We start from the raw sequence: 57,223 nt of genomic DNA, 5'->3' as shown, positions 1-57,223 counted from the left end.
CTGCTCCTCCCGTCGCTCCGCCAGCGCCTTGGTGACGGCGGGACGGCGGTCCCGGAGAGTGAAGATATCGGCGGCTGTCTTGACCAACCCGGCATTGAAGAACAGATCTATGTTTTCGGCGCCCAGGCCTTCGATATCCATGGCGCCGCGCGACACAAAGTGGCGCAATCCTTCGACGGCCTGCGCAGGACAGATCAGTTCGCCGGTGCAACGTCGCCGGGAATCTTCCTTGCCGGTCTTCTCGTTGATCTCGCGCGTTGCCGGCGAGCCGCAGATCGGACAGTTGTGCGGGAATTCGTAGGGCACGGCATCTGGCGGACGCTTGTCGGCTACTACGCTGACGATCTGCGGAATGACGTCCCCTGCCCGCTGGATGACCACCGTGTCGCCGATACGCACATCATAGCCGTCGCGGATCGGCTGGCCGTTGCTGTCAAGACCCTTGATGTAGTCTTCGTTGTGAAGCGTGACATTTTCGACCACGACGCCGCCGACCGTGACGGGCGCAAGCCGGGCAACGGGCGCCAGCGTACCGGTACGGCCCACCTGAATGTCGATCCTGAGCACGGTTGTCATCGCCTGTTCGGCCGGAAATTTGTGGGCGACGGCCCAGCGTGGTTCGCCAGTGACGAAACCCCATCTGCGCTGCAATTCCAGCTGGTCGACCTTGTAGACGACGCCGTCGATGTCGTAGCCCAGCGATGAGCGCTGGGCCTCGATTAGGTGATAGTGCGCGACCAGTTCCTCGACCGATCTTGCCCGGACCATCAGCGGGCTGACCTTGAATCCCCACTCCGCGAATTTTTGCACGGAATCGTATTGGGTCGGAGCTGGATCCTTTGAAGTATAGCCCCAGGCGTAGGCAAAGAATTTGAGGTTGCGGCTGGCGGTAACGGACGGGTCCTTCTGGCGCAGCGATCCAGCCGCCGTGTTACGCGGATTGACGTAATCCTGGCCACCTATCGCCGCCGAACGCTGCTTCAGCGCCTCGAATTCCGCGTAGGTCATATAGACCTCACCGCGTATTTCGATGACCTCGGGCCAGTCCGATCCCTTCAAGGTCTTGGGAATATCGGCGATGGTCTTGAGATTGGCGGTGATATCCTCGCCGACGACGCCGTCGCCGCGCGTTGCTCCCTGCACGAACACACCGCCTTCATATCGCAGGGAAGCCGATAGCCCGTCGATCTTCGGCTCCGCCGTGAAGGCGATGTTCAGATCCTTGTCGCGGTCAAAGAATCGCCGGCCCCGTTCTATGAAGTCCGCGACGTCCTGGTCGGTATAGGCCTTGGCAAGGCTGAGCATCGGCACCGCGTGGCGCACCTTGGCAAAACCTTCCGCCGGCGGCGCGCCGACCCTGCGTGAGGGCGAATCCTCGCGCACAAGATGCGGGAACCGCTGCTCGATGGCGAGGTTGCGCCGCGTCAGCGCGTCATATTCCGCATCCGTGATTATCGGCGCGTCCTCGCCATGGTAGCGCCGGTCGTGCTCGGCGATCTCCTGCGCCAACCGCTTCAACTCGCTTGCCGCCTCGCTTTCGCTGAGCGAATCGACTGGTTTTTCGTCCATGCACTGCTCCCTCCACGGTGGCGCGACACAATAGAACAGGATTCTCTCATGAGGGAGAGACCAGACACGGAAAATCATTCCTGAACAGCAGGATGGAGCCATACCCTGACTCAGGTCGCGAGCGCCGAAAACGAACTCGCCTGGAGCAATTCCAGGAAAAGTGTGAAACGGTTTTCCGTCCGGAATTGCGCAAACAAAGAGGTAGAGCGGTTCGGCGTTTCCGTGAAACGATAAACCGCTCTAGGCTGCAGCGGTGTTCTCCCGCAGCAGCCGCTCGGCCGCCGCGCGCGCCTCGTCGGTGATGGTGGCGCCGGCGAGCATGCGTGCGATCTCTTCCTGCCGCGCCACCCGGTCCATCTCGGCGATGCCGGTCGAGACCCGGTCGGCCCCGCCTGATTTGGAGATCAGGAAATGAGTCGCCGCGCGCGCCGCCACTTGCGGTGCATGCGTGACCGAAAGCACCTGCACGCGGTTTGCCAGCCGCGCCAGCCGCTGGCCGATGGCGTCGGCAACCGCACCGCCGACGCCGGTGTCAATCTCATCAAAGACCAAGGTCGGCGCCGAGCCCCGGTCAGCGAGTGCTACCTTCAACGCCAGCAGGAAGCGCGAAAGCTCGCCGCCGGAAGCGACCTTCATCATCGGGCCGGGCCTGGTGCCGGGATTGGTGCGCACCCAGAACTCGACCTGATCGATGCCTTCTTCCATGCGGCTCTCGGCATCGCTTGCGATCTCGACGATGAACTCGGCCCGTTCGAGCTTCAGCGCCGGCAGTTCGGTCATCACCGCCTTGGTCAGCCCGACGGCCGCCGCATGGCGAGGCGACGACAGCTGGGCCGCCGTAATGTCATAGGCCTGGCGCGCCGCCGCAGCCTGTTTCTCCAGCGCATGCAAGCGCTCTTCGCCGGCGTCGAGATCGGCAAGGTCGGCAGCCATGGTGTCACGCAATTGTGCCAGGTCGTCGACGGCGACGCTGTGCTTGCGCGAGGCGGCACGCAGCGAAAACAGCCGCTCCTCAGCCTTCTCCAGCCGCTGCGGATCATATTCGGTGGCGCGAAGTGCTGCTTCCACGCCCGACTGCGCCGCGTCGAGCGAAAGCATCGCCTCGTCGAGCGATTTGACGACATCCTCGAGCAGCCCGGGCGCTTCGGTCACCTTGCGCTGCAGCCGCCTGAGCAGGCTGGCCAGTTGCGGCAAGGGCGAGGACGGCCCCGAGAGCACATCCTGGGCGTCGTGGATTTCCGAGGCGATCTTTTCCGCTCGCATCATCGCGGCGCGCAGTTCGGCCAGCTCCGTCTCTTCGCCCGGCTGCGGATCGAGCCTGGTCAATTCGGCGACCGCTGCACGCAGATAATCGGCCTCGCGGGCAGCTGCCTCGACTTTGGCCCGGTGCCGTGAAAATTCCTGCTCGCAGGTACGCCAATGCCGCCACGCCTCGCCGGTTGCCCGAGCAGCGCCGAGATGGCCACCGAAACTGTCGAGCAACTCGCGATGGGCGCCGGGATCGACCAAAGCGCGCTCGTCATGCTGGCCGTGGATCTCGACCAGCGCACGGCCGATGTCGCGCATCAGCGTCACGCTGGACGGCTGGTCGTTGACGAAAACGCGCGTGCGGCCGTCAGCCGTCTGGACGCGGCGCAGGATGATGTCGCCGTTGTCCTCGATGGCATTCTCGGCAAGCAGCATGCGAGCCGCGTGGTTGCGCGGCACGTCGAACACGGCGATGATCTGGCCTTGTGCCGCGCCATGCCGCACCAACGAGGCGTCGCCGCGGGCGCCAAGCGCCAGCGACAAGGCGTCGAGCAGGATGGACTTTCCGGCGCCGGTTTCGCCGGTCAGCACCGAAAGGCCGGACGAGAAGTCGATGTCCAGCTTCTCGATCAGAACGATATCGCGGATCGACAGCCTGGAGAGCATGGTAACGCGCCGCTCAGGCGCCGGTGATCAGCTTCCCGGCCTTGGAGATCCACGATCCGGCATTCTCGCGCGGCTCGAGCCCACCACTCTGCAGGAGCTTGTAGGAGTCCTTGTACCACTGGCTGTCGGGATAGTTGGTGCCGAGCACGGCCGCAGCGGTCTGCGCTTCCGACGTCAGCCCCATCGCATAGTAGCTCTCGGTCAGACGCGCCAGCGCCTCCTCGACATGACGTGTGTTCGAATAGTTCTCCACCACGTTGCGGAACCGTTTGACGGCCGCGATGTATTCGCGGCGCTCGAGATAATAGCGGCCGATCTGCATCTCTTTGCCGGCGAGCTGATCGTTGGCGAAGCGGATCTTCTCCTTGGCGTCGTCGGCATATTCGGACGTGGGCCAGCGCGTCACGAGGTCCTGCATCGTCTGCACGGTAAGACGCGCTTCCTTCTGGTCCTGGGTGACGTCCTTGATCTGGCGGTAGTAGCTCAGCCCGATAATATACTGGGCATAGGCCGCATCGTCGGTCGACGGGTACAGGGTCAGGTAGCGCTTGGCCGAACCGATCGCCTCGTCGTAATTGCCCTGACGGTAGTCGGCAAAGGCACCCATCACCATCGATTTGCGGGCGAATTCGGAATAGGGATGCTGGCGGTCGACAGCATCGAATTTGCGGCTTGCCTCCTGCAGTCGCCCGGCATTCAGATTGGCGAGACCCTGATTGTAGAGCACGTCGGCCGGCTCGGTCTGATCGACATAGGTCGACAGATCGACGTCCTTCTCGGACGACATGCAGGCCGACAGAAACAGCGATGGAACGACCACCGAAAGCGCCAGGAAAACAGCCCGCCGCAGCGCCTTCGATTGACCAACTCGCTTGAAAAACATGTTTGGATTCCGCCCTTTCGGCGTCATTTCAGTCGACGGCAGCAGCCATAAACCATAATTGCCTTGCCCGGCAACGCTATCCCCGGCCAATCGCACATTTTTGTGGCGGTTTGGCGCCACCTGGAAAGCTGTGTAATTTGGCCGGCCGGTGATGCATCCATGCAACACAGCTGATCGCGATAAGAGCCGCAAAAACGTTAAGAATCAGATCATCCAGGGCGCATAGAGGGGTGCGTTGACGGCGCTCATCTCGGCGGTACGCCCGCGCTCGCGGCGCGTCGTCTCAACGATCTCGAAAGCCGAACGGTCGGACAAGAGACGGCGCAGCGCTGCTGCGTTCAGCCTGTGGCCGCCACGATAGGAGCGGAAGCAGCCGATGAACCGGGCACCGGCGAGCGCCAGGTCGCCCATCGCATCCATCGTCTTGTGGCGCGCGAACTCGTTGGGATAGCGCAGGCCTCCCATGTTGATCACGCGGTTGTCGTCGCCGATCACCAGGGAGTTTTCCAAAGACGAGCCGAGCGCATAGCCTGCCGCCCACAGCCGCTCGACGTCCTTCATGAAACCGAAAGTGCGGGCCCGCGCGACGTCGCGGCGGAAAATGTCAGCGTTCATGTCGGATGCAAAAAGCTGGCGCCCGATCGCCGGGCTTTCGAAATCGATCTCGATCTCGAAGCGCGTGCCGTCATAGGGCCTGAACTCCGCCCAGCAGGCGCCGTTCTCGATGCGAACCGGCTTGACCACCCTGATGTAGCGACGCTTGACCGGCAGCGTTTCGATGCCTGCCTGGTCAATGGCCTCGACGAACATCACTGCGCTGCCGTCGAGGATAGGCACCTCATGGCCGTCGATTTCGATGACGAGATTGTCGATTCCAAGCCCGAAAAGCGTCGCCATCAGATGCTCGACCGTGGCAATGTGCTCGCCATGCGGATCGCCAAGCATGGTGCAGAGATCGGTGGCGCCGACCTCGGAGACGAGCGCGCGAAATTCGTGGCTTCCGCTTGCATTCGAGAGCTGGAAGACGACACCCGTATCGGCATCCGCCGGCAGGAAATGGACGGTGACCGGATTGCCACTGTGAACGCCGATGCCAGTCAGCGTCGCGCGCGATTTAAGTGTCGTCTGATAGTCGTGCAAAACAATCCCCATAGCCCACGCTGCCTAGGTCCGCTTCATCTGCCCTGAGGGCGCGGCTCTTGATTGATCGGCAGGCAGGGCCACTTCCCCGAGACTCCCAGCAAACCGACTTTGGTCGGTGGCGAAGATAATGGTCCCGCGGGGAGTCTCCAAATCACGGTTTCTTACTCTTTGTAACTGCGGTCCAGCGCGGGATTGCCCCATAAGTCCTTGTTTTACAATCACTTTTAAAGTTAACAGGCGAACAGTTTCCTGCTCGCCTGTTAATAACTGTTACGAACCGTTAACAGATCAATTGGCCTGTCGGCGCAGGAAGGCGGGAATCTCCAACTGATCGTCTTCCTGGACAGCCCGGCTCTGCGGCGTCAGTCGGCCCTGCTCGTCCAGCTGGCCGCGGCGCGGCGCGTAAAGCTGCGGATCCTGGCTGGCAAGGCGGCGCACTTCCGCCGGCGCCTGGCGCAGTTTCGGTTCGCGAGGCTGCGCCGGCTGCAGCCTTGCAGGCTCCTCTTCGCGGCGGGTCAAGCCGTTGGTCAGGCGCTTGAGCAAGCCCATCGGGCCGCTGTTTTCGTGGTCGGCCGGGCGCGCCTTGGCTTCCACTTCGGCCTTCACCTGCGGCGGGAAATCCTCGACCCGCGGCATGCGCTGGGGTGCTGCGGCAACCGGCTGCGGCATTTCACGATGCGGAGCAGGCTGCATCGCTTGCTGAACCGCTGGCTGCATCATCGGCTGCGGCTGAGCCGGAGGCGCCTGGAAGATCTTGCTCTGCGGACGGAAGTCTTCCGCATGCGCGACCGGTGCCGGGCGGGCCTGCGCCATCGCTGCCGCATTCGCCTCGGCGAGCTGAATGGCCTCGGCGACCGGATCGGCAGCACGTGGTTCATAGATCGGCTGCTGGACAGGCGCCGGGCGCATTTCCGTGACCTGAGCCGCCGGGCGGCTGACCGGCTTCGGCGGAGCCGTGCGGATGGCGATCGGCGCGGCAGCGATTTCGGCCGCCGATTTGTCGATGCCGGTGGCGACCACCGACACGCGGATAACGCCTTCGAGTTCCTCGTCGAAAGTGGCGCCCAGAATGATATTGGCATCCTGGTCGACCTCTTCGCGAATGCGGGTTGCCGCCTCATCGACTTCGAACAGGGTCAGGTCGCGGCCGCCGGTGATCGAGATCAGCAGGCCCTTGGCGCCCTTCATCGAGGTCTCGTCGAGCAGCGGGTTGGCGATGGCGGCTTCCGCCGCGGCCATTGCACGGCCCTCGCCCGAAGCCTCGCCAGTCCCCATCATCGCCTTGCCCATTTCGCGCATGACCGAGCGGACGTCGGCGAAGTCGAGATTGATCAGGCCTTCCTTGACCATCAGGTCGGTAATGCAGGCAACGCCCGAATAGAGCACCTGGTCGGCCATGGCGAAGGCATCGGCGAAGGTGGTCTTGTCATTGGCCAGCCGGAACAGGTTCTGGTTGGGAATGACGATCAGGGTATCGACGCATTTCTGCAGTTCCTCGATACCCATGTCGGCCGTCTTCATGCGGCGCTGGCCTTCGAAGTGGAACGGCTTGGTGACGACGCCGACGGTAAGGATACCCTTTTCGCGGGCAGCGCGGGCAACGACGGGAGCCGCCCCGGTGCCGGTGCCGCCGCCCATGCCGGCAGTGACGAAGCACATATGCGTGTTGGAGAGATGATCGATGATCTCGTCGATGCACTCTTCCGCCGCCGCGCGCCCGACTTCAGGCTGCGATCCGGCGCCGAGACCCTCGGTGACATGCGCGCCGAGCTGGATCAGCCGCTCGGCCTTCGACATCGTCAGTGCCTGTGCGTCGGTGTTGGCCACCACGAACTCGACGCCGCGCAAGCCGGCGGTGATCATGTTGTTGACGGCATTGCCGCCGCCGCCGCCGACACCGAACACGGTGATGCGCGGCTTGAGCTCGGTGATGTCCGGCTTCTGCAGATTGATGGTCATTGTCTTCGTCCTTTGCCTTTCCCGCCGCTTCGCCGCCGCGGCCGCCTATGGGGCTGTCCCCGTCAAATTAAAAACTGTCTCTCAACCACTGACTCATTCGATGCAGTTTTCCGCCTGTTCCGGTCATCCGAAGACCGGAAATTCCCTTCGCCGGGCGGCTCTCGAAGCTCGCCATCTGCGGGTAGATCAGAAGCCCGACGGGCGTCGAAAAAGCCGGCCCCTTGGCCGCCTCGGGCAGGCCTGCCACGCCAAGCGGGCGTCCGATGCGCACATTGCGGCCGAGAATGCGGCGTGCTGCTTCGGGCAGGCCGGCAAGCTGGCTGGCACCGCCGGTCAGCACCACACGCTTGCCGACGGCGTTGCCGTAGCCGGATTTGTTCAGCCGGTCGCGCAACAATTCCAGCGTCTCGTCGATGCGGGCGCGGATGATGCGCGTCATCACCGAGCGCGGGATCTGCAACGGCACCTCGCCGTCCTCGCCGATCGGATGGATGGAAACCAGGTCGCGGTCGTCGGCACTGCCAGGCAGCGCCGAGCCATGCATCACTTTCAGCCTTTCGGCGGCATCGAGCGAGGTCGACAGGCCCTTGGCCATATCCAGCGTGACGTGGTTGCCGCCGATCGCGATGGCATCGCCATGGACGAACTTGCCTTCCGAAAACACCGAGATCGTCGTCGTGCCGCCGCCCATGTCGATGCAGGCCGCGCCCATTTCGAGCTCGTCGTCGACCAGCGCAGCAAGCCCACTGGCATAGGGCGTCGCCACCATGCGTTCGACCGACAGATGCGAGCGGTTGATGCAGAGCTCCAGATTGCGCAAGGGCGCTGCGTCGCCTGTCAGCACGTGCATGTCGACGCCAAGCTGGTCGCCAACCATGCCGCGCGGATCGCGCACACCGCGCTCGGCATCCAGCGAAAAGGCTACGGGAAGCGAATGGATCACCTCGCGCTCGGCCCGCAACGCCTGCTTGGCGCCGGCGGCAAGCACCCGCTTGATGTCGGCCTCGTCGGCCTCATGGCCGCCGAGATTGATGGTGGCCGAAAAAGCCTCGCTCTTCAGCCGGCCGGCAGTCATGTTGACGATCAGCGAATCGACCGTCAGTCCCGCCATGCGTTCGGCGGCGTCGACGGCAAGACGGATGGCGTGCTCGGCACGGTCGAGATCGATGACGACGCCCGATTTCACGCCTTGCGATTTCTGGTGGCCGATGCCGATCACCTGGACGCGATGCGAGCGGCCGCGCAGCAGCTTGCCATCGTCGCGCGGCTTGAGTTTGGCCACCACGCAGCAGACCTTGCTGGAGCCGACATCCAGCACCGTCAGGATGCCGGACCGGCGCGACGAGGCATCGCTATTGCCGCCAAGCCAGCTCATATCTTCGTCTCCGGCTTGCGCTTCAGCATCTTGGGCTTTTCGTCGAGCGCGGCTTGGCGCTGTGTCGCCGCTTCCGGCGTCAACTGGACGACCAGACGATCGGAAAGGCGCATGTCGACGGCGGCGATGTCGCGCGTCAAAAGCCCGTTCTCGTGATCCATCCTGACCAGGTCGGCAATCGCCTGATCCTCACCGTCTTCGGGAAGCTTGATCGTGATGCCGTTTTCAAGCTTGAGGTCCCAGCGCCGTTCGCCGATGCGGATATAGCCCTTGATCCGCGCGGCGAGCTCCGGATAATTCTTGATCTTGGCTAGGAAATCCGGCGCTTTGGCCGGTGCGCCGGTGCCGATGATCAGCGGCAGCAATATCTGTTTGCCGCCGGAGAACGGCGCAATGACGGTGCCGGATTTCTCGATGACCGAAAGCGCGCTGCCTTGCTGCCACAGCGCGAACGGCTCGCGCTCCTCGACGCGCACTTCCAGCGTATGCGGGTAGACCTTGCGCACTGCCGCGGCTTCGACCCAGGGTAGCGTGGTGATGCGTTCGCGCGCGGCTTCGGCATCGAAGCCGATCAGCGAGGTCCAGCCGTCGAGTTCCAGCCTGTCGAGAATATCGATCTCGGACGTTTCGCGGTTGCCGACGACCTTGACCTGGTCGACGGCAAAGCCGGTGCGGGCGGTGACACTCTGGACGATGGCGTCGGAATATCCGCCGAGATAGGCGCCATAGGCACTGCTCGAAACAAGCAGTGCCGCCGACAGCATGGCAGCGCAATAGGGCGGCGCTTCGAAGTCGCCTTCGCCGAGGCGCGCCAGCACGCGCACCGGCCGGCGGAGCAGGCGCGGCAGCACGAAATGGTCGAACGACAACGGCATGCCGAACAGCGCCGGCCCGGCCGCGCCCTTCCCGTTGCCCTGTCCCCACTTCAACGCAGACACGAAGCGTCCTCCACCATCCAACTCAACAAATCGCCGAACGAGTGTCCCGCTTGCGCGGCGATTTCCGGCACCAAAGACGTCGGCGTCATGCCCGGCTGGGTGTTGACCTCGAGCCAGACAATTTCGCCGTTTTCGGAGTGACGATCGTCATAACGGAAGTCCGACCGGGAAACGCCCCGACAGCCGATAGCTTGATGAGCCTTGAGTGCCAGTGTCTGTATTTTTTGGTAAATATTCGGTGAAAGTTTTGCCGGGCATTCGTGTTTTGATCCGCCCGCGACGTATTTTGAATCATAGTCGTAAAAGGAATGGCCGGTCGGGATGATCTCGCAGACACCGAGCGCCACATCGCCCATCACCGCGCACGTCAATTCCCGCCCGTGCACATAACGCTCGACCATCACCGCGTCGCCATATCTCCACTCGGACGAGCCGATGATCTGCGGCGGATGCGACTGGCCTTCATGCACGATGACGACGCCGAAGCTCGATCCTTCGTTGACCGGCTTGACGACATAGGGCGGCTTCATCGGGTGCTTGTTCTGGATGGCGAAGCGATTGGCCACCTTCGATTCCGCCACCGGAACGCCGGCCGCCTTGGCGACCTTCTTGGCCTGTTCCTTGTTCATCGCAAGCGCCGAGGCAAGCACGCCGGAATGGGTGTACGGAATGGCGAGGTACTCGAGGATGCCCTGGATGGTGCCGTCCTCGCCGAAGGGGCCGTGCAGCGCATTGAAGACGACGTCAGGCTTGAGCTCGGCGAGCACCGAGCCGATGTCACGCGAGACGTCGACGCGGGTGACCTGGTAGCCCTCCCCCTCCAGCGTATCGGCGCAGGCTTTGCCCGACGACAGGGATACGGGCCGCTCGGACGAGAATCCCCCCAGAAGGACGGCCACGTGCTTGCTTGTCATTCCCCGTCATTTCCTCTCACAGCAGGCCTGCACCATCATGCATGGCCCGAAAAGCATCGCGCGCACTCAAATGCGCCCGAGCAACTTCGCTCCCGTGTTTCCGCAACATTGAGTCCGAGTCTCCCGGCAGGTTGCCCCCCCAGACGGAAACGCGAGTAACGCGTCGAAACGACTCAAATCAGGAAACGCTTCAGGGCAGAGAATCAGAGAGTTGATTCGCTGGCAAGTGCTTACGATTCCGATGGATTCACTTTCCGCAAAAACGGCAGCAAAATGTGAATTCATGAGTCCGAAAGGCAACGGCGGTCAGCTTGCCTAAAGCAACTGCCCGAGAAATTCCTGGACGGCATGGCCCGGCCGAAAATTACCGATGCGCTTGATCTCCCACTGCAGCCGGATACCTGATCTTTCGAGCACGCGCGCACGCACCGTCTCACCGAGATATTCAAGCTCGTAGCCCGTGGCGGTTCCGGTGTTGATCATGAAGTTGCAATGCATCGGCGACATCTGCGCCCCACCAACCATCAGGCCGCGGCAGCCGGCCTTGTCGATCTCCTTCCAGGCCGAGGTGCCCTCAGGATTCTTGAAGGTAGAGCCACCGGTCTTTTCGCGGATCGGCTGCACGGTCTCGCGATGGTTCTGGACAGCATCCATCGCGGCCTTGATCGCCGCCTTGTCCTCAGGAATGCCTTCGAGCAGCGCCGACGTGAAGATCAGCCCGGACGGCGCCGCTGAATGGCGATAGGCATAGCCCATATCGGCATTGCTCAGCGTATGAACATTGCCCTTGCGGTCGAGTGCCCGCACCTCGACCACGCGCTCGCGCGTCTCGACGCCATTGGCGCCGGCGTTCATCCTCAGCGCTCCGCCAATGGCGCCGGGAATGCCGTGGTAGAAATGAAAGCCACCGATGCCTGCCTCGTAGGCAACGGCCGCAAGGCGCTTGTCGGGTGTCGCGGCGCCCGCCTTGATCGTGGTCGGCGCAATTACTTCGGTCTCGCCAAAGCCTTTGGCCGAAAGCCGGATGACAAAGCCCGCAATGCCGCCGTCACGGACAAGCAGGTTCGAGCCGACGCCGACGATGGTCAGCGGAATTTCCTCCGGCACCGCCTTCAGGAACGTGGCAAGATCGTCCTCGTCGGCCGGCTGGAACAATGCGTCCGCGAGCCCGCCGGCTCGAAACCAGGTGATCTTGTCCATCTCGGCATTGGGCGTGATGCGGCCGCGCAGTCCGGCAAGCCGGTCGCCAAGCTTCTCGATCAACGCCTGGCCGCGCATCATGAGATGGTCCCGCCGAGTTCCTTGGGCAGCGCATAGGCCCATTGGGTGATGTTGCCGGCGCCGAGGAAGACGACGAAATCGCCCGGCTTCGCCACCTCGCGCACGATCGGCGCAATCGCCGCCGGACCTTCGATGTAGCGTGCGTCGCGATGGCCGCCGGAGCGGATGCGCGACACCAGTGCGTCGGACGTAACGCCGTCGATCGGTTCCTCGCCGGCCGCATAGACGGGCGCCACCATTACCGTATCGGCGTCGTTGAAGCAGACGGAAAACTCGTCGAACAGATCGCGCAGCCGGGTGAAGCGATGCGGTTGGGTAACGGCGATGATGCGACCCTTGGTAGCGCTGCGCGCAGCTTTCAGTACCGCCGTGATCTCGACCGGATGATGACCGTAATCGTCGAACACATCGACACCGTTCCACGAACCGGTATGGGTGAAGCGCCGCTTGACGCCCGCGAAAGACGACAGGCCCTTCTTGATTGCCTCAGCCGAAAGGCCGAGCTCATGCGCGACGGCAATCGCCGCCGTCGCGTTGGAGACATTGTGGCGCCCGGGCATGGGCAGCCGCAGGCCTGATATCGTTATCTGGCCGTGCGTCTTGCGGTCGCGGATCACCACGTCGAATTCCGAGGTCGGGCCGTCCATGCGGTGATTGGTGAAGCGCACGTCGGCCTGCGCATTTTCGCCATAGGTGATGACGCGCCGGTCCTCGATGCGGGCGACCAGCGCCTGCACCTCGGGATGGTCGGTGCACATCACACCAAAGCCGTAGAACGGCACATTCTCGACGAACTGACGAAACGCTTCGCGCACTTTGTCGAAGGAGCCGTAATGGTCGAGGTGCTCGGGGTCGATATTGGTGACGACGGCAATCTCGGCCGGCAGCTTGAGGAAGGTGCCGTCGCTCTCGTCGGCCTCGACCACCATCCATTCGCCGTCTCCCATGCGGGCATTGGTGCCATAGGCATTGATGATGCCGCCATTGATTACCGTCGGGTCGAGCCCGCCGGCTTCGAGTAGCGTCGCCACCATCGAAGTCGTCGTCGTCTTGCCATGCGTGCCGCCGATCGCGACCGCCTGCCGGAAGCGCATCAGCTCGGCCAGCATTTCGGCGCGCCGCACGATCGGCAGCAACTTCTCTCTCGCCGCCTTCAGCTCCGGGTTGGATTTCTTGATTGCGGTGGAGACGACGACCACTTCGGCCTCGCCGAGGTTTTCGGCCTGATGGCCGACGAAGCATTCGATGCCCTTGTCGCGCAGCCGCTGCACATTGGCGCTGTCAGCCTGATCGGATCCCTGCACCTTGTAGCCGAGATTGTGCAGCACCTCGGCGATGCCGCTCATGCCGATGCCGCCAATGCCGATGAAATGCACGAGGCCGATCGTCTGTGGCATCTTCATGCGTGCGTCTCCTTCCTGAATTCCGAAACGGATTTCCTGGACGCAATAGCCTCTGTCAGATCGGCGAGCAACCGCGCCGCGTCGGGTCTTCGCACCGAGCGGGCCGCCGAGGCCATGGCGGCGAGCCTGTCGCCGTCGCCCAGCAACTCCACGATCTCGCCTGCGAGCGCCGCCGCGTCGAGGCCGGGCTGGCGCCGCATCACCGCGCCCCCCGCATTGACGAGGATCTGTGCATTGTGGCCTTGATCGTCGTCGAGGGCATGCGGAAGAGGCACGAGGATGGCCGGCCGGCCGATCACCGAAAGCTCGAGCACCGTCGACGCGCCCGAGCGTGAGACGACGAGATGCGCGGCGGCCATGCGCGCCGGCAGATCGGAGAAGAACGACGCGACCTCGGCCTCGATGCCGAGAGCGCGGTAGTGCTCTCTCACCCGCGCCTCGTCCTCGCCGCGTGCCTGCTGCACGATGCTCAGCCGCGAGCGCATTGCGCTGGGCATCGCCGCCACCGCCTCAGGCACAGTGTCGGAAAAATAGCGCGCGCCCTGGCTGCCGCCGAAGACGAGCAGCCGCAGCGGTCCGCCGGGCTCGGGCACGGCATAGGGCCTGCCGGCCACGTCGAGCACCGCCTGCCGGACCGGATTGCCAGTCTCCACGATCTTGGCCGAGAAGGGACCGGAGGCCTTGAGGAAGCCCCCCGCAATCGCCGTCACCCGCGGCGCGAGCGCCTTGTTGGCGCGGCCCATTACCGCGTTCTGCTCATGGATCAGCGTTGGCGCACCGCGTCGCGTCGCCGCGAACAGCGGCGGCAGCGTCGGATAGCCGCCGAAGCCCACCACCGCATTCGGCCTCAGCCGGGCGATCAGGGCGGACGACTGGCGGAATCCACGCCACAGGGTCCAGAAGGTCCGCGCGACAGTCAGCGGATTTCTCGACCCGAAGGTAGCGGAGGCGATAGCGTGGACGCCGTCGCCGGGGAACCTGCCGGCATAGCGCTCGGCGCGGTCGTCGGTGGCCAGATGTACCGCCCAGCCGCGCGTCTTGAGCTCATGTGCCAGCGCCTCGGCCGGGAACAGATGTCCGCCGGTTCCGCCTGCCGCCAGAAGGATGACCCCCTTCGCCATCTCACTCCGCCGGCATCGCACGCGGCGACGGCATGAAGCCCAGCTGCTTGCGCTTTTCCGGGCGCTTGCGCGTCAGCGCCAGCACCATGCCCATCGAGATGGCGATCGCGATCTGCGAGGAACCGCCGTAGGAAATGAACGGCAGCGTCATGCCCTTGGCGGGCATCAGCTGCAGATTGACGGCCATGTTGATGACCGACTGCAGGCCGAAGACCGTGACCAAGCCGCCAACCGCATAGCGTGTGAAATCGTCCTGCTCCTTGAGTGCCGTGTTGAGGCCGCGCAGCACGATGAACCCGAAGATGGACATGATGAAGAAGCACATGATCAGCCCGAATTCCTCGCCGGCGACCGAGAAGACGAAGTCGGCATGGCTGTCGGGGATGACCCGTTTGACGGTGCCCTCGCCCGGCCCGACGCCGAACCAGCCGCCATTGATCAGCGCCTCGCGGCCCATGTCGACCTGGAACGTGTCGCCCTCGCCGGTCATGAAGCGGTCGATACGGCCGGCAACGTGCGGGAACACTGCATAGGCGGCGAACACGCCGCCGACGCCTGCAGCACCCAGCGCGACGATCCACAGCCACGGCAATCCGGCCATGAAGAACATCACCCCCCAGGTGCCGAGCACCAGCATGGTCTGCCCAAGGTCAGGCTGCGCCACCAGCAGCGAGATGACCAGTGCAAGCAGCAACATGGCGAACAAATTGCCCGGAATGTCGGGCTGGCGCTTGTGCTCGGCGAACAGCCAGGCGCAGATGATGACGAAGGCCGGTTTCAGGAACTCGGACGGCTGGATCGACAGGCCGGCTAGCGACACCCAGCGCCGCGCGCCCTTCACCTCGACGCCGATATAGAGCACCGCCACCATCAGAAACAGCATGATGCACAACATGACCAGCGCCATGCGCCGGATCTGCCTGGATTCAAGGAACGAGACGGCCAGCATTACCCCAAGTGCCGGAATGGTGAAGATAATCTGGCGTGTCGCGAAGTGGAAACTGTCGAGCCCGATGCGCTCGGCCACCGCCGGGCTTGCGGCGAAGGACAAAACGATGCCGAGCCCCATCAGCGACAGGAACGCCGCCAGGAACCAGCGATCGATCGTCCACCACCAGGTCGCCACAGGGCTTTTGTCGAGACGGCTTTGCATTATCGTGTCCCTCCGATGGGCTTCACGCCATCAATGGCGGTTGCGGCTTGCCTGAACGCCTCGCCGCGGACTTCGAAATTCTTGAACTGGTCGAAACTGGCGCAGGCCGGCGACAGCAGCACCACTGCCTCGCCGCTACTATCCCTGGCCGCATCGCGGGCGGCGTGTTCGACTGCCGCCGCCAACGTGCCTGATATCTCGTAGCGCACCGCTTCGCCCAGCGTCGCCGAAAAGGCCGGTGCGGCTTCGCCGATCAGATAGGCCTTGGCGATGCGCGGGAAGAAGCCGCGTAACGGCTCGATGCCGCCCTCTTTCGGCAGGCCGCCGGCAATCCAGTAGATACGCGCAAAGCTCGACAGCGCCGGTGCAGCGGCATCGGCATTGGTCGCCTTGGAATCGTTGACGAACAGCACATGCCCTTTGCGGCCGACTTGCTCCATGCGGTGCGCCAGCCCAGGGAAACTCTCCAGTCCGGATTGGATCTCGCCGAGCTCGAGCCCGACCTTGAGGCAGGCGGCGGCGGCGGCCAGCGCGTTCTGCGCATTGTGCTGGCCGCGCAACGAGCCGATGTCTTCGAGGAAGGCGACACGGCTGTAGCGGCCGTGCACGGCTTCCATTAAGTTGGTGCCGTCAGCGAAATAACCGTCGGTCAGCGGCAGGCGCTTGGAGACGCGGATGACCTGCCGGCCGGCCCGCTCCAGCCGATCGGCGATCTGGGCGCACCAGGAATCGTCGACACCGATGATTGCCGTCTCGCTGCCGGCCACCAGCCGCTCCTTGATCGAGGCGTAGTGTTGCATCGTGCCATGGCGGTCGAGATGGTCCGGCGTCAGGTTGAGCAGCACACCGGCCGTCGGATTGATCGAAGGGGCAAGATCGATCTGGTAGGAAGAGCACTCAACCACATAGTGCCGTTCAGGCTGCGGCGGATCGAGCGTCATCACCGCGCGGCCGATATTGCCGCCCATCTGCGTGTCGCGCCCAGCCGATTTTAGGATGTGCGCCGTCAGTGCCGTGGTCGTCGACTTGCCGTTGGTGCCGGTAATGGCAATGAAAGGTGCTGCCGGTGCCAGCAGCATCCGCTCGCGGCAGAAAAGCTCGATGTCGCCGATGATCTCCACGCCTGAGCCCCGCGCCAGCTCGACGGTCCAGTGCGGCTTGGGATGCGTCAGCGGCACGCCGGGCGACAGCACGAAGGCGGAAAACCTCGCCCAGTCCGCACCGCGCAGGTCCGCTGTCGTGATGCCGACCGCGCCGGCCTTGGCGACGCTATCGGGATTGTCGTCCCAGGCCAGCACATCCGCGCCGCCCTCGATCAGCGCGCGCGCCGTGGCAATCCCCGAGCCACCGAGCCCGAAGAGCGAAACGCGCTTGCCTGAAAAGGATGCGGCGGGGATCAAGCGGCCTCCTATCTGAGCTTCAGGGTCGACAGGCCGACCAGCGCCAGGATGACGGCGATGATCCAGAAGCGGATCACCACCTGGCTTTCGGTCCAGCCGAGCTTTTCGAAATGATGGTGGATCGGCGCCATCAGGAAGACGCGCTTGCCGGTCATCTTGAAGTAGCCGACCTGGATGATGACCGAGAATATCTCGACGACGAACAGGCCGCCGACGATGACCAGCACGATCTCGTGCTTGGTCGCCACCGCGACCGTGCCGATCAGCCCACCCAGCGCCAGCGAGCCGGTGTCGCCCATGAAGATCGCCGCCGGCGGCGCATTGAACCAGAGGAAACCGAGACCGGCGCCGATCACCGCTCCAAGGACCACCGCAAGTTCACCGGTGCCGGGCACGAAATGGATCTGCAGATATTCGGCGAACACCGCGTTGCCGGAGAGATAGGCGATGACGCCGAAGGATGCGGCTGCGATCATGATCGGCACGATCGCCAGCCCGTCGAGACCGTCGGTCAGATTCACCGCATTGCCGGCGCCGACGATGACGAAGCACGAGAACGGGATGAAGAACCAGCCGAGATTGACGAGAAACTCCTTGGCGAAAGGGAATGTCAACGATGACGAGAACGGCGCCTGGCCGTTATGCATGATCACCCAGGCGGCGATGCCGGCGATGACGAATTCGAGCCCCAGCCGCGCCTTGCCGGAAAAGCCGAGATGCGATTGCTTGGTTACTTTGAGATAATCGTCGTAAAAGCCGATCGAGCCGAATCCCAGCGTCACCAGCAGGACCACCCAGACGTAGATGCTCGACAGGTTCGCCCACAGCAGCGACGAACCGACGATGCCGGACAGGATCATCAGTCCGCCCATTGTCGGCGTTCCCGCCTTCTTGAAATGCGTCTGCGGCCCGTCGGCACGGATCGGCTGGCCCTTGCCTTGCCGCAGCCGCAGCGAATTGATGATGGTCGGTCCGAAGATGAACACGATCAGCGCCGCTGTGATCAGCGCTCCGCCGGTGCGGAATGTTATGTAGCGGAAGACGTTGAAGACCGAGATCTTGTCCGCAAATTCGACGAGCAGTGTTAGCATGCGCTTGCGTCCCCCGGACCGATCCTAGGTCTGTCTGCTGGTTGTGGCTTCCGCCGGAAACTTGCCGAGCAACGCCTCGACCAGCTTTGAAAAGCCTATGCCCTTCGACGATTTGATCATGACCACGTCGCCGGGCTTTAATTCCGATAGAAGAACCGGTTTCAGATCTTCCGCACCGGCGCGGTACTCCGTCCTGATCTCGCCGGGCAAAACGTCGGCCAGCGCCCGCATCTCCGGGCCGCCGAGAAAGACCGTGCGCGTGTCGGTGCCGACGATCAGACCGGCAAGCGCGGCATGCAATTTCGCCGAATGGCTGCCGAGCTCGAGCATATCGCCGAGCACGGCAATGCGCCTGCCCTCGCCCGACACCGGCGTCGTGTTGAGCAGTGCCATTGCAGCCCTCATCGACGCGGGATTGGCGTTGTAGCTCTCGTCGATCAGCGTGATCGGCCCGTTGGGGTGACGCAACACATAGCGCTTGCCGCGTCCGCGTTCGGGCGAAAGATCGGCCAGCGCCTGCGCAACCCTGTTAACGTCGGCGCCGACCAGATGCGCGGCACCAAGAACCGCGAGCACGTTCTGCACCATATGGCGGCCCGGCGCGCCGATCCTGGCGACAATCTCGTGCCCGCCAATCTTGGCGGTGATGACCGAGTGATCGGCATTGAGCTCGCATTTGATCAGTTTGAAGGTCGCCCGGGCATTCTCGCCGAACCCGTAGACATGCTCGACGCCGGCCTCTTTGGCCATCTTCTCCAGCAGCTTCCAGCGCGCATCGTCGCGGTTGAGAAGGGCGGCGCCACCGGGCTCCAGTCCCTCGAAAACCTCTGCCTTGGCCTTGGCGATCTCGTCCAGGTTGCGGAAGAAGCCGAGGTGAGCGGCCGCGATCAACGTGACGATGGCGACATGCGGCCGGACCATCTTGACCAGCGGCCGGATCTCGTCGGGATGGTTCATGCCGATCTCGAAGACGGCATAGTCGCAATCCTGCGGCATGCGCGCCAGCGTCAGCGGCACGCCCCAGTGATTGTTGAACGACTGGGCCGATGCATGCACCGTACCGACCGCGGAGAGAGCGTGGCGTAGCGCTTCCTTGGTGGTGGTCTTGCCCGCCGATCCGGTCACGGCAATGACCCTGGCCTTTGAGCGTGCGCGCGCCGCAACGCCGAGCTTTTCCAGAGCGACAAGCACGTCCTCCACGACGATCATCGGTGCAGTCAGCCGCCCCAGCGACGGCAGCTTGCCCTCGGCGACGACCAGCACGCCGGCGCCCGCCTTGATGGCAGCCGTGACGAAATCATGGCCGTCCATGGCCTCGCCCTTGATGGCGAAGAAAGCGTCTCCCGGCTGCAGGCTGCGGCTGTCGATGGAAATGCCGGCGATGCCTTCAGGCATCGGACCGAGCGGCCGGCCATCCATGGCGGCAACCAGCGCCTCGGAGGTCCACAGATAGCTCACGCCGCTTGCTCCCGCAGCGCCGAGCGAACTTCCTCATGATCGGAAAAATGCAGCGTCTCGGTGCCGATGGTCTGGCCTTCCTCATGGCCCTTGCCGGCCACGATCAGCGTGTCGCCAGCGTGAAGCATCCCGACCGCCTCGTGGATGGCCTTGCGCCGGTCGCCGATCTCGATGGCGCCGGGTGCGGCCTCCAGGATCGCGGCGCGGATCGTCTCGGGTACTTCCGAGCGGGGATTGTCGTCGGTGACGATGACCACGTCGGCCAGTCTTGTGGCGATCTCGCCCATGATCGGCCGCTTGCCTCGGTCCCGGTCGCCGCCGCAACCGAATACGACGATGACGCGGCCGGTGGTAAAGGGGCGCACCGAAGCCAGCACGTTTTCCAGCGCATCCGGCTTGTGCGCGTAGTCGACATAGACCGGCGCGCCGTTGGCGGCCGTCCCGACAAGGTCGAGCCGTCCCGGCGCGCCCTTCAATTTCTCCAGCGCCATCAACGCCTTGGCAACAGATGTTCCAGTCGAAATGGCGAGGCCGGCCGACACCAGCGCATTTGCAATCTGGAAGTCGCCGGCCAGCGGCAAGTCGACTTCATGGAGAACGCCGTCCGCTTCGACCTCGGCGCGCTGGCGGTGGCGCTCGTGCTCGACCCGCTTCAGCCGCAGGAAATCGCCGTGGCGGCCGACCGTCAGCACATTCAGTCCCCCTGCCCGCGCCGCCTTGATCGTCGGCTCCGACCACGGGTCGTCGGCAAAGATGACCGCCGGCGCGCCCTTCGGCAGCAGCGCGTCGAACAGACGCAATTTGGCGCGATGATAGTCCTCGACCGTCGGATGATAGTCCATATGGTCGCGGCCGAGATTGGTGAAGCCGCCGGCCGCAAGCTTGACGCCGTCGAGCCGGCGCTGGTCGAGGCCATGGCTGGACGCTTCCATCGAGGCGTGGGTGACGCCGGCCTCCGCCAGCTCCTTGAGCAGCCTGTGCAGTGCCACCGGATCCGGCGTGGTCAGCGAGCCATATTCGTTGCGGCCCGGCGCCACCACGCCGGTCGTGCCGATCGAGGCGGCGGCGAAACCCGCCTGCTCCCATATCTGCCGGGTGAATGCGGCGACCGAGGTCTTGCCGCTGGTTCCGGTCACCGCGACCATGGTTTGCGGTTGCATGCCGAAAAAACGTGCAGCACTCAGCGCCAGTGCAAGGCGCGGATCGTCTACGACAAGAACCGGGATTGGCAGCCCGGCGACGGCACTGCCCTTGCCGACCACGATCGCTGCAGCGCCTCGGCTCGCGGCATCGGCTGCGTAGGCTGCGCCATCCGCCTTGGAGCCGCTGAGCGCGAAAAAGACGACGCCCCGTGTTACCTGGCGGGAATCCGACGAAATCCCTGTAACCTCCATATCGAAGGAAGCTGTCCCTTCGACAGGCAGGATACCGGCTAGATTTTTCAGCTTCATCGAACCCCGTTCATCGCAACAAAATAGCGCGCAGTTGCCGGCGCGCCCCAAGAATCACTGATAGGAAACCAGCGTTGCACCATTTTCATGGCTGAAATCTGGCTTCACGCCAAGCATGGAAGCCGCACGTCGGATGATGTTTGCAGCCATGATGCCCGCGTTCGAGGCGGCCGTAGCACCCATGCCGGGCTTTTCCGGCCTCGGTTCGTCGGCGATCGTAAGCACTATGTATTGCGGATCGTCCATCGGGAAAGCCGCAACGAAGGCGTTGAAATTCTTTTCCTTCGAGTAACGGCCGTTGACAACCTTCTCCGCCGTTCCCGTCTTGCCGCCCACCCGGTATCCTGGCACCCGTGCATTGCGGCCGGATCCCTTTTCGGCATTGAGTGCATAGAGATAGCGCATGCCCTCGACCGTCTTGTCGCTGACCACTTTCTTGGCCACCGCCATCGCCTGCTCCTGCGTGCGCGGCAGGAAGGTCGGGTCCATCAGATAGCCGCCATTCATCAGCGCGGCGCAGCCGACCGCTGTCTGCAGCGGCGTCGTCGACACACCGTGGCCGAAGGCGATGGTGATCGAATTGACCTGCTTCCAGACCTTGGGCTCGGTCGGCCGAGCGACTTCCGGCAGTTCGGTCTGCATCTTCTCGAGGATTCCCAGGCGATGCAGGAATTCGCGGTGTCCGTCGATGCCAACCGCTTCGGCTTCCTTGGCAGAGCCGATATTGGAGGAGTAGATGAACACTTCCGGCACCGACAGTACCCGGCCCTTGCCATGGAAATCATAGATGGTTTGATGGCCGATCCTGATCGGGCGCGACGCGTCGAAACGGCTTTGCAGCGTTATCTTGCCGGAATCGAGCGCCATGGCAGTGGTGAAGCTCTTGAAGGTCGACCCCATTTCATAGAGGCCGGCCGACATACGGTTGAGCCGGTCCTTGTCCTGCGCGTTATAGGGGTTGTTCGGATCGAAATCCGGAACCGACGCCATCGCCAGCACCTCGCCGGTCTTGACGTTGAGCACGACGGCGCCCGCCGCGATGGCGTGGTACTTTTCCATGCCGGTGGCGACCTCGTCGCGCACGATATGCTGGACGCGCAGGTCGATCGAGAGCTGCACCGGCTTCAAATCCTTGGCCACCGCGAGGCCCGACGCCTGAAGATCGCTCAAGCCCTGTTCGTCGATGTATTTCTCCATGCCGGAGATGCCCTGATTGTCGATGTTGGTGAGGCCGACAATGTAGGACGAGGTTTCGCCGGCCGGATAGAACCGGCGCTTTTCGGTGCGAAAGCCGAATCCGGGGATGCCGAGTTGCATGATGTCGGCCTGCTGCTTCGGCGTCAGTTGCCGCTGCAGCCAGACGAACCCGGCGCCGCTCTTCAGCTTGTTATATGTCTGCTCGTAGTCGATCTCGGGAAGCACCGTCGACAGCTTTTCGATCGCCTCGTCGGCATCGACGATGCGACGCGGTTCGGCAAACAGCGACGCGGTCTTGATGTCGGTCGCCAGCACTTCGCCGTTACGGTCGACGATGTCGGGTCGCGATGCCGTCACCCGGCTCTGCGGGCCGCCCGACAGGTCGGGATTCTGGAAACCCAGATAGACCAGCCGCCCGGCAATGGTCGAATAGATGCCGAAGAACACCGCCATGGTCATGACGATGCGGGTCCTGCCCTTGCCACCGGTCGCCTTGCGGGCACCTTCGACCACGATCGATCCGCCTGCACCGGCCTGTGAACCGCTCTTCAGCAGCCTGCCAATCTTTGGAAATCTGGCAGCCATTGGAAATCCGGTGATCATTGGACGATGCCTCCGGTCACCACGGGATCTTTGCCGCCGATATCGGCCATGCCGCCCAGCCGCTGCGATGAAAGGTCCTCGATGTTGACGGGTTTCGCCGGCAGATCGTCCAGCCCGACGATCTGCCGCGCATTGACCGGCTCGAGTCCGAGTTGCGATTTGTAGATTTCGGTGAGCTTCTGCAGGCGCGACGGCTGGGTAAGCAGGCTCCAGTCCGCCTTGAGCAGGTCGATCGTGTCCTCCTCATAACGGATCTGCGCCTGGATCTTGTGCACTGCCGCCAGTTGCTCCTCGGCCTCGCGCTTGGTCTTGTAGGTCAGGGCAGCCGCCGAAACCATGACGGCGATCAGGACTATGTCGCTGGTACGAAACACGTGCTCACCTCTCTCCCGGTCGATCGGCGCCGGGAAGCTTTGGGCCAGGCAGTTTTGGCAGGCCGAAAATCGAAAAATCGCCGGCACGCGCCGGCGCCTCTGTACGGATTGCAGTGCGCAGCCTTGCCGAGCGCGCCCGCGGATTTGCCGATATCTCGGCATCGCCAGGCGTCACGCCGCCGCCCTTCTTGGTGAAGGTGGCGGTGCGCGCCTGCGCCTCGGGCAGGTGCCGCGATCCGGTCGCTGAATCGGCTCTGTCGGCGATGAAGCGCTTGACGATGCGGTCCTCGAGGGAATGGAAGGTCACCACGACAAGCCGCCCGCCCGGTTTCAGCGCGCGCTCGGCGGCAAACAGTGCCTTGGCCAGTTCGCCGAGTTCGTCATTGACGAAGATGCGCAGCGCCTGGAAAACGCGGGTGGCCGGATGGATCTTGTCTTTCGGCGCGCGACCGATATGCGTCTCGATGGCATCGGCAAGGTCGAGCGTGCGCTCGAAGGGGCGTTTTTCGCGACGGCTCTCGATCATGCGGGCGATGCGCCCGGCATGGCGTTCCTCGCCGAGAAAACCGAAGATGCGGGCAAGATCGCCCACCTTGAAGGTGTTGACGACATCGGCGGCGCTCAGGCCCGCCTGCGCCATGCGCATGTCGAGCGGTCCATCGGCCCGGAATGAAAAGCCGCGCTCCGGCTGGTCGATCTGCATGGAGGAGATGCCGATGTCGAGCACGACGCCATCGGCACTTTCAACCTGCTCGTCGAGCGTCGAGAACGGTGCCTGGACAAGCCTGAGCTTGCCGCCGGACTGCTGTTCAAGGGCCCGCCCCGCCGCGATCGCATCCGGATCGCGGTCGATGGCGACGACCGAGGCTCCGCTTGCCAGAATGGCCTTGGTGTAGCCGCCGGCACCGAACGTGCCGTCGACGATCACCTCGCCTTTTGTCGGGGCCAGCGCCTCCAGAACTTCGGCAAGGAGGACCGGAATGTGACGGGCTGGTCCGCCAGCGGCATGAACTTCATCGCCGTCGCCCGCCATCATTCCGGCCGCTCCCCGGGCTTCGTCCCCTGCCGAAGCTGCAAAAGCCGGGCGCGTGCTTCCGTCCCGTAGGCGCTGAGCCGTCCCGGCTCCCAGATCTGAAAGAAATTGCCCCGGCCAACGAAGGCCACTTCCGCTGAAATGCCGGTATGCTCGCGAATGAAATCGCTCATCGTGATACGGCCGTCCTGGTCGAGCTTCAGAAACGTTCCATCGCCATGGCAGAAGAACGACATGTCGTCCGCCGTCTGCAGGAACGGGTCTTCCTGGGCGATACGCTGCTCGTAGCGATCGAGCAGGTCGAGCCCACCGACATCCATCGCCGGGCGATCCAGGCAGCGTAGCGCATAAAGTTCCGAATAGCCGCGTTTCTGCACAACGGCACGGAAATGCGCCGGCACGGACACTCGTCCCTTCGCATCGATCCTGTTCACCGCGTTCGACAGAAACCGGTCCATTACGCGTTACGGCCGCTTGCGCCGCCGCACCCCTCTGCATCTTCCTGTCCGCGCCGCCCCAGCCCGGTCGACGTCCAAAACCCGCTTCGTTGTGACGGGCGAACGCAGGCAAACGCGCAGCCGCCGCGGCTGCCCGATTGGCGTACGCTTCACCCTGACACGGAACGAAGGCTTGAGTATCGGAATGGGATATCATGGGGTGTTATGGGCGTCAACGGGAACAGTCTTCAAAACGCGCCGGCCACGACTGGGGAGAGCAGCTTTGACGGCACTCCCGTCTTTATCCTCTATTAAGCCTAACGAAGCGTTTAGAGCCGTGTGGCCCAACCGGAGCCGACTTGCTGCGGATCGCTGCCGCGCATAGCCTCGGCATCTCCTTTTCCGGTCAGTAACGAGGTTTGAAATCATGTCCGAAACAGCCAAGTCACGCGCCGCGGCACTTCCCCATCTGCGCCGCGGCGGGCTGGCCAAGGGCGACCCGATCCCCTTGCCCCTGACGATGGCCGCCATCTTTCATGCGCCCGGCGACGCCACCGGCTTCGATCAATATGGCCGCTTCAGCAATCCGACCTGGGATGCGGTCGAGCACATTCTGGCGCATCTGGAAGACGCCCCATGCGTCGCCTTTCCCTCGGGGATGGCTGCCATCTCGGCGGTATTTTTCGGCCTGCTCAAAGCCGGCGACCGTATCCTGCTGCCGTCCGACGGCTATCACACGACGAGAGCGCTGGCAGAGCGCTTCCTGAAGTCCTTCGGCGTCGCTTATGATGTCCGGCCAACATCGAGCTTCCTCGACGGCGGCTTCGATAGGTATCGGCTTGCGTTCGTCGAAACGCCCGCCAACCCAGGACTGGACATATGCGACATCGCAGCCGTCGCCGAGGCCGTGCATAGAGCGGGTGCGGTGCTTGTGGTCGACAACACGACGATGACGCCTTTCGGCCAGCGCCCGCTCGATCTCGGCGCAGATATCGTCATTGCCGCCGACACCAAGGCACCAAACGGCCATTCCGATGTGCTGTTCGGCCATGTCGCCAGCCGCGACGCGGACATTATCTCGAGGGTGACCGACTGGCGCGAGACGTCGGGCGCCATCCCCGGGCCGTTCGAGGCATGGCTGGTGCATCGCGGCCTCGAAACGCTGGACGTGCGCTTCGACCGCATGTGCGCTTCCGCCGAAATGATAGCGCGACGGCTGAAAAACCATCGCGCGATCAGCGGCTTGCGCTTTCCGGGACTGGAGAGCGATCCATCGCACAATCTTGCCTGCGCCCAGATGGAGCGCTTCGGATTTCTCATCTCGTTCGTGCTCGCCTCGGAGGACAAGGCCGAGGATTTCATCAACAACTGCGCCTTGATGCAGGCAGCGACGTCGTTCGGCGGCGTACACACCTCGGCCGAACGGCGATCAAAAAGGGGAGATGCCGTTCCGCCCGGCTTCGTTCGCCTGTCGGTCGGCTGCGAGCCGGTGGAAGAGCTTTGGCAGGCGATTGAGGCGTCGCTGGACGCAATCGGTGGCTGAATCGGCAATCACGAACTTAGATCGTCGGCCGCGATCTTGCGCCGGCCGTGCAGCACGCGGACGATTTCGATCGCCTCTTCACTGACGCGGTACAGGGTGAGGTATTCGCCGACGATCAGGTGACGGATGCCGGGCGCGATGTCTTCGCGCGGTGCACCTGAGAAGGGATAAGTGGCCACTTGCTGCCAGCGGGTTTCGATCCGATCGAGCAATCGATCGGCTGCAGCCTCGTTGTCTTGCGCAACATGAAGCCAGATCGCGATCAAATCCTCTTCCGCATTTGCGGTTCGGATGATGGGCAGCAAATTCATGCCGCGCTGTCGGGTTTCAATCGTCTGCGCGCTTCGGCCTTTATTTCGTCGATCGACGCAAACCGTCCCGGTCCGCTGTCGATCCCCTCCTGCACCAGCTTGCGCAATTCCTCGACCGTGTAGCCGAGCAGGTCGCGCCGATCCTTCCATTGTCGCAACGCATCGCGGATCACCTCGCTCGCCGAGGCATATTCGCCGGCGGCGACCACGTCGTCGACCGCCGCCGCCAATTCCGGCGACAGCGTGATGCTGCGTTTATCGACTCCCATGACGCGTTCCTCAGTACCGCCATCCAAATGGTACGATTAAATCGCACCATTTTCAAGAAATGCCGCGCTCGATTGCGGGGCGAAAATTGAATCAACGGCTGCGCCCGAAGACGCAACCTGCTGATATCAGGAGATTTCCTTTTATCGGGGAAAACTGCCAGCTGGCCTGTAAGCCGGGTTCTGTATGGCCCTCGCCCCTTACGCGGCGAGAACGTGGCGGCCATTCATCTTGGGCGCATGTTGCCATACGCCTCACGCAACCTACCCGGACGGTGAGCCGGAAACAGCCCTCGAGGGTTTCCCCTCGCACCGCCCCTATTCGGTCTTGCTCCCGGTGGGGTTTACCGTGCCGCTCCTGTTGCCAGTCGCGCGGTGGGCTCTTACCCCACCCTTTCACCCTTGCCACGATTGCATCGTGGCGGTTTGCTTTCTGTGGCACTTTCCCTGGGGTCGCCCCCGCCGGCCATTAACCGGCACCGTGTCTCCATGGAGCCCGGACTTTCCTCACCCGCAGCCTTTCGGCTTCGCGGGTGCGGCCGCCCGGCCAGCTGGCAAGGCGTATAAAGGGGTTCAGGCCCGAAAACGCAAACGAAAAAGCAAGTTATCGCTTGTCAGGCGGGCGCTCCGAGCGCGGCCAGTTGCACCTTGACCTTGCCGCAATAGGCGGCGGACACCGGGTTCATCCGTGTGGCGGCATGGCCGGCATTGTATTTCAGGATCGTGCCGCAGGTCGTGCCGCCGCCGAGATCCCGCGCCATGGCAAGGTACTTCATGCCGTATTTGATGTTGGTATCGGGATCGTAGAGACCCTGAACCGAACCGCTATAGCCCATCATCCTTGCCGTCGCCGGCTTGATCTGCATCAGGCCGATCTCGCCGGCGCTGCCGACCTGGTTCGGTTGGTAGTTGCTTTCGATCTTGATGACGGCGTTGGCGAGCGACACCGGGACGCCATAGCTGGCGGCATAACGCGCAATGATCGCCGAATACTGTCCGCTGCCGCCGACAACCACCGCCTGAGGCGCTGGCCTGCTCTTCGGAGCGACTGACGCCGTTGCCATGCGGTCGATGCGTTTGCGGTTACGCTTCACATGCTGTTTGGCGATTGTCTTTCTCGCAGCGGTTGGCCTTTTCGCGGAGACTGGCTTTTTCGTCCTTACCGCGGCCGCTTTTTCCACTTTTGCGGTGGCGGTCTTCTCTACTTTTGCACCACCCTTCGGCATGGCGGTTTTGCCGGCTGCGGCACTGAAGCCCTGATCGGCCCGCTGGCTCAGCGGTGCGCTGTTCGCCGCACTGAAGGCAAAAGTCATTACGCCGGCAGCAATGGCTGCCGTTAAAACGGTCAATTTCTGCATGTGATCCTGTTCTGTTTGATCTGCACAAAGAACTTCGCGCAGATACCCTCAATCAACATCGGAACATGTGGGGGGATAGACGTCCGACAATCTGTACGGATCGCCTTTGACGACGGAATTGGCGCCAAAGAAGGCGACGCAAGTCACTTTGAGTAACAGATTGTAACTTTTAAGCTGGCAAAAGATTATTTGAGAGAGGCTATCCTTACGGAAGCGAGCAGCCTTTCCAGCGTGCGGATCGTCGATCCGTCAGCCATGCCATCGACCAGGCGCAGCCGGAAATGCCGCTGAAATGCCTCGACCACGATTTCGGTCTGCCGGTCGAAAGTGCCGGTGATCTCGACGCCATAACCATAGAGCGCCAGCATCGACTGCAGCGCCTCTACCTCGGCGCCGGTATCGCCTGGCTTCAGCACGGCGCCGCGCCGGATCGGTGCTGCCGGCACAACATGGCCGATACCGGCAGCAAACAAGGCCTTCCATGGAAATTTCTCGCCTGGATCGACCTTTCGCCCCGGTGCCACGTCGGAATGGGCAAGCACCCGCTGCGCCGGAATGGAATGGCGCTCGACGATGCCGGCGCACAGGCCGATCACCGCGTCGATCTGCGGTTTTGGAAAGTTGCGATAGCCGAGCGTATGCCCCGGATTGACGATCTCGATGCCGATCGAACAGGAGTTGACGTCGTTCAGCCCGAACCACGAACTCCTGCCGGCATGCCAGGCGCGGTCGCTTTCCCTTACCATCTGAACAATTCGGCCGTCCTCATGGACCAGGTAGTGCGACGAGACCTCGCTTGCCGGATCGCACAACCATGCCTCGGCACCGGCGCCGGTAGCCATGCCGGTGTAGTGCAGCACGATCATATCGGGTCCGAGCGTCCCGCGCCGTGGTCCGAAATTCGGCGATACCCTGACCTCGGCGCTCGGCTCATCGGGCGGAAAGCCGCTCATGCGTGCCGCAGGCCTCGCTCGATCATTTCATAGGCCGCGTTGATCGCCGCCAGCCTGGTCGTCGCGATCTTGATGAATTCCTGCGGCAGGCCGCGTGCGATCAGCCGGTCCGGATGATTGTCGGAGACCAGCTTGCGGTAACGCCTGCGGACCTCCTCGAACGGCTTCCCACGCTCGATGCCGAGCACAACATAGGGATCGGCGGCACCCAGATCGACATGCCGGGCCAGGATGCTCTGGTAATGCGCCTCATTGATGCGGAATATCTCGGCGATGCGATGCAGGAATTGGCCCTCGCGCTCATGCACCAGCCCGTCGGCCTTGGCGATGTGGAACAGCCCGTCGAGTATGTCCTCGAGCATCAGGCAGTTCGAATGGCCCGAACCGCAAAGCTGCGCCATCCGCTCGGCATAGGTCTCGAAACCGGCAATGTCGCGTTTGGCCAAATCGTAGAGCCGCGCCACATTGCGCCTCTGTTCCTTCGGCACCTCGAATATTTCCTGGAAGGCGCGCACCTCGTCTTGCGTGACGATGCCGTCTGCCTTGGCCATCTTGGCCGACAGGGCGATCATCGCCACCGAGAAGGCGACGCGCCGGCGCAGATCGGCATCGCCGGAGAAAACCGTGCGCACGGCCTCGACCACTTCGGCGACGCCTGACGACGCTGAAGATGAAACGCGTGTGACGAAGTCGCCAAGGCGGTCCCAAATCGACATGGGGGCTTCATAGGGCCAACCACCCATCGCTATCAAGCCAAGACAGTGCCGCAGGGGCTGGCCCAATCGATTTGGCGCAATGCCTGAGGCGGCTGGCGCCAGCGCTCACGTCGTCGCACTCGGCCGCCAGGCGCTGGTATCGTAAGCAGCAGAAAGGCCGGCCTGTGAGGCCAGCCTTTCCTTGGTTGTCACATTGACTACTGAGCCGGAGCAGCCGGCGCAGGCGCCGGAGCCGGAGCCGGCTCGGCAGGCTTGTTGGCGTCAGGAGCAGCCGGCTTCATCGTCTGGTCGGATGCCGGCGGGTTGGTGCTCTGCGTCGTGGTGTTGTCGGTGCCGCTGTTGCTGCAGGCGGCAAGGCCAAGCAACGCAAGCGCCGACACCGACGCAAGAATGAGTTTCTTCATGATATCTCTCCTCTAATCGCGCCTCCGTTACCGGCGGCGGTCGAGGACACAATGCGTAAGCTGCGCATGAGTTTCGTAACGTTGCATTTCTGCCTGTAACATATTCCAATCATTTGACGATTGCCGGTCAGGGCCTCGCGAGCTAACAGATCGAACAGGGAAAAATCCCGGGAGCCGCCGCAGTGACTGCAAAATGGGATTTCTGGATCGACCGTGGCGGCACCTTCACCGATGTCATCGGCCGTGACCCGCAAGGCGCGCTGCACCCGCGCAAGCTGCTGTCCGAGAATCCCGAAGCCTATGCCGATGCTGCCATCCATGGCATTCGCGAGCTGCTCGGCGTCCAACCCGGCGCTCCAATCCCCTCCGCTCTGATCGGCGATGTCAAGATGGGCACCACGGTTGCCACCAATGCGCTTCTCGAGCGCAAGGGCGACCGTGTGCTGCTGCTCATCACAAAAGGCTTCCGCGATGCGCTGAGGATTGCCTATCAGGCCAGGCCCGATATCTTTGCCAAGCAGATCATCCTTCCCGAACAGCTCTACGAGCGTGTCGTCGAGATCGACGAAAGGGTTCGCGCCGACGGCAGTGTCGAGCGCCTGCTCGACATTGCTTCGGTACGCCCGGCTATTGAGCAAGCCAAGGCGGATGGCATCGATGCGGTCGCGATCGTCTTCATGCATGCCTGGAAACATCCCGAGCACGAAAAGGCGGTCGCCAAAGTCTGTCGAAAGCTCGGATTCTCGCAGGTCTCGGTCAGTCACGAGGTCTCGCCGCTGATCAAGCTGGTCGGCCGTGGCGACACCACGGTGGTCGACGCCTATCTGTCGCCGATCCTGGCTAGGTATGTGCAGAAGGTGGCGGAGGAACTGGGTGCCCTCTCCCCCCTCGTGGGGGAGGTGGCTGCGCAGCAGCCAGAGGGGGTCATCTCAGAAGGCACCGCCAGAGTGTCGAACCCAGTCGAGCCGACCCCACCCGGCGGCTTCGCCGCCACCCTCCCCTCAAGCGGGAGGGAAAGCCCTCGCCTCATGTTCATGATGTCGTCGGGCGGCCTCACCGCCGCCGACATGTTCCAGGGCAAGGATGCGCTGTTGTCCGGCCCGGCCGGCGGTGTCGTCGGCATGGTCGAGACGGCAAAACTCGCCGGTTTCGGCAAAGTCATAGGCTTCGACATGGGCGGCACCTCCACCGATGTCGCCCATTACGATGGTGACTACGAGCGCGCCTTCGACACCGAGGTCGCCGGCGTGCGCATCCGCGCGCCGATGATGCGCATCCACACCGTTGCTGCAGGCGGCGGCTCGATCCTCCATTACGAGGCCGGCCGCTTTCGCGCCGGGCCGGATTCGGCCGGCGCCAATCCCGGCCCGGCCGCCTATAGGCGCGGCGGCCCGTTGGCCGTCACTGACGCCAATGTCATGCTGGGCAAGCTGCAGCCCGAGTTCTTCCCGGCTATTTTTGGACCGGGCCAGGACGAACCGCTCGACGTCCAGACGGTTCGCGAAAAATTCACCGCACTTGCCGCCGAGATCGGCGACGGCCGCTCGCCGGAAACCGTCGCCGAAGGGTTCATCACCATCGCCGTCGAAAACATGGCCAACGCCATCAAGAAGATTTCGGTGCAGCGCGGCTACGATGTCACCGAATACCTCCTGAACTGCTTCGGCGGCGCCGGCGGCCAGCACGCTTGCCTGGTCGCCGATGCGCTCGGCATGGAGGCGGTGCTGATCCATCCCTTCTCAGGCCTGCTCTCGGCATACGGCATCGGCCTATCCTCTGTATTTGCGTCACGCCAGCAGGCGCTGCTGAAGCCGCTGGCGGACAATTCCGGGCCAGCGATCGATGAACTCATCGCAACGCTGCGCAAAGCCGTCATCGACGAACTCGCCGCGCAAGGCATCAGCGAAGACGCGGTCGCCTCGAGACCGGTGCTGCAGATCCGCTACGACGGCACCGATACCGCGCTGCCTGTGAACTTCGGGCACGGCTCGATTGCGCAGGCCAAGGCGGACTTCGAACTGGCGCACAAGGCGCAGTTCGGTTTCGTCTACGACGACAAGCCGATGATCGTCGAATCGGTCGGCGTCGAGGGTACCGATACCGGCGGCACCGGCCGCGACGAAAGCGATTCAGTTGTTGAAGACATGGCCGCAAGTCCTTCCGGGAACCGGAAAATCTTTGTCGACGGCGTCTGGCGCGACGCCGGCATCTTCCCTCGCGAAACGCTGAAGCCTGGTAACAAGATCGCCGGCCCTGCTTTGATCATCGAGCCGAACCAGACCATTGTCGTCGAGCCGGGCTGGCAGGCCGAGATCACCGCCAAGGACCACGTATTGATGCGGCGCGTCGAGAAGAAGCGCCGACAGGCCGCACTCGGCACCGAAGCCGATCCGGTGATGCTGGAGGTCTTCAACAACCTGTTCATGTCGATCGCCGAACAGATGGGCGTAACGCTGCAAAACACTGCCTATTCCGTCAACATCAAGGAGCGGCTCGATTTCTCCTGCGCCGTCTTCGACCGGAATGGCGCGCTGGTCGCCAACGCACCGCATATGCCGGTGCATCTCGGCTCGATGGACCGCTCGGTGGAGACCATCATCCGGCTCAATTCCGGCGACATTCACCCCGGCGACGTCTTTGCGCTGAACGCGCCTTACAATGGCGGCACCCATCTGCCTGATATCACAGTGGTGACACCGGTGTTTTCCCTCCCCCTTGAGGGGAGGGTGGCCGCGAAGCGGCCGGGTGGGGTCCTCGCAGAAGGCACCACAAGTGCGTCGAGCACTGCCGCAACGACCCCCTCCGGCGGCTTCGCCGCCACCTCCCCCTCGAGGGGGGAGGAGATCCTCTTCTACGTCGCCTCGCGTGGCCATCATGCCGACATCGGCGGCACCGCGCCCGGCTCGATGACGCCGCTTGCCACAACCGTCGACGAGGAAGGCGTGCTGTTCGATAATTTCCGCATCGTCGATCGCGGCCGGTTCCGCGAGAAGGACCTGGAGACGCTACTCACCAACCACCCCTACCCGGCGCGCAATCCGCACCAGAACATCTCCGACCTCAAGGCGCAGATCGCCGCGAACGAAAAGGGCGTCGCCGAGCTGCGCAAGATGGTCGCGCATTTCGGCCTCGATGTCGTCGAAGCCTATATGGGCCATGTCCAGGACAATGCCGCCGAAAGCGTGCGCCGCGTTCTGGAGCGGCTGCCCGACAGTTCGGAATACGAATATCCGACCGACACCGGCCAAATGATCAAGGTGAAGATATCGGTCGACCGGCGGAAGCGCGAAGCGACCGTCGACTTCACCGGAACGTCGCCGGTGATGAAGAACAATTTCAATGCGCCAGAGCCAGTCGCCCGAGCCGCTGTGCTTTATGCCTTCCGCGTCATGGTCGAAGACAACATCCCGATGAATGCCGGATGTCTGCGGCCGATCAACATCGTCATTCCCGACGGCTCGATGCTGAAGCCCGCCTATCCCGCGGCAGTCGTCGCCGGTAACGTCGAGACCTCGCAGCACGTCACCAACGCGCTGTTCGGCGCCATGGGCGCGATGGCCAATGCGCAAGGCACGATGAACAATCTCACCTTCGGCAACAAGCAGTACCAGTATTACGAGACGATCTGCTCGGGCTCGCCGGCTGGCCGGATGAACGACGGCCGCGGTTTTGCCGGCACCTCCGGCGTCCACACCCATATGACCAATTCGCGCCTGACCGATCCGGAAGTGCTGGAACTGCGTTTCCCGGTATTGCTCGAGGATTTTCATATCCGCGAAGGCTCCGGCGGCGAAGGCAAATGGAATGCCGGCGACGGCACCGGGCGCACCATCCGCTTCCTCGAAAAAATGGAATGCGCGATCCTGTCCTCGCATCGCAACCGCCCGCCGCGGGGACTGGACGGAGGCGGCGATGGCGAGGCCGGTTCGACCAAGGTCCGCCGCAAGACCGGCGCGATCGAGACGCTGAAAGCCTGCGATCAGACCATCCTCGACGCTGGCGAGGCGGTCATCGTGACGACGCCGACCCCAGGTGGATTTGGCAAGGCCTGAACTCGCGTCAACAGGCTGTCACTGGCCTGTCATCACCCTGCGCTACCCGCTTGCGGCAAAGCAAACGGGGAATCGCCTTGCCATGACGGACATTTCTGGGGACCTGGTTTTTCGCCGCGGCAAGGAAGTCGGCAAGGCCGTCTACCAGAACCGCCCGCTGTCGAAAGCCGGCATCTCCGAGCGCCTGTTCGCCTTCCTGTTCTCCGGCCTCGTCTATCCGCAGATCTGGGAAGACCCCGAAATCGACATGGACGCGATGCAGCTCGGGACGGGCCACCGCATCGTCACCATTGCCTCCGGCGGCTGTAACATCCTTGCCTATCTCACCCGCTCGCCGGAAAGGATCGATGCCGTCGACCTCAACGCTGCCCATATCGCGCTGAACCGCATGAAGCTCGAAGCCGTCCGTCACCTGCCGTCGCAGGGCGACCTGTTCCGTTTCTTCGGCGCGGCTGAGACCGGGCACAATTCACAGGCCTACGATCGCTTCATCGCACCGCATCTCGACCCGGTCAGCCGCCATTATTGGGAGCGCCGCAACTGGCGCGGCCGTCGCCGCATCGCCGTCTTCGACCGCAATTTCTACCAGACCGGCCTGCTTGGCCTGTTCATTGCGATCGGCCATCGCACCGCAAAATTCTTCGGCGTCGACCCGGCCGGAATCATGGACGCCAAGACCATCGCCGATCAGCGCCGCTTCTTCGACGAAGAGCTGGCGCCGGTCTTCGAAAAACCGCTGCTGAAATGGGCGACCTCGCGAAAGGCTTCGCTGTTCGGCCTCGGCATTCCGCCGGCCCAGTACGATTCGCTGATCACCTCGGGTGACGGCACCATGGCCAGCGTGCTGAAGGCACGACTGGAAAAGCTCGCCTGCGATTTTCCGCTGAAGACCAATTATTTCGCCTGGCAGGCTTTCGCCCGCCGCTACCCTGATCCGGGCGAGGCCGCCCTGCCCGCCTATCTCGAAAAGCGCAACTACAAGACGATCCGCAACAATGTCGATCGCGTTGCCATCCACCACGCCAATCTGATCGAGTTCCTTGCCCGCAAGGATGCCGGCTCGGTGGATCGCTTCGTGCTGCTCGATGCACAGGACTGGATGACCGACGACCAGCTCAACGAGTTGTGGGCCGAGATCACCCGAACCGCCTCCACCGGCGCCCGCGTCATCTTCCGCACCGCAGCGGAACCCAGCCTGCTGCCCGGCCGCGTCTCGAATTCGCTGCTCGATCAGTGGCGCTACGAGAACGACGCCTCGCGCGAGTTTTCGGCGCGCGACCGCTCGGCCATCTATGGCGGCTTCCATCTCTATGTGAAGCGGTCCGCATGAGCACGACCGACTTGCCGGCCAGCCATGCCGAACTGATGGACGGCGTCTACCGCTGGCAGCGTCATATCTACGACCTGACCCGCAAATATTATTTGCTGGGCCGCGACCGGCTTATCGCCGGACTGGATGTGCCGGCCGGCGGCACCGTGCTCGAGCTCGGCTGCGGCACCGGCCGCAACATCATCCTCGCCGCCCGCCGCTATCCCGGCGCGCGCTTCTTCGGCCTCGATATTTCGGCCGAGATGCTGGAGACGGCCACTGCCGCCCTCGCGCGCGAAGGCCTCTCCGGCCGCGTCACGCTGGCGCGCGGCGATGCCACGAATTTCGACGCGAAAGCGCTGTTCGGCGTCGAACGTTTCGACCGCGTCTTTGTCTCATATTCGCTGTCGATGATCCCCGGCTGGGAAAAGACGGTATCCGCGGCTCTTGCTGCTCTGTCACCGGGTGGCTCGCTGCATGTCGTCGATTTTGGCCAGCAGGAAGCCTTGCCCAGCTGGTTCCGCAAGCTGTTGCGCGGCTGGCTGAAAAAATTCCACGTCGAGCCGCGTCAATCGTTGCGCGCGATTCTGGATTCGGAATCTGCAAGAGTTGGCGCAAGCGTTCGATTCAAAACACTTTATCGCGGCTACAGCTGGCTCGCCGTGAGCAAGATCGCCATCTAATATCAATTTTGCCGTGGAAGGTTTTGGGGCTCCAATCCTAAATGAGGGCCGTGGCTGAAATCAGTTAATTGGCTAAATCACACATTGCCATATGACCCAAGGAGTGGTACATTATCTCCTCGCCGGAAGCATGGGATGATCATCGGCTTTAGAGATGGATGGCTGCGGGCTTTCTTCGTGGACGACACCCACTCCCGCAATATTCCGTCCGATCTCGAAAGCCGCTTGTTCCGCAAGCTCCAGATGATTGACGACGCGGCGATCGATCAGGATTTGCGTGTGCCGCCCAGCAACCATTTCGAGAAGTTGCGCGGCAATCTCGAAGGCTTCCATTCGATCCGTGTCAACAAACAATGGCGGCTGGTCTTCCGCTGGGACTGGGGCCGGGGCGAGGCGTCGGACATCTATCTCGACGACCACAGTTATATATAAGTGAGGTGAGACATGTTGATGACCGCACGCAAGCCAGCAACGGTTGGCGAAATTCTTACGGAAGAATTCATGCAACCACTCGGCCTGACACAGGCGGCTTTGGCCGAAGCTATGAGCGTCCAGCGCAAGCATGTGAACGAATTGTGCAACGGCCGCCGCAACGTGACGGCGGCTACCGCGCTCATTCTGGCGCGGGTGTTTGGCAACAGCCCGGATTTCTGGTTGAACGTCCAGCGCCGTAATGATCTTTGGACGGTTATGAACTCACCCGACGAGCGGGCGCGTGTTGATCGCGCCAAACCTTTGGCGACAGCCACATAGACAAGACTGCGACCGCCGCATTCCTCAGTGCAGCGCCTTGATCAGCGCCGCCACCATCGCCTGCGGCCGATAGCCGAGCCTGGCCGGCGTCAGCCCGAGCCGCACCACAACCAGCTGCTCCGAGGGGATGATGGCAACCGTTTGCCCATCATGCCCCTCCATCCAATAGGTGTCCTTGGGCAGGCCGGCGGCAGTGCCGGCGCCGGGGTTTTCTTCGTCGCCCGGTCCTTCTATCCATAATTGCCCCTTGCCGTAGACTTTCGAGGCAGTTGCCGGTTCCCGCATCCAGTCGACGAAGCCGGCGGGCAGGATCTCCTGGCCGTTCCAGACGCCGCCCTGCAGCAGGAACTGGCCGAAGCGCGCCCAGTCGCATGCCGTGGCATAGAGATAGGACGAGCCGACGAAGGTGCCGTGCTCGTCGGCCTCAAGCACAGCGCTCTGCATGCCGAGCGGATCGAACAGCGCGGTCCTCGGCCACGCCAGTGCCTTGTCCTTGTCGCCGATTGCGTCCTGCCACAGCCTGGACAGCATCACCGCCGTGCCGCTCGAATAGGAAAACACCTTGCCGATCTCGCCGGTCAGCGGCTTGGATCCGGCAAAGCCCGCCATGTCCGGTTCGAGATAGAGCATGCGCGTTACGTCGGCGACGTCGCCATAATCCTCGTTGAATTCCAGCCCGCTCGACATCGCCATCATGTCGGCGAGGCTGATCACGGCGCGACCATCTCCCTTCCAGGGACCGAACAGACCCTGGTTGGTCATCGCCAGCTTGCCCTCCTTCACCAGCGTGCCGACGATCGCCGCATTTACGGTCTTGGTCATTGACCAGCCCAATAGCGGCGTCTTTTCGGAAAAGCCGTCGCCATAACGCTCAGCGACGATGCGGCCGTTCTTGACCACCACGACGGCCCGCATGCCGGCGCCGGTCATTGCTGGATCGTCGAGGACTTTCGCGACCTCGGGATCCTGCGAGGCATCGGCCTTGTCGCCCTCCGGCCAGATCAGATCGGGCAGCGGCGCCGGCGTCGGTGCAGCTCCGGCGACAGCCTTGGCGGCGGCAATATCGCCGTCGGGAACCGAGGCGCAGCCGAGCCCGTCGCGCGCAACCGCGACACTTTTGCCGAGCACACCGAACAGGCCGGCCGAAACCGTTCCCTTCTCCTTGTCGACCGACACTCTCATCAGCTTCAGCAGCGGATGACCCGGCGCCTGCACATCGACGGCAAGCACATCGTCGGCGTCTCGCCCGGCGATGAAGACGTTCGAACAGACGATCTTGGCGGCATAGCCGGAACCGACGCGGATCAGTTCCGGCGGCGCGAAATACAGCCAGCCGGCGAGTACCGCGGCGGCCAGCACAGCCAAGCCGAGCAGCCATTTGACGAACTTCAAAAGGATCTGCATTTTGAGTTCCCCCGGGCGCGCTCGATCTATGTCATCGATTTGCCGCCATTGTTTCGGCAAAATCGCGGCTCTTGTCGAGCGCCGTCAACCGAATATCAACCATGATCGGCGATCACAGGTGCATGTCGCCCAGAAGTGCGCAGCGGTTTTGGGACAACGACATGCATAGACAAAAGAGCTAAGCGCGTCGAAGCGACGCGCTTAGGACAGACCGGGCGATCCTGTGGGGTGACCGTCCGGCGGGGCTTGAATGCGTGCGTCCCAAACTGCGTAACGGTTTGGGAATGCATGAAACGAAGATCCAGGCGCGTCGCGTAAGTCGGTTTCAAACGCGCCGCGCCCGGTCGAGGGGCCACCCGCGGAAAGACCCATCAGCGGCCGGCTGAAACCGGCTCGGGAAGTAGCGATGCGCCGTTTCGCGGTCCTCATCACGCTGATGCTGCTTGGCGCCTGCTCGACGGTCGAGGATCTGACGCCATCGCTGTCGTCGTCCAGCGCCTCGATGGTTGCGGTACGCGCGCCGCGTTTTGCCGATTCCGACCCGCATGAATGGGACAGCGGCGCACCGTGGAGCTACGCCGTCCACGGCACCGACGTCTCCAAATACCAGACATCGATCAACTGGCCGGCGGCCAGGGCCAGCGGCATCTCCTTCGCCTTTATCAAGGCAACCGAAGGCGGAGACCGTTTCGATGAAGCTTTCAACGAGCATTGGAGCCGCACCAGGGCCTCGGGCATCCCCCGTGCCGCCTATCATTTTTTCTACTTTTGCACGCCGGCCGCTACCCAGGCGCGCTGGTTCATCCAGAACGTGCCCAAAGACGGTTCGGCGATGCCGCCGGTTCTCGACATGGAATGGAACCCGAAATCGCCGACCTGCAAGCTGCGGCCCGATCCCGCCACGGTACGCAGCGAGATGAGCACGTTCCTCGAAATCGTCGAAAAATACTACGGCAAGAAGCCAATCATCTACACGTCTGTCGATTTCTTCGAAGATAACGGTTTATCGGGCTTCCGCAATTACCCCTACTGGCTGCGCTCCGTCGCCGGCCACCCGCGCCAGAAATACGGCAGCCATCCCTTCACCTTCTGGCAGTATACCGGAACGGGCGTCGTGCCGGGCATGACCGGAAACGCCGACATCAGCGTCTTCAACGGCTCCGAAGCCGCGTGGAAGAAGTGGTTGCGGCAGAACACCCGTTGACACCAGGCCTGCCGCCTGCTTTTCGACACAGCCAATGACGGATGCCCGCAACCGCTGGTAATCTTCTCGGAAGGATGGCGATGCGATCGCGCTTTGGATTTCTCGCGGCGCTGCTCCTGAGCGCCGTGCCGGCCGCGGCACAGCAATGCGGCGGCGATTTCGAGGCATGGAAGCAGGGCGTGGCGGCGGAAGCCAGGGCGGCCGGCGTCGGCGCTGCCGGCCTTTCTGCGCTGGAAAACGCCACCCTCGATGAAAAGGCGCTGGCACGCGACCGTGCCCAGGGCGTCTTCACCCAGACCTTCATCGAATTCTCGAACCGTATGATCTCGTCCCATCGGCTGAAGCAAGGTGCGGCCAATCTGCAAAAATATGCCGAGGTCTTTGTCCGCGCCGATCGCGAATACGGCGTGCAGGCGCCGGTCATCGCCGCTTTCTGGGCCCTGGAGACCGATTTTGGCGCCGTGCAGGGCGATTTTCATACGCTGAACGCGCTGGTGAGCCTCTCGCATGACTGCCGCCGTCCGCAGTTGTTCCGGCCGCAGATCGTGCCGCTGCTGATGTTGATCGATCGCGGCGTGGTGCCGGCCGACGTGACCGGTGCCTGGGCCGGCGAGATCGGCCAGACGCAGATGTTGCCTTCCGACTATCTCGGCCACGGCGTCGACGGCGACGGCGATGGCTTGGTCGACCTGCGCGGCAGCGCGCCGGACGTGATCATGAGCACGGCCAGCAAGATCCAGTCGCGCGGCTGGAAGCGCGACCAGCCCTGGATCGAGGAAGTCCGTGTGCCCGACGATTTGCCGTGGGAGCAGACGGGACGCACCAACAAGCTGCCGTTGACGCAATGGAGCCAGTGGGGCGTTACCAGGCCCGACGGTACGCCGCTTCTCGACAACGGCCTGAAGGCCGGCCTGGCGCTGCCCATGGGTCGCAAGGGGCCAGCCTTCCTGACCTACGACAATTTCGACGTCTATCTCGAGTGGAACCAGTCCTTCACCTATGCCCTGACCGCGGCAAATCTTGCCGCCCGGCTGGGGGGTGCGCCGCGATTCGATCCGCGCAACCCCGAACCCGGCCTCAACGGCGACCAGATGAAGGCGCTGCAGACCAAGCTCGAGGCGAAAGGCTATGACGTCGGCACCGTCGACGGCATACTGGGCACCAACACCCGCGAAGCGATCCGCAAGGAGCAGAAGCGGCTGGGCCTGCCGGTCGACGGCTGGCCGACGCCGGAGCTGCTGGCCAGGCTGTGAAGGTGGTGAATGGTGAATGGTGAAAAGAATGGCACCGGAGCCGCATTGAGCACCAGAGCTACCACTATTCACTATTCACTATTCACTATTCACTATTCACATCACCGCCTGGCAAGCAGGAAATCGATGAACGCTCGCAACGGCGCCGGAACCTGGCGGGAACTCGCGTGATATAGATAAAAACCCGGAAATCTCGGCGACCAGGCGTCGAGAAAGCGGATGAGCTTTCCCGCTTCGATCCATGGCCGGACCTGATATTCCAGCATGTACGCCACGCCGACCCCATCCAGAACCGCCCCGATCATCAGTTCCGTATCGTTGATCGTCAGGCCGCCGCTGACGGCCACTTCCAAAGCACGTTGGCCTCGGGCGAACTCCCACCGGTAGATGTTGCCGCCGCTGGGCCACTGGAAATTGATGCACTGGTGGTGATGCAGGTCCGCGGGGTGACGCGGTATCGGGTGATGCTCCAGATAGCTCGGCGCCGCCACTGCGGCCATCTCGAGTTCCTCGCTGAGTTTCACCGCCACCATGTCCTTGTGCAGCCGCTCACCCAATCTGATTCCGGCATCGAAGCGGCCCTCGACGATGTCGGTGAGCATGTCGTCGACAATGATTGTGAGGGCGATATCGGGATAGGCGCGGCGGAAATCGCCGAGGATCGGCGCGATGAAACGCGTGGCGGCAATGCGCGGAACATTGATGCGCAGCGAGCCTGCCGGCCGGCCGCGTGATGCATGCGCGTCGGCGACGGCCCCTTCCAGTTCGCTGAACGCCGGTGCGATGCGGGCAAACAGCTTCTCGCCCTCAGCCGTCGGCGACATGCTGCGCGTGGTGCGGTTGAGCAGGCGGACACCGAGACGCTCTTCCAGCCCACGTATCGTCTGGCTGAGTGCTGGAGGCGAAATCCTGAGTTTGGCCGCGGCGCGGACGAAGCTGCCCTCTTCGATGATTGCTGCAAATGCCGTGAGTTCGGAAAACTCGGTTCCGCGCATTATGTACCCCAGGCTTAACAAGTCAGTAAGATAATAGGCTATTCTCTGAGCAATAGCATGCCCATAGCTTTCCCTGGAACGCCGCTCGATCGAGGCGGCCGTAATCAGACGGAAGGAACAGCCATGCATCGTCCACTCGAAGGCAAAACCGCACTTGTGACCGGCAGCTCGCGCGGCATCGGGCGCGCCATCGCCGAGGGGCTCGCGGCCAAGGGTGCTGCCGTGGTCGTCAACTATGTGGGCAACGAGAAAGCAGCCAGGGAAGTGGTTGCCGCCATTGAAGGGATTGGCGGAAAAGCCGTCGCCATCCAGGCGGACGTCTCCAGCATTCCCGACATTCGCAGGCTGTTCGACGAAACCGAAAGACAGATGGGGCCGATTGACACCGTCGTCGCCAATGTCGGCGTCGCCGTCATAAAGCCGCTCGTCGAGGCTACCGAAGCGGACTTCGATCATGTGTTCGGCACCAATGCCAAGGGCACCTTCTTCACGCTTCAGGAAGCGGCGCGCCGCGTTCGCGACGGTGGCCGCATCATTGCCGTTTCCACCGGTGGAACCAGGATGTTCTTCACGCAAACGGCGCTTTATCTCGGCAGCAAGGGAGCCGTCGAGCAGTTCGTCCGCGTCCTCTCGCGCGAACTCGGCCCGCGCGCCGTTACCGTGAATGCGCTTTCACCAGGCTTCACCGACACCGACCTGCTTCCCGAACGGGACCGGGCCGTGGCCGCCGGCATGTCGCCCTTCGACCGGATCGGAGCGCCGCGCGACGTCGCCGATGTCGCGGTTTTCCTGGCTTCGGACGAAGCTCGCTGGCTGACCGGCGAGAACATCCAGGCTGGCGGTGGCGTGGCCTGACTGAATGGTGAATGGTGAATGGTGAATGGTGAATGGTGAATGGTGAATGGTGAATGGTGACAATTCACCGAAGCGGACGGAACGCAAGAACTACTTCTATTCACTATTCACTATTCACTATTCACTATTTCACTTATTCACTATTCACTAATCCGCCATCGTCTCCAGGCTGGCAAACCCCTGCGGCGCATCGCCTTCGTCGAATGGCGTTGCCACCTCGACGAAAGTATCGGGATAGAAGCCGTTGAACCGTGTTCGGAGCGACAGCGAATAGGCGCCGATATGGCCGATCTCGATCCAGTCGCCGGTATCGACGGTTTCGGGCAGCCAGAACGGCCGCGACAATATATCGACGGAATCGCAGGTCGCGCCGCAGACCTTGAACGGCACGATGGTCTTGTCCTCGCCATTGCGCGAGCGGATCGCCGGATCGGGGATGAAGCGCGCCGGCAGCGTGATCTTGCCGGTCCATGAATCCGACAGCGACGCCCAGATGCCGTCATTGATGTAGAGCCTTTTGCCCTTGCGCAGCAGCACGCGCACGATCAGCGACAGGCAGCGAGCCACGATCACCCGGCCCGGCTCGGCCACCAGCGGCATCTGGTCGAACTGGTACTCCTGGAGGTCGCCCGACAGCCGCGACATGATCTGGCCGAGCGACGGCATTTCCGGCTTGCGGCTGTTCGGATCATGACCGTATTCGGCCGGAAAGCCGCCGCCGACATCGAGCCCGGCAATGTCGAAACCGACGCGGTTGCGCACCCAGTCGGCGGAGGCCAGCGCCCGCTCATAGGTGTCGGGATCCTCTATCTGGCTGCCGACGTGAAAGCACAGCCCGACCTTGTAGCCCGTCCGGTTCAGCCGTTCGGCCAGTTCGACCGCATTGGCCGGTCCGGCGCCGAACTTCTTCGACAGTTCGTAGGCCGCCGAGCCTTTCGTCTGGATGCGCACGAACACGGTGATGGCGCCCGGATCGATGTCGAGCGCCCGCACCACCCTGGTCAGCTTGGTGACCTCGTCCTCATGGTCGAGCGAAATGACGCGGATGGCGTATTTTTCCAGCGCCAGCCTGATGTCCGACTGCGCCTTCACCGGGTGCATGTAGAGCATCTCGGCGTCCGGCGAGACGGCGCGCACGGCGGCGAATTCGCCGGGCGAGGCCACATCGAAGGCACCGACGCCGGCCTCGACCAGGGCGTTGAGCACGATCCGCTCGCCATTGGTCTTGACCGCATAGGCGGTCTTGCCGGGAAACATGCCCATGAACTGTTTGGCGTCCGCCTTCAGCACCTGCGGGCGGAAGCAATAGATCGGATCGTCCGGGCGAAGCGCCAGCGCTGCCTCGCGGGCATTTTCGAATCGCTGCATGGACGAATCCCTTGACTGAGGCTGCGCACAATTAATCCAAGCTAGCGGCTAATGAAAACAATTCTATGTCTCGCCGCCCTGGCTTCGCGGCGCTACGCCGGTGCTGCAGGCCGGTTATGAGCGAGCTAGGCCATCGCTCAGGTTTCGGGTGGCCCTTGCGGCCGGATCGGGTATGGCGTGAACAGACGCCTGAAGAGCAAGGCATCTCGTCTGGGAGGACGACCAATGGCGATAGCTGCCACCACCACGATGCGCGGTCCGATGGTGCTCAAGGACTGGGCGCAGCTTCTGCTGCTCGGCGCCATCTGGGGCGGCTCGTTCTTCTTTGCCCGTATTGCGGTAGCGGAACTTCCGCCGCTGGTGCTGGTGCTGTTCCGCGTCACCATAGCTGCGATCGCGTTGCAGCTCTATCTTGCGGTCCGTGGCCTGTCGTTTCGCCTCGCCTTGCCGCATGCCGGCCTGTTCTTCCTGCTGGCGCTCGCCAACAATGTCATCCCTTTCTCGCTGATCTTTGCCGGCCAGACCGAGCTTGGCGCCGGTGTCGCCTCGGTGCTCAATTCGACGACGCCGTTCTGGACGCTGATCCTCGCCAACGCCCTGACCAGCGACGAAAAGCTGTCGTGGAACAAGCTTGCCGGCATCGCCCTCGGTATCGCGGGAACGGCGGTGATGATCGGCCCCGGCCTCGTCGCCGGGCTCGGCGGTCCGGTCTGGGCGAAATTCGCGCTCATCGGAGCGTCGCTATCCTATGCGGTTGCACTGATGATTGCCCGCCGCTTCAAGGGCGTGCCGTCACAGGTCATTGCCGCCGGACAATTGACCTGCTCGACCGTTATCATGGTTCCGGTCGTTCTGTTCACCTATGATGCCGCCAATCTGTTTTCGGCCTCGCCGCCGGTCTGGGCGGCGGTGCTGGCGCTGGCGCTGCTGTCGACGGCCTTCGCCTATATCCTCTACTTCAATCTCGTCGCCTCGACCGGCGCCACCAACGCCTCGCTGGTCACGCTCATCGTGCCGGCCAGTGCCATCCTGCTCGGCTTCCTGTTCCTGGGCGAGCGGCTCGAACTGTTCGAACTCGGCGGCATGGCGCTGATCGCCCTCGGCCTCGTCACCATCGATGGTCGCCTGTTCGGGCGGCGCTAATGCATGTCGCGCAAAGGTGTGCAGCGGTTTTGCGATAACGACATGCATAGAACAAGAACCTAAAGCGCGTCGCACGAGGCCGGTCGAACGCGACGCGCTTTAGAGATGGCGCTATATGGGCGTGATCGCGGGAACAGATGAACCCTGCCATTCCAGACGCCAGATACCGCCTTGCCGGAGATTCTGAACGAGATCGGGAAGGAAGGCGGCAAGGCAGGTCCCGCCGACATGTCTCACGGAAGGATACACAAGACCGGTCGCGGCGTCTTGCTTGCGGAGTTGCTTCGCCAGCGCCTGACCGGCAGGATAGGCTAAGACAGTATCCGGATCGAGCACCGGGTCCTTGCTGAACTCAGCACCGCGCAGATCGTGAAACGAGCCTATGAAGTCGGCAACGAGCTCCGCGTAGTCGGTGACGTTTTCAAACCGTTCGATCGCGGCAAGCTCGCGCGTCAGATGAAACGAGACCTCGCCGAGCGCGGTTTCCGCATCGAACCCACAGTACCAGACGCCCCTGGCATCATCGTTGAAACGATTGCCGCCCGGACGGGTGTAAGCGAACGCCGCATTGATGAAGGTGTAGCCCGGCCTCCCGAAAACCAGTTCGCGCGGATCGAGGTCGGGCAATCCCCCTTGCTGCGCCTGAAGGCGGCCGCTGGTGGCTCCTTCGAGCTCCGCAAGGTCCTCCAAATCTCCATGATTCCTGGCCAATGGCATCAGGACCGGTTCCTTGAGCCTGCCTGTCGAAATCAGCCGGATCGTGTCGCGCTGGGAAATGTCAGCGCGCGGCGGGATCTGCATTCAAAGTCCACCGCGCAAAGCGTCGATATGTTGGCGAACCTGCAGCAGCTTCGGAATGCCGCCCTCGATCATCACGTCCAGGGGGCGCCGGCCACCATAAAGAGGCCCTTTGTTCGGCAACCGCACCCATTCATCGGCAAGCGCTTCGGAGAACAGAAGCCGCAGTCCCTTGAAGATGCCGATCAGGGCGCTGATGCGTGTCAGCGAATCCTGGGAGAGAACGCCCTCCCACTCGCCTTTCTTCATGCGGAACCAGGTTCTCTCCGACACGTCGCCGATCAAAGTACAGATCTCGGTGCTGGTCAGATGCCAGATGTCTGCGAGCCTGACGATGCCGGCAACAGCCGCTGGCGTGAGCCGCGCCCGTGCCGAGGCATCCGCCAGATTTGCCGGCAAAGCCTGATTTGCAGGATCGCGAACCGCATAAGCGACACTCATTCCGACCTCCATCACTTGGCAGTCAATATACTGCCAATTGGCAGAAAATTCAAGTCCTGGCTATCTCACAACGCTGCCGATTGCCCACCGCATTCGTATAGAGTGCGTATAGCGTGCAGCATCCGGTTGGATGCGCAAAGGACGCGTCGAATCTTCAGTCGTTCCGAAAATCGATTCCGATTTCTGCCGCGGTAGCGCTGCCATTCTCGTGCTGCCACGGCTTTGCCACAAATTATTCACAGGTCCCGAGCCGGCTTTTGACAAAGAGTTTCAATGCCTAACGGCAAACGGCAGGTCGCAAATTCCACAATCTCGTCGCATTGCAGCAAAGTTTCTGCTTGCCTGTGGCACAAATGACCCTAGACTCTCGCCATAGCTCTTTAAGAGGAGGCTATGACATGGGACTGACGAGGCCGATCAACGCATTGATGATTTGTGCTGCGTTTGCATTCATCGGCGCCCTCATTATGGGCGTCCTTCCATAAAGCCGCTGAGCGGGGGAAGACCAGCACCGAATAGTCCAAACCATTTGAAAGGCCGGGCGTTTTGCCCGGCCTTTTGCATTCCCCCGATCTTTGACATTTCAAAAAGGAGCTTGCCGCCTTACGCCGCGGCGGATCCCGCCGCCTCGACTTCGTGCGACCTGATGCCGATCATGTGGCAGATGGCGAAGACCAGATCGGCCCGGTTCATCGTGTAGAAGTGGAAATCGCCGACGCCGCGCTCGACAAGGTCCAGCACCTGCTCGGCGGCCACGGCAGATGCCACCAGCGCATGCGTTTGCGGATCGTTCTGCAGCCCATCGAAGCGCTCGGCCAGCCATGCCGGCACCAATGCGCCGCACCGCGCCGAGAAGTTGGCGACCTGGGTGAAATTGTGCACCGGCAATATGCCCGGCACGATCGGTATGTAGATGCCGGCCCGCCGTGCCCGCTCGACATAGCGCTCATAGAGATCGTTGTCGAAGAAGAACTGGGTGATCGCCCGCGTCGCGCCGTTGTCGGCCTTGCGCTTCAGCATGTCGAAGTCGGTGGCGAAATCCGGACTCTCCGGATGCTTTTCCGGATAGGCCGAGACCGATATGTCGAAATCGCCGGCGCCCTTCAGCGCATCAACCAGTTCGGCGCCATTGGCATAGCCTTCCGGATGCGGCCGGTAGGCCGCGCCGACGCCCTCGGCCGGATCGCCGCGCAGGGCGACGAAACGCTTGACGCCCATATCGGCGAACTCCCGGATCACCGCATCGACCTCGTGACGCGCAGCATCGACGCAAGTCATGTGCGCCGCCGGCGTCAGCGTCGTTTCATTGAGGATGCGCTTGACGGTGCGGGCCGTCCGCTCGCGGGTCGAACCACCGGCGCCATAGGTGACCGAGACGAATTTCGGCTTGAGCGGCTCAAGCCGGGTGACCGTGTCCCACAGCCTTGCTTCCATCTCATCGTTTTTCGGCGGAAAGAACTCGAACGAAACCCTGACCTTGTCGCCGATGTCGGGGCGGCGGGAGAAGCGGAACTGGTTCATCAGGCGGTTTCCCCTATCGGATACGCATTGGCCGGTTGTCTGTCGTTGGAAGGCTCGGCAATCAGCATGCGCCGATCGCGGCCGAGCCAGAGTTTGACGGTGAGCTTGGCCTCGTTGCCGCCGCGCGGCTCGAATTCCTGGCTGTCCTCAAGGTCGAGGCCGGCCTCGGAAAACCAGTCGCCAATCTGCCGGTCGGAAAAGCCGAGACGCATATGCGCGTGCTCCTCGCGCAAGAACTCCAGCGCGTGCGGCGCGAAATCGACGATCACCAGCCGGCCGGCCGGGCGCAACAGACGCGCCGCCTCGCGGATGGCGCGGGCGGGATCGTCGAGATAATGCAGCACCTGATGGATGGTAACGAGATCAAAGGCGTCGCGTTCGACCGGTGGCGCAAAAATGTCGCCCTGGCGCACTTGCGCATTCGAAACGCCGGCCTTGTCGAGATTGGCGCGCGCCACCGTCAGCATCTCGCGCGACATGTCGATGCCGACACCGCGCCGATAGAGCGGCGAAAAGATCTCGAGCAGCCGTCCGGTGCCGGTGCCGAGATCGAGCATCGACTGGAACGGCCGCTTGCCGACGAGCTTGATGAGAGCTGCTTCGACGGCGCGATCCGGCACATGCAGCGAGCGGATATGGTCCCAGCTTGCGGCGTTTACCGAGAAATATTCGGCAGCCCGGTCCTGCCGCTTGCGCTTGACTGCGGCCAGCCGTTCGAGATCACGCTCGACCTGCGGATCGGCGCCGCGGATGCCGGAGACCAGCCTGAGCACGAAATCGCGCGACGCGTCGGAATCCGATAACCGGAAGAACGCCCACGAGCCCTCCTGGTAGCGGCCGATCAGCCCTGCCTCCAGCAGCAATTTCAAATGGCGCGAGACGCGCGGCTGCGACTGGCCGAGGATTTCGGTGAGATCTGAAACGGTCAGATCGCCGCGCGACAGCAGCGCCAATATGCGCAGCCGGCTGGATTCCGCCGCCGCCTTCAATGTATCTACCATCGTGTCGAGAGCGACATGCATGCGAGCATTCTCTTTGAAAAGATATAAACATATGTTTATGTCGGTTTGGATAGGCTTGCAAGCGCTATGTCGCTTCCGGACAAGAAAATGACGCATGCGTGGCGGATCGCGCAAAAACGGACGCATGATCGAGGCGAGAACCATGTTCGAGACGCGCAGCGGCGAAAAGCTCCTGGAAACCGACCCGGCAACGATGCCGCCGGATGGCCATGTCGTCTTCATCGGCCGCATCGCCTCGCCGTGGACGACACGGGAAACTTGCCCCAAGAACATGAAGGCCGCGCGGGAGACGGGACAGCCGGCGCACTTGGTCATCAACCCGCCTTATCGTGATGGCTTGCTTGGGCTGGAACGCGCCAGCCACGTGATCGTCCTGTCCTGGCTGCACCATGCACCGCGGCAACTGATTGTCCAGAAACCCCGCCATGCCACGGAGCCGAAAGGCGTCTTTTCGCTGCGCTCCCCTGCCCGGCCGAACCCAATTGGGCTGCATGTCGCCAGGCTGGTTGGCGTCGACATCGACACCGGCCGCGTCGATCTCGATGCCATCGACGTGCTCGACGGCACGCCGGTCATCGACATCAAGCCTTATTTCGCCTCGACCGATGCCTTCGCCGAGGCGACCATGTCCGGGCGGGACGAGTCGTCCAGATCGGGCGAGCCCCCCAGATGGGATGAGCAGTGAGCGCGCCGACCGGCCGCCGCCGCGCTATCGCCAAGGCGCTGACAGCGCTCCTGCCGCTGGCGCCCTATGCCGACATGGAAAATATCCGTGCCGATGCCGGCGCCGTGCACATGAAGAGCTTGCCGCCGAGCATTGCCGTATGGCTGGCGACGATTGCGCATATTCGCCACGCCCACACCGACTACGAAAAGCTGCTGGCCGAAGGCTATGACCGCGATTCCGCGCGCTTCTTCGTCATCGAACAGACCAACATCGTGCTCACCCGCTGGCGCGCCACCCGGCTGCTCGACGATGAGGATGAGGCGTAGAGAATGGCAGGCACACGCGTCGAGTTCTGCGGCGCTTCACCGTTGTGATTGGCGAAATCGAGAGGTGACGGCCAATCTCCCCCCAAGTGGGGGAGATGTCCGGCAGGACAGAGAGGGGCGCTGTCCCGCCGACCTCAGGTCGGCAACATCGGAACTTTCAAAGCCTGAAATAAAAAACCCGCCTCGGTGGGCGGGTCGTCGGTGCGAATCAGCACCATATCCAAATTAGTAGCATAGCTGCCGGCACAAAGCAAGAACAAAATACGCCGTGACTAGAGGTCGCGTTCCTTCGCGCCCCCCTCTGTCCTGCCGGACACATCTCCCCCCACGAGGGGGAGATTGGCAGCTTCGGCGCCTCGCTCGGTCAGCAACGTTGGAGATTGGCGAAAGCCGAGATGACGGCCAATCTCCCCCCTCGTGGGGGAGATGTCCGGCAGGACAGAGGGGGGCACGAAGGAACGCGGCTTTGACTGGCAATGCCGCCTTGCCTGGAAAACAACTAGGCCCGGTAAATCCACTGCTCCGGCACGCGTACCGAAATCTCCTCGCCGGCCGCGATCGTGCCGGGCTTCTCGACCCAGGCGACGAGCCCACGCAAGCGCTTCGCCGCCTTCGGGAACAGCAGCGCTCCGGCCTCATGGTCGGGCATCCCGGCATTTTCGGCGACCGACCGGCCGGCGATCCGGCAAGGCCCGTTCTGCGCGTCGATCTTGACGGTCGCGCCGCCTTTGAAGAACAGCTGCGTGCCGGTCGGCAGCATCGAGAGGTGCGGCAGGCCTTCGATCAGGAGATTGGCGCCGATCCATTCCGGCTTGATCTCGGCGATGCCCATCCGTTCGGCGACGATTGCCAGTTCGTCCGCTGCCACGATCGACAATTGCCGCTCGTTGCGCATCTCGGTGCCGCGCGGATACCAGGGTTCCCGCCCGCCGGAGCGCCGCGTCGTGCCGGCATGGAAATCGCCTTCAATGCCGTCGAAACCGAGTTGCAGCGTATCCACCGCTCGTGTCTCAAAACGATCGAACGGTGCGAGGTAAAGCGCTGCCACCCTGGCGGCGAGTTTTCGCGACGGGACGATCTCGACCGGAGTTTCGGCTTCGGGAAAAAGATCCAGCATGGGTTCGTGCCTCGCGTGATACGCGCAATTAGCCGCGGTCAGCTCATCAGGTCCAGTCGAAAGCGCTGATGCTCCGATCAAGACGGCTGATGCGACTATGCCAGGCGCGTTCCGATGCTGGTGCCGTTCGCGCCGAGCTAATGCATGTCGCCCAAAAGTGTGCAGCGGTTTTGGGACAACGACATGCGTAAAACAAAATCTAAAGCATGCGCAATAGCGCGCCGCCGATCGAGTAGCCGGCGCCGAAGGCGCAGAGCAGGCCGTAGTCGCCGGCCTTCATGTCGGCATGGTTCTCCGACAGGGCGATGATGGCACCGGCGGCGGCGGTGTTGCCGAGGCGCTCCAGCACCATCGGCGCGCGGTCGTGGTCGACGTCATGGCCGAACGACAGTTTCAGGATCATGGCGTTCATCCGCGCATTGGCCTGATGCAGCCAGAAGCGCCGGATCGCTTGCGGCGTCAGCCCGTGCTCGGCCAGGAATTCGACGATGAATTTGTGGCCGGCAACGGTGACTTCCTTGAACACCTTGTTGCCGATCTGCTTGATCAGATTGCCTTCCAGATCGATCATATACGGATCGTCCTGGGTGGCGCGGGTATAGTAACCGAGATTGGTGCGGATGCTGTTCGACATCTGCGTCCAGGCGCGCGTGTCGAGCACCTCGAAGCGCCCCGGCCGCTTCTCGCCCTGGGCAAGCCCTTCGACGATCATCGACACGGAAGCGTCGCCGAAGATGAAATGCGTCTGCCGGTCGCGAAAATTAAGATGCCCGGTGATGATCTCCGGCGTCGTCACCAGCACGCGCTTGTGCGCCCCTGCCCGCACCAGATTGACGGCGATGTGCAACGCCGCCGCTGCCGAAGAGCAGCCAAGCCCCATATCGAAGCCGGCGCCTTTCGTCCCCAGCGCCTGCTGCATTTCGATGGCGATCGCCGGATAGGGCCGCTGATGGTGCGAGGCCGAGCAGATCACCAGGTCGATATCCCCCGGCTTCAGCCCGGCATGATCGAGCGCCTTGCCGGCCGAAGCGATGCCGAACTCGGCCTCCAGCGACAGCGCTTCGTCGGGCCGCGCCGGGAAGCGCGGCGCCATGCGGGTCGGGTCGAGGATGCCTTCCCGTTCGATGACATGGCGGGTCTGGACGCCCGAGGCATGGACGATGAAGGCACTGTCCGATTTCTGTACCAGCGGCTCGCCCGACACCTCGCGCCGGATGTTCTCCATGTCCACCCAGCTGTTGAAGCTGGCGACGAGTTCCTCATTGGTGATCGAAGCTTCGGGGATTTCAACGCCGATGCCGCTGATGATGACGCGATGCATTTCCAGTTCGTCCCGTGCGCAGGCGTTGCGGCTTCATGTCGACGCCGCAAAAAGCTCGGCGCAACCTCTTTTGCACCTAGCCAGTTTATGCCGGCTTAAATCAAGTCCCTGGGACGGGTCTTTACCAGGCGCAGAGCTTGGTATTGGTCTGCGGGTTGTTCCAGCAGGCACCGTCATCGCGGCTGCGCACGAATTGCCCGGGCAGCGGCACGTTGCGGCGGCCGAGATTGACATAGCCATAGGCAAAACCCGGTCCGTCGATTTCCAGGACGTAGGTCGGATAACCCGGCGCCGAGATGCGAAAGCTGCCGGCATCGTCCAGCGCCCGATAGCTGCACGAGAAATAGCCGTCGTCGCTGGTGAAGCAGCGCGCTCGCTTGGCCTCCGCCGATATAGACAAGGCAAGCACAGCGGCCGCACAAACGCTGCCGCCGAAACCCATCTTTTTCAGTGTCATCATCCATCCCCATGGCCCATGAAGGGCCTTATCCCTGCCCCAGCGAGATGCGCATGACGGCGAAAGCCGGTCAAGCATCCGCTGCTGGCTGTTTTTGGGTGTAGCTAAGAGCTTCTAAGCAGAACGCCGCGCCACGATGAAGAGACGGGGAAAGCGCAGCAATACCTTGCCGCTTGCCGTTTTCGGATAGGCTTCGCTGATCCTGGCCGTGTAGCGCTTCAGGAAAAGCTGCCGCTCGTTCTCGTCGAGCGGATCGAGGAACGGCTTCAGCCCCGTCGACTTCACCCATTCGACGATCGCCTCGGCATCGGCCAGCGGATGGTTGTAGATCGTGTGCCAGATATCGAGCCGATCCGAGAATGGCGACAAAAGGTCGTAATAGAACGCGACCGGCGGCAGCGGCGCGCGGGCCGCGCGCTCGAGCTTTTCGGCAAACGGCATCTCGGCCGCGGTCTCCCGCATCAGCCGGTGCGAAGGCTCGGCCATATTAATCTGCACGGCAAGCGCGCCGCCGGGCGCCAAAAATCCCATCAGCCGCTGGAAGACCGCCGGATGCTCCGGCAGCCATTGAAACACCGCATTGGCAAAGATCACGTCGACCGGTTCGTTCGGCTGCCACGCCGCCGCATCCGCCAAGGCAAAGGTGACGCCGGGCAGGCGCGCCTTCGCCTTCTCGATCATGTCGAGGGAGGTATCGAAGCCGCTGATCTGCGCCTGCGGCCAGCGCTCGACCAGCAATTCGGTCGAATTGCCCGGCCCGCAGCCAATGTCGACCACCCGGCGTGGTTCCGGCACCGGCACCTGCGCAACGAGATCGCGCGCGGGGCGGGTGCGCTCGTCCTCGAATTTCAGGTAGAGGGCGGCGGACCAGTCGGCCATCTTGGTTCCTCAGATCATTTGAGAATTCGCCGCCCTGTAAATGTCTTACCGCGTCAGCCGCTTATACGTCATGCGGTGCGGATTGACCGCGTCCGGGCCGAGGCGGCGGATCTTGTCCTGCTCGTAATCCTCGAAATTGCCTTCGAACCATTCGACGTGGCTGTCGCCCTCGAAGGCGAGGATGTGCGTCGCCAGGCGATCGAGGAACATGCGATCGTGCGAGATGATGACGGCGCAGCCGGCGAAGCTCTCGAGCGCGTCTTCAAGTGCAGCCAGCGTTTCGGTATCGAGATCGTTGGTCGGTTCGTCGAGCAGCAGCACATTGCCGCCGGTCTTCAGCATCTTGGCCAGATGCACGCGGTTGCGCTGGCCGCCGGACAGGTTGCCGACCTTCTGCTGCTGGTCGCCGCCGCGGAAATTGAACGACGCGCAATAGGCGCGGGTGTTGGCTTCGAACTTGCCGAGCTTGACCACTTCGGCGCCGCCCGAGATCTCTTCCCAGACCGTCTTGGTCGGGTCGAGCGCGTCGCGGCTCTGGTCGACATAACCGAGCTTGACCGTCTCGCCGACGCGGATGGTGCCGGCATCGGGCTTTTCCTGGCCGGTGATCATGCGGAACAGCGTCGTCTTGCCGGCGCCGTTCGGGCCGATGACGCCGACGATGCCGCCGGGCGGCAGCTTGAATTCGAGATCGTCGATCAAAAGCGTGTCGCCAAAGCCCTTCGACAAGCCCTCGACCTCGATCACCACATTGCCGAGCCGCTCGCCATGCGGAATGACGATCTGGGTGTCGCTCGGACGCCGCTTGTCGGCTGCATCCAGCAGATCCTGGAACGCCTGGATACGGGCTTTCGACTTGGTCTGCCGGGCTTTCGGGCTGGACTGGATCCACTCGCGCTCGCGGCCGATCGCCCGCTGGCGCGCATCGTCCTCGCGGCCTTCCTGCTTGAGCCGCTTGGCCTTGGCTTCGAGATATTTGGTGTAGTTGCCTTCGTACGGGATACCGCGGCCGCGATCGAGCTCGAGGATCCAGCCGGTGACATTGTCGAGGAAGTAGCGATCGTGGGTGATGATCATCACCGCGCCCGGATAGGCCCGCAGATGCTTTTCCAGCCACGCCGTCGTCTCGGCGTCGAGATGGTTGGTCGGCTCGTCGAGCAGCAGAAGGTCGGGCTGGCGCAGCAAAAGCTGGCAAAGCGCGACGCGACGGCGTTCGCCGCCCGACAGCTTGGTGACATCGGCCTCCTTGGGCGGGCAGCCGAGTGCCTCCATCGCCATCTCGACCTGCTGTTCGAGATCCCAGAGGTTGAGCCGGTCCATCTCGTCCTGCAGCTTGGCCGACTCGTCCGCCGTCTCGTCGGAATAGTTCATCATCAATTCGTTGTAGCGCTCGATGATGGCGGTCTTGGCGGCGACGCCTTCCATGACGTTTTCGAACACGTTCTTGTTCGGATCGAGCGCCGGCTCCTGCGCCAGGTAACCGACGGTAGCACCCTCGGCCAGCCAGGCCTCGCCGCTCCACTCCTTGTCGATGCCGGCCATGATCTTGAGGATCGTCGACTTGCCGGCGCCGTTGGGACCGAGGATGCCGATCTTGGCGTCCGGATAGAAGGACAGATGAATGTTCTCGAGCACCTTCTTGGTGCCGTAGGCCTTGTTGAGGCCGGCCATGTGATAGATGAACTGGCGTGCCACGCGCGCTTTCCCTGAAAAGTCGACTGATGTCGGATTGAATGGAAGTTGGGGGCTATGTAAGCGATGCGGCCGCGAACGGCAAACAGTTTTGGCCCCAAGCGGATTTGGTCGCACCCACAAACGCTTAGCCGCTTCATTTCGTGCCGGCGCCCAGGCGAAAGCTCCGGTTAACCATTCCGCGTCAAACAATGTTGGATGGGAAATCGCTGGCAGCCGCGATTTCGGGGAGAGAGATCGGGCCGTGTTGAACAGTTTCCTGCTTTTTGCCGAAGCGGTTCTCTATTTCGGCATCATGGTCACGCTTTTCCGGTTCAGGGGCCGCATCGGCCTCGGCGTCTTTGTTTGCGCCCTTGGCGTCATGCATTTCCTGGAAACCTATCTCGCCAGCGTCTTCTACGTCGCGCTGCCGTTCGGCATGGTATCGCCGGGTTCGGCCGTGCTGTTTTCCGGCAAGCTGGTCATGCTGCTCCTGCTCTACATCAAGGAGGACGCGGCAACTGTCCGGCAGCCGATTTATGGCCTGCTGCTCGGCAATGCCCTGATGATCGGGCTCGTGCTGATCCTGCGCCTGCACGACATCGCACCGCTGCCCGACGGCAAGCTTCCCGACATCGGCTTCATCGACGAGATGGGCTGGCTGATGGTGTGGGGCACGACGCTGCTGTTCGTCGACGCCATCCTGATCATTCTGCTCTATGAAAAGCTCGGCAAATATCTGCGCAAGGCGCTTTTCACCCGCATCCTGGTCTCCGTCGCCTGCGTGCTCACCTTCGACCAGGCAGGCTTTTTCACGGCGCTGCATTTCGTCACCGGCGCGCCGGTCGCGGTGTTCTTCGGCGGCTGGTTCGCCAAGATGGCAGCGGCCCTGGTCTACAGCACCATGCTGGTCGGCTATATCAGGTGGTTCGAGGCGCGGCAGGTGCCGGCGGCGCGCGGGCTTTCCGACATTTTCGACACGCTGACCTATCGCGAGCGCTATGAGGCGCTGGTCGAGCATGTCGGTCGCGACGGCCTCACCGGTCTCCTGCACAGGGGGCGCTTCGACAGCGATGGCGAGGCCGCCGTCGCCGCCAGCCTGCGGACCGCCAGGGCGCTCAGCCTGCTGATCATCGATGTCGACCACTTCAAATCGATCAACGACCGCTTCGGCCACGCCGAGGGAGACAAGGTGCTGAAAGCCCTGGCAATTTTGCTTGGCGAACTTGTCGGGACCGAAGATCAATTGTTCAGGATCGGCGGTGAGGAATTCGCCATCCTCGGCTGGCGTCCGCAGCCGCTCGCCAGACTGCTGGGCGAAACCGTCAGGCAAGCGGTCAAGACGTCCGCGAGCACCAGCCGGTTCGACATTACCGTCAGCGCCGGCATCTCGACGGTCAGCGAGACGACCCGTTGCCTTGCCGATCTCTTTGCGCTGGCCGACCAGCGTCTCTACAAGGCCAAATCCACGGGACGCGATCGCGTTGTCGGCGAACCGGGCGGCAACGAAGCAGACGCCCGCAACACATGGACCAGGCCGGAGCGCAGCGCCGGCGCGTAACGCTGCCCAGGCCTGCGATTGGCTCAATCAGGATTGTTTGCGCCGCTGCCATCCGCCGATCGCAACCGAAACCGCCATCAGCGCGATCGCCAGCCATTTCAACGCGGTAATAATCGGGCCGGCTTCGATGTCGTAGGCAATGAACAGAAGAATGCCCGGTACCAGCAGGCCGCAG

At 62.9% G+C, this 57,223-nt stretch carries 52 protein-coding genes and 1 other RNA gene (2 of these 53 only partly in view); 13 read left to right on the top strand and 40 right to left on the bottom strand.

Annotation, left to right across the window (positions count from 1 at the left end; genetic code table 11):
* The 20 genes from ligA to mraZ all read right to left on the bottom strand — a co-directional run.
* Positions 1-1,569: the 5' portion of an NAD-dependent DNA ligase LigA gene (gene ligA, locus NKI47_RS09565; protein ID WP_352589467.1), read on the bottom strand. Its footprint begins 639 nt before the window's first position; 1,569 of the gene's 2,208 nt are visible here — the first part of the coding sequence; it begins with the start codon at positions 1,567-1,569; its stop codon lies off the left edge, out of view.
* Between the two features lie 240 nt (positions 1,570-1,809).
* On the bottom strand, positions 1,810-3,483 hold the full coding sequence (gene recN, locus NKI47_RS09560) for a DNA repair protein RecN (RefSeq protein WP_352589464.1): 1,674 nt from the start codon (positions 3,481-3,483) through the stop codon (positions 1,810-1,812).
* Positions 3,484-3,496: 13 nt separating this feature from the next.
* On the bottom strand, positions 3,497-4,366 hold the full coding sequence (locus tag NKI47_RS09555) for an outer membrane protein assembly factor BamD (RefSeq protein ID WP_023676756.1): 870 nt from the start codon (positions 4,364-4,366) through the stop codon (positions 3,497-3,499).
* 204 nt (positions 4,367-4,570) lie between these two features.
* Positions 4,571-5,518 carry a UDP-3-O-acyl-N-acetylglucosamine deacetylase gene (gene lpxC / locus NKI47_RS09550; protein ID WP_023676757.1) on the bottom strand — a complete coding sequence of 316 codons (948 nt, stop codon included), beginning with the start codon at positions 5,516-5,518 and terminating at the stop codon, positions 4,571-4,573.
* A gap of 279 nt (positions 5,519-5,797) precedes the next feature.
* Positions 5,798-7,468, bottom strand: coding sequence for a cell division protein FtsZ (ftsZ, locus tag NKI47_RS09545; RefSeq protein ID WP_023676758.1), 1,671 nt, complete (start codon positions 7,466-7,468; stop codon positions 5,798-5,800).
* A gap of 67 nt (positions 7,469-7,535) precedes the next feature.
* A complete protein-coding gene (ftsA, locus tag NKI47_RS09540; RefSeq protein WP_023676759.1) occupies positions 7,536-8,843 on the bottom strand; it encodes a cell division protein FtsA in 1,308 nt (435 codons plus the stop codon).
* Entirely contained in the window at positions 8,840-9,781 is a 942-nt protein-coding gene (locus NKI47_RS09535) for a cell division protein FtsQ/DivIB (RefSeq protein ID WP_023676760.1), read from the bottom strand. The genes ftsA and NKI47_RS09535 overlap by 4 nt, the downstream gene beginning before the upstream one ends.
* Positions 9,769-10,695, bottom strand: coding sequence for a D-alanine--D-alanine ligase (locus NKI47_RS09530; RefSeq protein WP_023676761.1), 927 nt, complete (start codon positions 10,693-10,695; stop codon positions 9,769-9,771). The genes NKI47_RS09535 and NKI47_RS09530 overlap by 13 nt, the downstream gene beginning before the upstream one ends.
* Positions 10,696-11,010: 315 nt before the next feature.
* Positions 11,011-11,976, bottom strand: coding sequence for a UDP-N-acetylmuramate dehydrogenase (gene murB, locus NKI47_RS09525; protein ID WP_031211769.1), 966 nt, complete (start codon positions 11,974-11,976; stop codon positions 11,011-11,013).
* Positions 11,973-13,379: a UDP-N-acetylmuramate--L-alanine ligase gene (gene murC, locus NKI47_RS09520; RefSeq protein WP_352456166.1), complete on the bottom strand. Its 1,407-nt coding sequence runs from the start codon at positions 13,377-13,379 to the stop codon at positions 11,973-11,975. Before murC ends, murB begins: the two co-directional genes overlap by 4 nt.
* Complete coding sequence (murG, locus tag NKI47_RS09515; RefSeq protein ID WP_352456167.1) at positions 13,376-14,500, bottom strand: undecaprenyldiphospho-muramoylpentapeptide beta-N-acetylglucosaminyltransferase; 1,125 nt, start codon at positions 14,498-14,500, stop codon at positions 13,376-13,378. The genes murC and murG overlap by 4 nt, the downstream gene beginning before the upstream one ends.
* A 1-nt stretch (position 14,501) precedes the next feature.
* Positions 14,502-15,653 carry a putative lipid II flippase FtsW gene (gene ftsW, locus NKI47_RS09510; RefSeq protein WP_023676765.1) on the bottom strand — a complete coding sequence of 384 codons (1,152 nt, stop codon included), beginning with the start codon at positions 15,651-15,653 and terminating at the stop codon, positions 14,502-14,504.
* Complete coding sequence (gene murD / locus NKI47_RS09505; protein ID WP_352589460.1) at positions 15,653-17,053, bottom strand: UDP-N-acetylmuramoyl-L-alanine--D-glutamate ligase; 1,401 nt, start codon at positions 17,051-17,053, stop codon at positions 15,653-15,655. Before murD ends, ftsW begins: the two co-directional genes overlap by 1 nt.
* An 8-nt stretch (positions 17,054-17,061) precedes the next feature.
* Positions 17,062-18,144: a phospho-N-acetylmuramoyl-pentapeptide-transferase gene (gene mraY / locus NKI47_RS09500; protein WP_023676767.1), complete on the bottom strand. Its 1,083-nt coding sequence runs from the start codon at positions 18,142-18,144 to the stop codon at positions 17,062-17,064.
* A gap of 24 nt (positions 18,145-18,168) precedes the next feature.
* Positions 18,169-19,602: a UDP-N-acetylmuramoylalanyl-D-glutamyl-2,6-diaminopimelate--D-alanyl-D-alanine ligase gene (locus NKI47_RS09495; RefSeq protein WP_352589457.1), complete on the bottom strand. Its 1,434-nt coding sequence runs from the start codon at positions 19,600-19,602 to the stop codon at positions 18,169-18,171.
* On the bottom strand, positions 19,599-21,053 hold the full coding sequence (locus NKI47_RS09490) for a UDP-N-acetylmuramoyl-L-alanyl-D-glutamate--2,6-diaminopimelate ligase (protein ID WP_352453153.1): 1,455 nt from the start codon (positions 21,051-21,053) through the stop codon (positions 19,599-19,601). Before NKI47_RS09490 ends, NKI47_RS09495 begins: the two co-directional genes overlap by 4 nt.
* 54 nt (positions 21,054-21,107) lie before the next feature.
* Positions 21,108-22,835, bottom strand: coding sequence for a peptidoglycan D,D-transpeptidase FtsI family protein (locus NKI47_RS09485; RefSeq protein ID WP_352589454.1), 1,728 nt, complete (start codon positions 22,833-22,835; stop codon positions 21,108-21,110).
* Positions 22,836-22,849: 14 nt separating this feature from the next.
* A complete protein-coding gene (ftsL, locus tag NKI47_RS09480) occupies positions 22,850-23,227 on the bottom strand; it encodes a cell division protein FtsL (RefSeq protein ID WP_023676771.1) in 378 nt (125 codons plus the stop codon).
* A 4-nt stretch (positions 23,228-23,231) separates the two neighbouring features.
* Positions 23,232-24,263, bottom strand: a complete 1,032-nt coding sequence (rsmH, locus tag NKI47_RS09475; protein ID WP_352589451.1) for a 16S rRNA (cytosine(1402)-N(4))-methyltransferase RsmH — start codon at positions 24,261-24,263, stop codon at positions 23,232-23,234.
* Complete coding sequence (gene mraZ, locus NKI47_RS09470) at positions 24,260-24,718, bottom strand: division/cell wall cluster transcriptional repressor MraZ (protein WP_254818997.1); 459 nt, start codon at positions 24,716-24,718, stop codon at positions 24,260-24,262. Before mraZ ends, rsmH begins: the two co-directional genes overlap by 4 nt.
* Positions 24,719-25,124: 406 nt before the next feature.
* Between mraZ and NKI47_RS09465 the strand changes: the two genes are divergently transcribed.
* A complete protein-coding gene (locus NKI47_RS09465; protein WP_352589448.1) occupies positions 25,125-26,240 on the top strand; it encodes a cystathionine gamma-lyase in 1,116 nt (371 codons plus the stop codon).
* 8 nt (positions 26,241-26,248) lie between these two features.
* Here the strand turns inward: NKI47_RS09465 and NKI47_RS09460 are convergent, their stop codons facing one another.
* The 7 genes from NKI47_RS09460 to NKI47_RS09430 form a co-directional block, all read right to left on the bottom strand.
* Entirely contained in the window at positions 26,249-26,551 is a 303-nt protein-coding gene (locus NKI47_RS09460; protein WP_352589445.1) for a type II toxin-antitoxin system RelE/ParE family toxin, read from the bottom strand.
* A complete protein-coding gene (locus NKI47_RS09455) occupies positions 26,548-26,820 on the bottom strand; it encodes a type II toxin-antitoxin system ParD family antitoxin (RefSeq protein ID WP_352589442.1) in 273 nt (90 codons plus the stop codon). The genes NKI47_RS09460 and NKI47_RS09455 overlap by 4 nt, the downstream gene beginning before the upstream one ends.
* Before the next feature lie 153 nt (positions 26,821-26,973).
* An RNA gene (gene rnpB / locus NKI47_RS09450) (RNase P RNA component class A) lies at positions 26,974-27,372 on the bottom strand.
* 59 nt (positions 27,373-27,431) lie between these two features.
* Positions 27,432-28,175 carry a lytic transglycosylase domain-containing protein gene (locus NKI47_RS09445; RefSeq protein ID WP_352570489.1) on the bottom strand — a complete coding sequence of 248 codons (744 nt, stop codon included), beginning with the start codon at positions 28,173-28,175 and terminating at the stop codon, positions 27,432-27,434.
* Between the two features lie 185 nt (positions 28,176-28,360).
* Positions 28,361-29,128, bottom strand: a complete 768-nt coding sequence (locus NKI47_RS09440; protein ID WP_352589438.1) for an N-acetylmuramoyl-L-alanine amidase — start codon at positions 29,126-29,128, stop codon at positions 28,361-28,363.
* Positions 29,125-29,844 (bottom strand): TerB family tellurite resistance protein, encoded by a 720-nt coding sequence (locus tag NKI47_RS09435; protein ID WP_352456180.1) that lies wholly within the window; start codon positions 29,842-29,844, stop codon positions 29,125-29,127. Before NKI47_RS09435 ends, NKI47_RS09440 begins: the two co-directional genes overlap by 4 nt.
* Positions 29,845-30,041: 197 nt before the next feature.
* A complete protein-coding gene (locus tag NKI47_RS09430) occupies positions 30,042-30,248 on the bottom strand; it encodes a hypothetical protein (RefSeq protein ID WP_023676780.1) in 207 nt (68 codons plus the stop codon).
* Positions 30,249-30,430: 182 nt separating this feature from the next.
* On the opposite strand from NKI47_RS09430, the gene NKI47_RS09425 reads away from it, so the two are divergent.
* From NKI47_RS09425 to NKI47_RS09405, 5 genes are all read left to right on the top strand, one after another.
* The gene (locus NKI47_RS09425) at positions 30,431-34,300 is read left to right on the top strand and encodes a hydantoinase B/oxoprolinase family protein (protein ID WP_352589434.1); all 3,870 of its coding nucleotides are present in this window, start codon (positions 30,431-30,433) and stop codon (positions 34,298-34,300) included.
* A gap of 82 nt (positions 34,301-34,382) precedes the next feature.
* Positions 34,383-35,630: a BtaA family protein gene (locus NKI47_RS09420; protein ID WP_023676782.1), complete on the top strand. Its 1,248-nt coding sequence runs from the start codon at positions 34,383-34,385 to the stop codon at positions 35,628-35,630.
* On the top strand, positions 35,627-36,292 hold the full coding sequence (locus NKI47_RS09415; RefSeq protein ID WP_352589431.1) for a class I SAM-dependent methyltransferase: 666 nt from the start codon (positions 35,627-35,629) through the stop codon (positions 36,290-36,292). Before NKI47_RS09420 ends, NKI47_RS09415 begins: the two co-directional genes overlap by 4 nt.
* Positions 36,293-36,427: 135 nt before the next feature.
* Positions 36,428-36,724, top strand: a complete 297-nt coding sequence (locus NKI47_RS09410; protein WP_023676784.1) for a type II toxin-antitoxin system RelE/ParE family toxin — start codon at positions 36,428-36,430, stop codon at positions 36,722-36,724.
* A gap of 12 nt (positions 36,725-36,736) precedes the next feature.
* The gene (locus tag NKI47_RS09405; RefSeq protein ID WP_352570494.1) at positions 36,737-37,045 is read left to right on the top strand and encodes a HigA family addiction module antitoxin; all 309 of its coding nucleotides are present in this window, start codon (positions 36,737-36,739) and stop codon (positions 37,043-37,045) included.
* A 24-nt stretch (positions 37,046-37,069) separates the two neighbouring features.
* Here NKI47_RS09405 and NKI47_RS09400 read toward each other — a convergent pair whose 3' ends face one another.
* The gene (locus NKI47_RS09400; RefSeq protein WP_352589427.1) at positions 37,070-38,449 is read right to left on the bottom strand and encodes a serine hydrolase domain-containing protein; all 1,380 of its coding nucleotides are present in this window, start codon (positions 38,447-38,449) and stop codon (positions 37,070-37,072) included.
* Positions 38,450-38,855: 406 nt separating this feature from the next.
* Here NKI47_RS09400 and NKI47_RS09395 point away from each other — a divergent pair, with 406 nt between their 5' ends.
* Together NKI47_RS09395 and NKI47_RS09390 are read left to right on the top strand one after the other, a co-directional pair.
* Positions 38,856-39,653 (top strand): glycoside hydrolase family 25 protein, encoded by a 798-nt coding sequence (locus NKI47_RS09395; RefSeq protein WP_023676787.1) that lies wholly within the window; start codon positions 38,856-38,858, stop codon positions 39,651-39,653.
* Between the two features lie 80 nt (positions 39,654-39,733).
* Positions 39,734-40,906, top strand: coding sequence for a lytic murein transglycosylase (locus tag NKI47_RS09390; protein ID WP_352465171.1), 1,173 nt, complete (start codon positions 39,734-39,736; stop codon positions 40,904-40,906).
* Positions 40,907-41,007: 101 nt separating this feature from the next.
* Here the strand turns inward: NKI47_RS09390 and NKI47_RS09385 are convergent, their stop codons facing one another.
* Complete coding sequence (locus NKI47_RS09385) at positions 41,008-41,901, bottom strand: LysR family transcriptional regulator (protein ID WP_352589424.1); 894 nt, start codon at positions 41,899-41,901, stop codon at positions 41,008-41,010.
* A gap of 123 nt (positions 41,902-42,024) precedes the next feature.
* Here NKI47_RS09385 and NKI47_RS09380 point away from each other — a divergent pair, with 123 nt between their 5' ends.
* Positions 42,025-42,756, top strand: coding sequence for an SDR family oxidoreductase (locus tag NKI47_RS09380; protein ID WP_352589421.1), 732 nt, complete (start codon positions 42,025-42,027; stop codon positions 42,754-42,756).
* A 147-nt stretch (positions 42,757-42,903) separates the two neighbouring features.
* On the opposite strand, the gene NKI47_RS09375 is transcribed toward NKI47_RS09380, so the two are convergent.
* Entirely contained in the window at positions 42,904-44,124 is a 1,221-nt protein-coding gene (locus NKI47_RS09375) for an alanine racemase (protein WP_352456188.1), read from the bottom strand.
* A gap of 225 nt (positions 44,125-44,349) precedes the next feature.
* Here NKI47_RS09375 and NKI47_RS09370 point away from each other — a divergent pair, with 225 nt between their 5' ends.
* Positions 44,350-45,267, top strand: coding sequence for a DMT family transporter (locus tag NKI47_RS09370; protein WP_352589418.1), 918 nt, complete (start codon positions 44,350-44,352; stop codon positions 45,265-45,267).
* 111 nt (positions 45,268-45,378) lie between these two features.
* Here the strand turns inward: NKI47_RS09370 and NKI47_RS09365 are convergent, their stop codons facing one another.
* The 4 genes from NKI47_RS09365 to NKI47_RS09350 all read right to left on the bottom strand — a co-directional run bounded on the left by NKI47_RS09365 (position 45,379) and on the right by NKI47_RS09350 (position 49,049).
* Positions 45,379-46,068, bottom strand: a complete 690-nt coding sequence (locus NKI47_RS09365; protein WP_352589415.1) for an RES family NAD+ phosphorylase — start codon at positions 46,066-46,068, stop codon at positions 45,379-45,381.
* Positions 46,069-46,506: an MbcA/ParS/Xre antitoxin family protein gene (locus NKI47_RS09360; protein ID WP_023676794.1), complete on the bottom strand. Its 438-nt coding sequence runs from the start codon at positions 46,504-46,506 to the stop codon at positions 46,069-46,071.
* A 603-nt stretch (positions 46,507-47,109) separates the two neighbouring features.
* Complete coding sequence (gene metF / locus NKI47_RS09355) at positions 47,110-48,027, bottom strand: methylenetetrahydrofolate reductase [NAD(P)H] (protein ID WP_023676795.1); 918 nt, start codon at positions 48,025-48,027, stop codon at positions 47,110-47,112.
* The gene (locus NKI47_RS09350) at positions 48,027-49,049 is read right to left on the bottom strand and encodes an ArsR/SmtB family transcription factor (RefSeq protein ID WP_023676796.1); all 1,023 of its coding nucleotides are present in this window, start codon (positions 49,047-49,049) and stop codon (positions 48,027-48,029) included. Before NKI47_RS09350 ends, metF begins: the two co-directional genes overlap by 1 nt.
* A 142-nt stretch (positions 49,050-49,191) precedes the next feature.
* Between NKI47_RS09350 and tsaA the strand changes: the two genes are divergently transcribed.
* Positions 49,192-49,734 (top strand): tRNA (N6-threonylcarbamoyladenosine(37)-N6)-methyltransferase TrmO, encoded by a 543-nt coding sequence (gene tsaA / locus NKI47_RS09345; RefSeq protein ID WP_051406133.1) that lies wholly within the window; start codon positions 49,192-49,194, stop codon positions 49,732-49,734.
* A complete protein-coding gene (locus tag NKI47_RS09340) occupies positions 49,731-50,042 on the top strand; it encodes a DUF2293 domain-containing protein (protein ID WP_023676798.1) in 312 nt (103 codons plus the stop codon). The genes tsaA and NKI47_RS09340 overlap by 4 nt, the downstream gene beginning before the upstream one ends.
* Positions 50,043-50,541: 499 nt before the next feature.
* On the opposite strand, the gene NKI47_RS09335 is transcribed toward NKI47_RS09340, so the two are convergent.
* The 5 genes from NKI47_RS09335 to ettA all read right to left on the bottom strand — a co-directional run bounded on the left by NKI47_RS09335 (position 50,542) and on the right by ettA (position 55,511).
* Positions 50,542-51,159, bottom strand: a complete 618-nt coding sequence (locus tag NKI47_RS09335; RefSeq protein ID WP_352465185.1) for an MOSC domain-containing protein — start codon at positions 51,157-51,159, stop codon at positions 50,542-50,544.
* Positions 51,160-51,358: 199 nt separating this feature from the next.
* Positions 51,359-52,480 carry a beta-ketoacyl-ACP synthase III gene (locus tag NKI47_RS09330; protein WP_352589412.1) on the bottom strand — a complete coding sequence of 374 codons (1,122 nt, stop codon included), beginning with the start codon at positions 52,478-52,480 and terminating at the stop codon, positions 51,359-51,361.
* Positions 52,481-52,601: 121 nt separating this feature from the next.
* Positions 52,602-52,937: a hypothetical protein gene (locus NKI47_RS09325; RefSeq protein WP_023675887.1), complete on the bottom strand. Its 336-nt coding sequence runs from the start codon at positions 52,935-52,937 to the stop codon at positions 52,602-52,604.
* A gap of 114 nt (positions 52,938-53,051) precedes the next feature.
* Positions 53,052-53,816 carry a trans-aconitate 2-methyltransferase gene (gene tam / locus NKI47_RS09320; protein ID WP_352589409.1) on the bottom strand — a complete coding sequence of 255 codons (765 nt, stop codon included), beginning with the start codon at positions 53,814-53,816 and terminating at the stop codon, positions 53,052-53,054.
* A 45-nt stretch (positions 53,817-53,861) separates the two neighbouring features.
* Positions 53,862-55,511, bottom strand: coding sequence for an energy-dependent translational throttle protein EttA (ettA, locus tag NKI47_RS09315; RefSeq protein ID WP_292659428.1), 1,650 nt, complete (start codon positions 55,509-55,511; stop codon positions 53,862-53,864).
* Positions 55,512-55,752: 241 nt separating this feature from the next.
* Here ettA and NKI47_RS09310 point away from each other — a divergent pair, with 241 nt between their 5' ends.
* Positions 55,753-57,048: a GGDEF domain-containing protein gene (locus NKI47_RS09310; RefSeq protein WP_352571800.1), complete on the top strand. Its 1,296-nt coding sequence runs from the start codon at positions 55,753-55,755 to the stop codon at positions 57,046-57,048.
* A 27-nt stretch (positions 57,049-57,075) separates the two neighbouring features.
* Here NKI47_RS09310 and NKI47_RS09305 read toward each other — a convergent pair whose 3' ends face one another.
* Positions 57,076-57,223: the 3' portion of a hypothetical protein gene (locus NKI47_RS09305; protein WP_156937311.1), read on the bottom strand. Its footprint extends 467 nt past the window's final position; the window shows 148 of its 615 coding nt (coding positions 468-615); its start codon lies off the right edge, out of view; the stop codon is at positions 57,076-57,078.

The sequence above is a fragment of the Mesorhizobium sp. M0633 genome, from assembly GCF_040320645.1.
Taxonomy (GTDB): Bacteria; Pseudomonadota; Alphaproteobacteria; order Rhizobiales; family Rhizobiaceae; genus Mesorhizobium.
The sequence above is the reverse complement of the archived record's forward strand: the minus strand, read 5'-3'. Positions and strand labels throughout refer to the sequence as shown.

Bases quoted from the DNA above. Each gene is read 5' to 3' on its own strand.
- metF (WP_023676795.1), bottom strand. From the start codon at position 48,027: ATGAACCAGTTCCGCTTCTCCCGCCGCCCCGACATCGGCGACAAGGTC.
- NKI47_RS09445 (WP_352570489.1), bottom strand. From the start codon at position 28,175: ATGCAGAAATTGACCGTTTTAACGGCAGCCATTGCTGCCGGCGTAATG.
- NKI47_RS09465 (WP_352589448.1), top strand. From the start codon at position 25,125: ATGTCCGAAACAGCCAAGTCACGCGCCGCGGCACTTCCCCATCTGCGC.
- NKI47_RS09435 (WP_352456180.1), bottom strand. From the start codon at position 29,844: ATGTCGATTTGGGACCGCCTTGGCGACTTCGTCACACGCGTTTCATCT.
- mraZ (WP_254818997.1), bottom strand. From the start codon at position 24,718: ATGGACCGGTTTCTGTCGAACGCGGTGAACAGGATCGATGCGAAGGGA.
- ftsW (WP_023676765.1), bottom strand. From the start codon at position 15,653: ATGCAAAGCCGTCTCGACAAAAGCCCTGTGGCGACCTGGTGGTGGACG.
- mraY (WP_023676767.1), bottom strand. From the start codon at position 18,144: ATGCTAACACTGCTCGTCGAATTTGCGGACAAGATCTCGGTCTTCAAC.
- NKI47_RS09440 (WP_352589438.1), bottom strand. From the start codon at position 29,128: ATGAGCGGCTTTCCGCCCGATGAGCCGAGCGCCGAGGTCAGGGTATCG.
- tsaA (WP_051406133.1), top strand. From the start codon at position 49,192: ATGTTCGAGACGCGCAGCGGCGAAAAGCTCCTGGAAACCGACCCGGCA.
- NKI47_RS09370 (WP_352589418.1), top strand. From the start codon at position 44,350: ATGGCGATAGCTGCCACCACCACGATGCGCGGTCCGATGGTGCTCAAG.
- NKI47_RS09490 (WP_352453153.1), bottom strand. From the start codon at position 21,053: ATGAAGCTGAAAAATCTAGCCGGTATCCTGCCTGTCGAAGGGACAGCT.
- NKI47_RS09530 (WP_023676761.1), bottom strand. From the start codon at position 10,695: ATGACAAGCAAGCACGTGGCCGTCCTTCTGGGGGGATTCTCGTCCGAG.
- murG (WP_352456167.1), bottom strand. From the start codon at position 14,500: ATGGCGAAGGGGGTCATCCTTCTGGCGGCAGGCGGAACCGGCGGACAT.
- NKI47_RS09400 (WP_352589427.1), bottom strand. From the start codon at position 38,449: ATGCAGATCCTTTTGAAGTTCGTCAAATGGCTGCTCGGCTTGGCTGTG.
- murC (WP_352456166.1), bottom strand. From the start codon at position 13,379: ATGAAGATGCCACAGACGATCGGCCTCGTGCATTTCATCGGCATTGGC.
- NKI47_RS09460 (WP_352589445.1), bottom strand. From the start codon at position 26,551: ATGAATTTGCTGCCCATCATCCGAACCGCAAATGCGGAAGAGGATTTG.
- NKI47_RS09365 (WP_352589415.1), bottom strand. From the start codon at position 46,068: ATGCAGATCCCGCCGCGCGCTGACATTTCCCAGCGCGACACGATCCGG.
- NKI47_RS09380 (WP_352589421.1), top strand. From the start codon at position 42,025: ATGCATCGTCCACTCGAAGGCAAAACCGCACTTGTGACCGGCAGCTCG.
- lpxC (WP_023676757.1), bottom strand. From the start codon at position 5,518: ATGGGGATTGTTTTGCACGACTATCAGACGACACTTAAATCGCGCGCG.
- NKI47_RS09375 (WP_352456188.1), bottom strand. From the start codon at position 44,124: ATGCAGCGATTCGAAAATGCCCGCGAGGCAGCGCTGGCGCTTCGCCCG.
- ftsZ (WP_023676758.1), bottom strand. From the start codon at position 7,468: ATGACCATCAATCTGCAGAAGCCGGACATCACCGAGCTCAAGCCGCGC.
- NKI47_RS09350 (WP_023676796.1), bottom strand. From the start codon at position 49,049: ATGCATGTCGCTCTCGACACGATGGTAGATACATTGAAGGCGGCGGCG.
- NKI47_RS09335 (WP_352465185.1), bottom strand. From the start codon at position 51,159: ATGCTGGATCTTTTTCCCGAAGCCGAAACTCCGGTCGAGATCGTCCCG.
- NKI47_RS09330 (WP_352589412.1), bottom strand. From the start codon at position 52,480: ATGCATCGCGTCATCATCAGCGGCATCGGCGTTGAAATCCCCGAAGCT.
- recN (WP_352589464.1), bottom strand. From the start codon at position 3,483: ATGCTCTCCAGGCTGTCGATCCGCGATATCGTTCTGATCGAGAAGCTG.
- NKI47_RS09420 (WP_023676782.1), top strand. From the start codon at position 34,383: ATGACGGACATTTCTGGGGACCTGGTTTTTCGCCGCGGCAAGGAAGTC.
- NKI47_RS09405 (WP_352570494.1), top strand. From the start codon at position 36,737: ATGTTGATGACCGCACGCAAGCCAGCAACGGTTGGCGAAATTCTTACG.
- tam (WP_352589409.1), bottom strand. From the start codon at position 53,816: ATGGCCGACTGGTCCGCCGCCCTCTACCTGAAATTCGAGGACGAGCGC.
- NKI47_RS09390 (WP_352465171.1), top strand. From the start codon at position 39,734: ATGCGATCGCGCTTTGGATTTCTCGCGGCGCTGCTCCTGAGCGCCGTG.
- NKI47_RS09410 (WP_023676784.1), top strand. From the start codon at position 36,428: ATGATCATCGGCTTTAGAGATGGATGGCTGCGGGCTTTCTTCGTGGAC.
- NKI47_RS09430 (WP_023676780.1), bottom strand. From the start codon at position 30,248: ATGAAGAAACTCATTCTTGCGTCGGTGTCGGCGCTTGCGTTGCTTGGC.
- rsmH (WP_352589451.1), bottom strand. From the start codon at position 24,263: ATGATGGCGGGCGACGGCGATGAAGTTCATGCCGCTGGCGGACCAGCC.
- NKI47_RS09360 (WP_023676794.1), bottom strand. From the start codon at position 46,506: ATGAGTGTCGCTTATGCGGTTCGCGATCCTGCAAATCAGGCTTTGCCG.
- NKI47_RS09415 (WP_352589431.1), top strand. From the start codon at position 35,627: ATGAGCACGACCGACTTGCCGGCCAGCCATGCCGAACTGATGGACGGC.
- NKI47_RS09395 (WP_023676787.1), top strand. From the start codon at position 38,856: ATGCGCCGTTTCGCGGTCCTCATCACGCTGATGCTGCTTGGCGCCTGC.
- NKI47_RS09455 (WP_352589442.1), bottom strand. From the start codon at position 26,820: ATGGGAGTCGATAAACGCAGCATCACGCTGTCGCCGGAATTGGCGGCG.
- NKI47_RS09555 (WP_023676756.1), bottom strand. From the start codon at position 4,366: ATGTTTTTCAAGCGAGTTGGTCAATCGAAGGCGCTGCGGCGGGCTGTT.
- NKI47_RS09485 (WP_352589454.1), bottom strand. From the start codon at position 22,835: ATGGCTGCCAGATTTCCAAAGATTGGCAGGCTGCTGAAGAGCGGTTCA.
- NKI47_RS09325 (WP_023675887.1), bottom strand. From the start codon at position 52,937: ATGACACTGAAAAAGATGGGTTTCGGCGGCAGCGTTTGTGCGGCCGCT.
- murB (WP_031211769.1), bottom strand. From the start codon at position 11,976: ATGATGCGCGGCCAGGCGTTGATCGAGAAGCTTGGCGACCGGCTTGCC.
- NKI47_RS09385 (WP_352589424.1), bottom strand. From the start codon at position 41,901: ATGCGCGGAACCGAGTTTTCCGAACTCACGGCATTTGCAGCAATCATC.
- ftsA (WP_023676759.1), bottom strand. From the start codon at position 8,843: ATGAGCTGGCTTGGCGGCAATAGCGATGCCTCGTCGCGCCGGTCCGGC.